This window comes from Bradyrhizobium sp. CCBAU 25338 (assembly GCF_028128965.1).
Classification (GTDB): domain Bacteria; phylum Pseudomonadota; class Alphaproteobacteria; order Rhizobiales; family Xanthobacteraceae; genus Bradyrhizobium; species Bradyrhizobium liaoningense.
Map to the genome: position 1 here is coordinate 111745 of NZ_LFKY01000038.1, position 56661 is coordinate 168405.

The following is a 56661-nucleotide window of genomic DNA, read 5'->3' on the forward strand; positions in this document are numbered from 1 at the left end:
CCCCTGCCTGTCCGCCTGCACGCTGGTGCTGAGCATCGTGCCGGGCGAGCGCATCTGCGTCACCAAGCGCGCGGTGCTGGGCTTCCACGCCGCGCGCTCTGTGGACCGGCGCGGGCGCTTCTATGCCGAGCCGGAAGCATCGGTCGCGGTGCTCGCCGCCTATCCCGGCCCGGTGCGCGACTGGATCAGCCGCCGTGGCGGCCTGAGCTCACGGCTGCTGCTGTTGAAGGGGCGCGACCTCGCCGCGATCTATCCGCGATGTCGGTGACGAAGCCGTCGTTGATAGTCTCGCGACCGACATTGACAACCATTGTTGTCGGAACCGCTGCACGACCTCGTCAGAGAACTCGCCGTCTAGAACAAAGTCTGGACCACCGGCACGAGCTTCATGCTCACGCAAATGACCATTCCCCAAAGAGCAAAGTTGATTTGTAGCGCCGCCGCCATCGGTCGCTCCCTTCCAAGTCGCCCCGCCCTGATTTGTAGATTTTATGAAGCAAAGTTAGCGATTTTGGTGTGCAGATCACAGCCCAATATTGCGCCAATTGTTGTGCGGTGCAGTCGGCTTCACGAAGCGGCCTCACTCCGCGAGCAAAGTGATGTGAAATTCCGATTCGTATTCGGCCATGCCGGCTGGTCCGTTTGCGTTGAGTTCCATTAGATTGACGTGACGCGAAGTGTTTCACGCGGATTGCGCGTCGCATACGTAGCAAAGGCCCCGGCATGATTCGATACAGCCTCATCCTGCTCAGTTTTTGCACAGCGCTGATGGCTTGCGCAGGCGCTCCAGCGCAGGAACGTCGCCCCATCGCGTGGGATGGTCTTGGCAAGGATCCGAACCGTCCTCACGTCGCGAAGCGGCGCGTGGCAAATCCCGCGCCCGCGGCGCGTGACCCCAATGAGGAGCGGCAACGCGTGCTCGGCACCTTGCAGCCATATTCCCAGGCGTGGTGGGCGGTCCATGACGAAATACAGGCGGAGAACGACAGGCGGCTCGGCACCAAGCTCCTGATCTGCCCTCGCTGCGTGGAGTCGTCGCCGCCGAGCGAGAACGTCACCGGATCGATCCGGTGAGAGGACAAACGGCCGATCGGCGCGTGAGGTAAGGAGTCCATGCGTGTCCCCTCTCCCGCAGCATTGGAGAGAGGGGATCGCAACTCAACGGATCATGGGCGCGGTCGTGCCCGTCACATTCCCTCCGCCGGGCAGTTCACCATCCAGGGAATGCCGAACTTGTCGACGCACATGCCGAAGCCCTTGGCCCAGAACGTCTTGCTGAAGGGCATGGTGACCGAGCCGCCGTCGGCGAGCGCGTTGAACTTGCGCTCGCCGTCCGCGGGATCCTTGAGTGTGAGCGAGATCGAAAAGCCCTGCGGCTTGTGAAAGTGCTCGGCCGGCGCGTCGGAGGCCATCAGCACGCTGCCGTCGGGCAGCGACATCCGTGCATGCATGATCATCTTCTCACGGCCGGGAGCGGCCGGCACGTCCGGCGGCGCGTCCGATGACCGCATCATTGCATCGATCTTGCCGCCGAGAACCTTGGCGTAATAGTTGAACGCCGCTTCGCAAGTATCCTGATAGAACAGATAGGGATTGAGCATCGATTGTCTCCTCTTCGCTTGCAGTGAGGTTATTGCTTCTCGGTGAGCTTCTTCAGGCCGGCGAGACCTGCCTCGAAATCCTTGCCGATCATGCTGTCCATGTTGACGAACACCTGCATGACCTTCGACAGGAACGGGGCCGGACCGTACATCGCCCACGTGACCAGAGTGGCATCGCCTTGCGGCACAAAGGTGAACTCGACGGTGTTGTGCCCTTCGAACGGCCGCTCGAAATCGAGCTTGATGCGAAGCCTGGAGGGCCCGTTCGCCTCCAATATCTCCATGTGGCCGGCACCGACATTGTTGTTGCCATCCCAGGCATAGGTGGCACCCTTTCCCGCCGCGGTTCCGCCGAACGTCCGCTTCATGGCGGGATCGCGCTCCTCATAGGGCGACCAGGCGGTCCAGCGATGGAAATCAGCAACCAGCGGAAAGATCGCATCGGCCGGAGCTTTCACGGCGAGACTGCGCTCCACGCGGAACGTGTCGGGCTTTGTCAATGCGAAGACCAGGACCGCGGCTATGCCGACGGCGAGCACGATAGCGATGACGGCAAGGGCTTTCAGCATGAATGGCTCCCCGGGATACGGAGCCTAGGACGAACGCGGGAGGCCCCGGCCGACAATGGGACAGAAATTCCTTGGCGCACTGCCATCCCACGTCATGGCCGGGCTTGTCCCGGCCATCCACGTTCTTGGCGCGGAGGGAAAGACCGGGGATGCCCGGGACAAGCCTGGACCAAGCTCGGGCATGACGACGTGGAAGCAGGCGGGCCTACTTCGCCTTCGCGCCCTGCCTGGCGCCGCCATTGGCCGTCTTCGGCTGGCTGTCCCGGATCAGGCGATCGAGATGCATGCGGATGTGGGCGGCTTCGGCCGAGGTGTTGGCGAGCGCGATGGCACGGTCGAAGGCGACGCGGGCCTCGTCGTTGCGGCCGAGCTGCATCAGGAAGGCGCCGCGCACGCCGTAGAAATGGAAATAGTTGGCGAGCTTCGGTGCCAGCGGCTCGATCAGTTCGAGCGCGGCCTGCGGCCCGCGGACCTTGGAGACCGCGACCGCGCGATTGAGCGTCACCACCGGTGACGGCTGCACCACTTCCAGAGCGCCATAGAGCAGATCGATCTGCGTCCAGTCGGTCTCCTCCGGGGTCGCTGCGCGCGCATGCAGCGCGGCGATCGCGGCCTGGATCTGATAAGGACCGCTGCGGTGGTGACGCATCGCCTTGTCGATCAGCGCGAGACCTTCCGCGATCATGGTGCCGTTCCACAGCGAACGATCCTGATCGTCCAGCAGGATCAGCGATCCGTCCTCGGCAAAGCGCGCGGCGCTGCGGGCGTGCTGCAACAGGATCAGCGCCGTCAGGCCCATGATCTCGGGCTCGCTCGGAAACAGCCGCAGCAGCAGCCGCGCCAGCCGCATCGCCTCTTCGCACAGCGGCTTCCTGATCTCCGCAGTGTCTCCACTCGCCGAATAGCCTTCGTTGAAGATCAGGTAGATCATGGCGGCGACGCCGGCGAGCCGCTCGGAACGCTCGACCGCGCCGGGCGCTTCGAAGGGGACGCCCGCGTCGGCGACCTTTGCCTTGGCGCGCGTGATGCGCTGCTCCATCGCGGCTTCCGAGACCAGGAAGGCGCGTGCGATCTGCTTGACGGTGAGGCCTGAGACGATGCGCAGCGCGAGCGCGATCTGCTGCGTCGCCGGCAGCTGCGGATGGCAGCAGATGAACATCAGCCGCAGGATGTCGTCGCGATAGTGCGAGCCGTCGAGCCGCTCGGCCAGCTTCCCCTCGGCATCATCGAGATCCGAGATGGCCAGGTCGTCCTCCGGCAGGGGCTGCTGCTTGCGGGCGCGGCGCACCTCGTCGATCGCGACGTTGCGGCCGACCATGATCAGCCAGGCCGCGGGATCGCGCGGCGGCCCGTTCTGCGGCCAGGACTTGAGCGCGCGCAGGCAGGCGTTCTGAAAAGCCTCCTCTGCGGTGTCGAGATCGCGGAAATAGCGCAGCAGCGCGCCCACCGCCTGGGGTCGCGCCGAGGTCAGCGCAGTCTCGATCCAGGCGGTGTCGGTCTCGCTCACGTGAGAGCTCCTCCGGGCCGGAACACGCCCACGGGACGCACCTCGTAGGCACCGCCGGGATTGGCAGCGCCCAGCTCGCGCGCGACGTCGAGCGCATCGTCGAGATTCTTGCAATCGACGATGTAGAAGCCGAGCAGCTGCTCCTTGGTCTCGGCATAGGGACCGTCGAGCACCAGTGGCGGGTCCTCCTTGCGCAGGGTCGCCGCCGCGGTCGTCGGCAACAGCCGCGCCACCGGTCCGAGCCGGCCCTGCCTGGTGAGCTTCTCCTGCACCACGGCGAGCTTCTTCATCACGGCCTCGTCCTGCTCCTTGCTCCAGGAGCCGACGAAATCCTCGTCGTGATAGCAAAGAATGGCGTAAAGCATAGGCGACACTTTCCTCGTCTGCTTTGAAGACGCGCCAATATGCCCCGCGCCGACATGGCTGCGGAAAAAATTTGCAAGAAAAATCCGGCAGATCGTGCCAAGGAGGGCCTTCTCAAACGGAACCGACGAGGCACTTCGAATGACCCTGGGTACACTGGCCGTCCTGATCAACAGCACGCAGCAGAACTGGCTGCCGGAGCGCTGGAAGGCCCGGTTCGAAGCGGTCTGCGGGGACCGTCGCGTGGTGCTGCTGCCGGACGCCGGGCTCGATCCGGCGGAGGTGCACTATGCCGCGGTGTGGAAGCCGGTGCCGGGCGATCTCGGTGCGTTCCCCAATCTGCGCGCGATCTTCAACCTCGGCGCCGGCGTCGACGCGCTGATGGCGGACAAGAGCCTGCCCGATGTGCCGCTGGTGCGCGTCGCCGTGCCCGATCTCACCAATCGCATGACCGAATATGTCGTGCTGCACGTGCTGATGCACCACCGCCAGGAGCTTTACCTCAGGCAATCGCAGCGCGAAAAACGCTGGGAGCCAAAATATCAATGGCCGGCGAGCGCGATCACCGTCGGCGTCATGGGATTGGGCACGCTGGGGGCCGATGCGGCCAATGTGCTGCGGCGGCTCGGCTTCCGCGTCGCCGGCTGGAGCCGCAGCCCGCGGACGATCGACGGCGTCGCGTGCTTCCACGGGACTGCGCAGATCGATGCCTTCCTGCGCACGACCGACATCCTGGTCTGCCTGCTGCCGCTGACGCCTGACACAAACGGCATCCTCAACCGCGACGTCTTCACGAAGCTCAACCGCAACAGCCCGCTCGGCGCGCCCGTGCTGATCAATGCCGGTCGCGGCGGCCTTCAGAACGAAGCCGATATTCTGGCCTGCCTCGACGACGGCACGCTTGGCGCTGCCTCGCTCGACGTCTTCGTGCAGGAGCCGCAGCCGGCGAACAGCCGCTTCTGGACCCACCCCAAGGTGGTGTTGACGCCGCACAACGCAGCCGACACCGACGCGGACGCGATCTCGGCTTATGTCGCCGAGCAGATCGGACGGTTCGAGGCCGGCGGAGCGCTGGAGAATGTGGTGGATCGGGCAAGGGGCTATTAAGCCCCTGGATTTCGCGAACGCTGGCGCTTCAGGCTCGGTGTCATCCCCGCGAACGCGGGGATCCATACCCACGGGCAGAAATCGTAAGGCGAGCGGGCAACTCCGGGTCTTCGCCGAACGTCTTCCGTGGTCCGGAGCTGCGCTCCGCTTGCCGGCGACGGCAGCCTACGCTTTCGCGCCGACCATCATATCGATCGCGCCCTTCACGATGGCCTCCAGCTCCTTGCGTGGGACGCGGGCGCGCGAACGAACGGCGATGGAGTGCACGGTAGCTGATGCGATCTGCGCCAGCACCGCCGGATCGGCGCTCTCCGGCAACTCGCCCTTCTCCTTGGCACGGCGGAAGCAACTGGCAAAAGCCTTGTCGAGCTCGGTGAGTCCGTCGAGCACCATGGCGCGGATCTCGGGATCGCTCACCGCCTCGGACGCCGCCGTCACCACCGTGAAACAGCCGCGCGGGCCGGTCTCGCCGGAGAGATAGATGTTCAGCGCGGAGGCGAAGATTCGCTCCAGGCGCTGGCGCAGCGGCATTTCCTCGCGAAAGATCGCGGCCATGGAGGCCCGCGCTTCCTCACGGTAGCGCTGGTAGCTCTTGATGTAGAGCTCGCGCTTGTCGCCGAAGGCGCCGTAGAGGCTCGGGCGGTTCATGCCGGTGGCCTCGCTGAGATCGTCGAGCGAGGTCGCGGCAAAGCCCTGCCTGCGGAACAGGTCGAGCGCCTTGCCGAGCGCGACATCGGGCTCGTAGGCGCGGGGACGGCCGCGGCGCTTGGGCTGACTGGCAGCAGCTGGCGGCTTCGATTTTTGTACCATTTCGCAACTTAATCCTTGACCGCGGATATATTATGCAATACAGTACAAAAATCAATCTGGCCAGGTTGAGCGAAACTTCCAGAGAATTGCCCAAGGAGGCTACAGATGGATCTCTATTTCTCGCCCCTCGCCTGCTCCATGGCGACGCGCGTTGCGCTGTATGAAGCCGGCGCCGAGGCGAACTATCTCGAAGTCGATCCGCCGACCAAGACAGTGCTGAGCGACGGCTCCGACTTCCGGGCGGTCAATCCAATCGGCCTGGTGCCGACGCTGCGCACCGATGAGGGCGTGGTGCTGACCGAGAACGCCGCGATCCTGCAATATGTGGCCGACCGCTTTCCGCAATCCGGCCTCGGTGCCGCCGCCGGCATCGAGCGCACCCGGCTGCATCAATGGCTTTGCTTCATCGGCACCGAGCTGCACAAGGGCCTGTTCATCCCCGTGCTCGACCGCAAGGCGCCGCAGGAAACCAAAGCCTACGCGCTGGAAAAGAACCTGTCGCGGCTCGACTATCTCGACAACTATCTGAAGGGCCGCGATTTCCTGCTCGACCATTTCAGCGTGGCGGATGCCTATCTCGTCACGGTCATCAACTGGACCATGGCGACGCCGCCGATCGAGCTTGCGAAATGGCCGAACGTGAAGGCCTACTACGAACGCCTGCGCCAGCGCCCGTCGATCGCCAGGGCGATCGCGGAGGAGTTCGAGTTGTACAAGGCCGAGCTCGCGCGGAAGAAGGCCGCGGCGTAAAACACGATGAAATGAGGCTTGATCGCTGCAACGACGGTGGTGCGCTCCCTCTCCCGCTTGCGGGAGAGGGTGCTTCTCCAATGGGACAACCCCAAGAGGAGAAAGCCCTCACCCGCGCCTCCGGCGCGACCTCTCCCGCAAGCGGGAGAGGTGAACGAGCCGCGGCAATCGATTCAACGAAAGCCGTTCCGGAGTGCAGATCGACTATTTCGGCGCCTGCAGCACGATGCCATAGCGGCGGTAGATCTGGTCGATCGTGCCGTCGCCTCGCAGCCGTTCCAGGGCCCGGTCGATGGCCTCGCGCAACGCATCATCCGGGCGGATCATGCCGACGGCGACATTCCAGTTGAGATCGGCCATGCTCTCATCACGATCCAGGATCCGGAGCGGATTGTCCGGATGCGTCAGATTGAAATAGCCCGCCGCAGTCGGCGTGACCGCGGCGGCATCGATCTCACGGTTCGACACGGCCTCCAGGCTGTCGCTCTCGAAGCCGAACGTCGACAGGGGCACGTGCCGTTGGCCGATGATCATGGCGGCGATCGATCCGACCTGCACTCCCACCTTGGTCCTTTCGTTGAGACTCTTGAACGAGGTGAGCGGGCTGGATGACGGCACCGCGAGCGCGACGCCCGTGCGATAATATGGTTTCGAAATCCGCAAACGTGTTTCGCCTTGCGCCTCGCGGTCGGCGATGACGTCCAGGAGAATGTCACAGCCGGCGCTGCGCATCTGGTACTGCGTGATGATCCAGTCGAGCCTCAGCGCCACACCGAGCTCGCGGGCCATCACCTGTCCCAACTCGACCTGAAAACCGGGCGGCTCGCCGGTCTTGCGGGCAAAGGGAAGCGAGTTGGGATGCGCGCACAGCCCGATCACGCCGCTCGCACGGATCGCGTCCAGGGTTCGCGCCTGCGCCGGTCCCGGCAGCCCGATGGCGGCAGCGACGATGACCGGCACGATCGTCTTCATTGCACACCCTCATCTGGACGCATCGCGGTCTGGTTCAGCCTTCGCGTGGTTTCAAGGCGCGGATGTACTTGACGATCAGGTCGATCTGCGCGTCGGTGAAAGCGCCATCGAATGCCGGCATCGCGCCTTGCTTGCCGTGCTTGATGCGATTGCGAATGAAGTCGTCGTCGCGCGGCGAATTCATCAGTTGCGGACCCTTGCCGACGGCCCGGCCGCCGTCGGAGTGACAAAACCCGCAAGTTCCCGCGAACACCTGCTCGACCTCGAACGGCGCATTCTCGGGCGCAGGCGCCGCGGATTGTGCTTGAGCCATTGCAGCGCACAGCAACGAGGCGCCCACCGGAACTGTCCTCAAATACAGCTTCAACACGTCCACTCCGTTCCTGAAGCAGGTGGCCGTTGCGACCAGCAAGGAGCGGGCTTGCACCCGCTCTTGCAGGTCGTTTGCAGCAACTATTTCAGGCTGAAGACGACGAGCGCGCCGTCGTCACGCGGCATGCTCTTGTAGACGCCGCCGAAGTTCGGGGCATACTCGTCAGCCAGCATGCCGCCAAAGCCCGCGGTCACGGCGATATATTGCTTGCCGCCGACGGAGTAGCTGACGATGCCGCCCTGGTGACCGGTGCCGTTGTTGTGCTTCCACAGTTCGGCTCCGGTTTCGGCATCGTAGGCGTGAAGGACACCGCGGGAGTCCGGCACGAAGACCAGATTGCCCGCCGTCGACAGCACGCTTCCAAGCGGCGGCTCGGGATATCGGACCTCCCATTTCTTCGCTCCCGTTATGGGGTCCCGCGCGTCGAGATGGCCATAGATTTCGCCGCCGGGAGGAGGCACCATCTTGAAATCGGCGCCGATGTTGAGCTGGACCTGTGGCGTCGTGACCGGTGTCGTCTTCTGGATGTCCAGCGTCATGCACCATTCCTGGCCGATCTTGTAGTAGAGACCGGTCTTCGGGCTGTATGAGCCGGCGTTCCAGCTGATGCCGCCGCCGATGAACGGACACAGAGGTGGTTCAGTGACTTTCCCGACGGAGAAATCGCGGCGGCCGATCAGCGCGCCGGTCTTGGGGTCGATATCCTTGACGAAGTTGATGTTCTCGACCAGCCGCCAGACGTTCTTCACCTTGAGATTGCGGTCGTAGACGAAGACGAAGCCGCCCTTGTTCGGATGAACCACGTATTTCTGACCGTCGCGCTCGAGCATCACGAACTCGCCGACGGAGCTGTCAAAGTCCCAGGCGTCGTGCGGCAGTTCCTGATGATAGAATTTCAGCTTGCCGGTATCGATATCGAGGCCGATCACCGAAGTCGTATAGAGATTGTCGCCGGGACGTGCACCTTGCGTCTTGTAGTCGGCGCCCGACCAATCGTAGAGCGGCGCAGGGTTCGCGGTGCCCCACAGGATGGTGTTGGTCTCGGAATCATAGGTGCCCGGCATCCAGCCGCCACCACCGCCGGTGCGCCAGGACTCGTTGCCCCAGGTCTTCATGGCCTCTTCGGTGCCCGCGACCGTCAGGAATTCCCACTTCTTCTTTCCCGTCGTGGCATCGAGGGCGAAGATCGGGCCGCGGCCCGGCCATTCGCCACCTTGCGCGCCGATAATCACGCTCCCCTTCGCGTAAAGAGGCGCGCCGGTAAAGCCGACAGTGAGCTTCTGCGAGTCGATCAGCTTGGTCTCCCAGAGGACCTTTCCCGTCTTCGAATCCAGCCCGAAGACACGCCCATCCATCGTGCCGACGAACACCTTGCCCTCACCGAGAGCTACGCCGCGGTTGTAGGGAGAGTGGGTCTGCCGGCTGATGAGCGCCTCGTCCAGTTCCGGAAAGAACGACCAGATGACCTCGCCGGTTGCGCCATTCAGCGCAAAGACCCGGCTGTAAGAGCCCGAATAGTAGAGCACCCCGTCAGCCACGAGTGGCATGGACTGCAGACCGCGCGTCGATCGCCCGGGGATGTGCATCCAGGCTACGCCCAAATTGGCGACGTTGTTCGTGTTGATCTGCGCGATCGGGCTGTAGTGGTAGGACTTGTACGAGCCGTGATAGGTGAGCCAATCGTTCTGGCCGGCGGCCTCGATGCGGGCCGTATCCACGGCTTGTGCCGACGCCGCCGATGCTGCAAGTGTCGCAACGACGACGACAGGCAAGGCCGAGCTGAGCCACTGCTTTCTCATTTGCACTTCCTCCCGCTCTTGTGTTTGTTGATTGCGTCTCGTGAGCGCGGCCGCGAGGGGGCATTTGCAGTTCAGTACGCGTCGATCGTCCTCCATCGGACCGAGTCGCCAACAGATATCCCCTCTTTCGGCGGATAGCGCCGAAGGAGCCACCTTCACTAGTGTGATTGCTGTTGTACTTCTGCTTGCCGCTGCAGCTTACGACGGATCACAGGGCGTGCAAACACGGAACGCGCGCAGGAGACGACTTTGACGCACGGGCCGAATTGAAACGGCAGCGGCACTGACCGTTTCGACCTCGATCGGCCAATCCCGGAGCGAAGTGGCTTATCCGTAAAGCACTTTCGGCAGTATCGTGACGATGCCGGGCCACAGCGTCAGCAGCAGCACGAAGCCGATCATGATCATGAGGTACGGCATCGTCACGCGGGCGATGTAGCCGAGGCCGTCCTCGGTCAGGCCCTGGATGACGAACAGGTTGAAGCCGACCGGCGGGGTGATCTGCGCCATTTCGACGGCGAGCACGAGGAAGACGCCGAACCAGACCTCGTCGAAGCCTGCGCCCTTCACGATCGGCAGCACGATCGGCAGCGTCATCACGATCATCGAGAAGCCGTCGAGGAAGCAGCCGAGAACGAGATAGAAGACGATCAGCGTCACGATCAGCATGAACGGCGACAGGCCGAGCCCCTTGACGAAGGCGGCCACCGCCTGCGGGATGCCGAGGAAGGCTGCGGCATTGCCGAGGATCGAAGCGCCGAGCACGATCAGCGCGATCATCGAGCAGGTCACGACCGAGCCGATCAGCACGTCGCGCATGACCTGTTGCGACATCGCGCCTTGCGCCCAGGCAACCAGGGCCGCGCCGAGCACGCCGACGGCGGCAGCTTCCGACGGCGTCGCGAGGCCGCCATACATCGAGCCGAGCACGCAGGCGATCAGGAACAGCGCCGGGGCGAGGTCCTTCAGAGCGGCGAAGCGTTCGCTCCATGGCACCTGCGAGAGCTTGGCTTCCGTTTCCGGCACCATGCCCGGATTGAGGCTCGTATGCAGCATCACCCAGGCCATGAAGGTGGCGGCCAGCAGGAATCCCGGCAGCACCCCGGCCGTGAACAGCTTCAGGATCGAGACATCGCCGAGCACGCCATAGATGATCATGATGTTTGACGGCGGGATCAGGAACCCGAGCGTGCCGGCGCCGGCGAGCGAGCCGATTGCGATGTCGCGGGAATAGCCGCGGCGCAGCAGCTCGTTGAGCGACATGCGGCCGATCACCTGTGTGGTCGCGGCCGACGAGCCCGAGATCGCCGCGAAGATGGTGCAGCCGATCACGTTCACATGCAGCAGGCGGCCGGGCAGCAGCCCGGCCCAGGGCGCCAGTCCCTGGAACAGCGAGCGCGACAGGCGGGTGCGAAACAAGAGCTCTCCCATCAGGATGAACAGCGGCAGCGCGAGCAGCTCCTGCGTGGTCAGGATATTCCACGCGTATTGAGGCAGCAGCTTGTCGAGCGGGATCGAGCGGAACATCGCGAGCAGCAGCGTCGCAGTGAGCGCAAGCGTCAGGCCGATCCAGACGCCGCAGGCCAGCAGCGCAAACAGGATCGCGAACAGGGCGACGACTTCGATGGTCATGCGATCTTGGATCCGGGAGCGAGCAAAGCGGTCATTCGACGGGCGAGGCCTTCATGCGATGATCCTCCAGCGGCAGGCCGAGCGCGGCCTGGATCGCGCGCGCCAGGAACTGGAGCGTGAGCAGCAGCATGCCGAAGGTGACGACGGCCTCCGGAAACCACAGCGGCGTGTCGCTCGAGGTGGAGACCTGGCCGCGCACGAACGCGCCCCAGGCGAATTTCGCCATGGCCGAGGTCAGGAACGCCATGAAGGCGAAGCCGGCTGCCGCCGAGAGAATCTCGAGCGCGCGCTGCACCGGCGCCGGCACGTTCTTCAGGAGCAGCACGACGCGGATATGGCCGCCGACACGTAGCGTCATGGCGGCGCCGAAAGTGAAGGACGCCGCCATGAGATAAGAAGAGTATTCCCACGCGATCGAGATGCTGGGCGGGAAGAACGGCAGGAAGTTCGACAGGAAGCGGGTTGCGACCTCGCAGAGCATCAGCAGCGTCAGCATCAAGAGACAGCCGCCGCCGATCCAGCCGTCGAGCCGGCCGAGGCGATCGATTCCGTCGAGCAGGATGCGCAGCGGCGCCGGCGCCGCTGCATTCAGACTCTGCGGAGCTTCGGGCGAGATGCTCACCACGACGTCAAACTCAGCCACGCTTCATTTCGGCGAGATAGGCCCGCACCGGCTTGTCGGCCGCCGGCACGCGCTTGAGGAAGGCGTCGAGCTGCGGCGCGGTCTTGGCCCGGATTTCCGTCATCATGGCTTGCGAGACCGGCACCACCTCCATGCCGCCTTCCTTCAGGCGGTTGAGGCTGTCGACATCGGCCTTGAGCGAGTTGGCCCAGAAGCCCGGCTCCATCTTCGCCGCGATATCCGCAACCAGCTTCTGTTGATCGCCGGAGAGAGCCTTCCAGGAATCGAGATTGACGGTGAGCATCTGCGACGACCAGACGTGGTTGGTCGGGTAGACGTATTTCAGGAATTCCCAGAACTTGCCGTCGACGCCCGACACCGACGAGGTGGAGACGCCGGCCACCGCGCCGGAAGCGAGCGCGGGAATCGTCTCACCCCAGGGGATCATCACGGCCGCCATACCGATCGCGTTCAGCATGTCGACCGCGTTCTTGTCGGGCACGCGGATCTTGATGTTCTTCAGGCCCTCGACGTCGGCGACCTTCGCCTTCAGATGCAGATACTGCGTCGGCCACGGCACGATGTAGAGGATTTTCTGATTGTTGCGCGCAGCGATCTTCTCGTATTCGGGCCGCACATATTTGTGCAGCACCTTGAGCTCTTCCACCGAGCCGCAGAGGAAGGGAATGCTCTCGACGCCCATGAAGGGCTCGTCGCCGACCTGCTGGATGTTGAGGACGTCGGCGAGCGGAACCAGGCCGTCGCGCACCGCGCGCAAGTGCTCGGGCCCCTTGAAGCCGAGCTGACCACCCGCCTTCACGGTGATGTTGACCGTGCCGCCGCTCTGCTTCTTCACCTCCTCGGCGAAGGCAAAAGCGTTCTGGGTGTGGAAATTTCCGTCAGGCCACACCGTCGACATGTCCCAGCTTACCGTCGCCGCCCGCGCGCGGGTGGAGATGTGGCCGGCGGCGAGCAGCGTCGCTGCGCCCGCGGTGAAGTTCCGTCGCGTGATCATTGCACCCCTCCGTTTGCTACGCGCACGACGCCTGAGGCGTCACCGCGAGTACCCATAAACTGCGACCGCCTTGTCGACGGACACGAGTCCGCTTTCGACGTCGTCATTGACCGCCGCGCGCTCGCGCTTGGCGGGATCGCCGATGCCCGCGCCGCCCGGTGTCAGCACCACCAGCCGGTCGTCCGGCGGCACCTGCTGAAAGCCTTTCCCCCGCAGCTTCTTTCCGGACTTGAGACCGACATATCCGGCCTCGCCGTCCCGGCCGCCATCGCGGCCGCGCGGCGGATGATCAATGCGGTCGAACGCCGCCAAGATGTCGAACGGCGCGTCGACGCCGCTGCCGACTTCGATGATCTGACCGAGGCCGCCGCGGGTGCGCCCTGCCCCGCCGGAATCCGGACGCAGCTCCTTGCGCCAGAAGATCAGAGGCGTCTGCGTCTCTGCGATCTCGACCGGCGTGCCGCGCACGCCGCTGGGATAGGCGGTCGCGGACAGCCCGTCCTTGCCGAAGCGCGCGCCGGTGCCGCCGTTGGAGGTCACCGCCATGGAGAACCCGTAATTGCCGCCGACGCCGCTTCGCGTCTGCCCCCGCACGTTGAGATTCCACAGGCACGAGGTGCCTTCCGCAGGCACGCGCTCGGGAATGATCTGGCGCAGGCAGCCGAACACGACGTCGGGCAGCATCTGGCCGATGATGTGGCGCGAGGCGACCGGCGCCGGCTTCGGCGCATTGAGAATCGCGCCCGCCGGCGCCGATACCGTCAGCGGCGAGAGCGAGCCGGCATTGTTCGGGATCTGCGAGGCGACGACGCAGCCGAGGCCGAACACCGTGTAGGCGGTGGTGTAGGACAAGGGCACGTTGATGCCGAACTTCGAGGCGGCGGAGGTGCCGTCGAAATCGACGTGTATGCCTTCGTCCGAGACCGTCAGGGTCGCAGCCAGCGTCACCGGCGCGTCATAGCCGTCGACCACCATCGTGTTGCGCCAGCTGCCCTTCGGCAGCTTGGCGATCTCGGCGAGCACGGCCTCGCGCGAGCGGTCGCAAATGTAGTCGCCGAGCTCGTCCAGCGTGTCGATGCCGAACTCGGTCATCATCTCGACCAAGCGCTCGCAGCCGACGTCGTTGCAGCCGGCGAGCGAATAGGTGTCGCCCTCGGTGTCGATCGGAAGTCGCGTATTGGTGCGGATCATCGCCATCAGCGTCTCGTTGACGACGCCCTGGTCGATCAGCTTCAGCATGGGGATGTAGAGCCCCTCCATGAACACGTCGGTGGCGTCGGGCCCGAAGCCGATGCCGCCGATATCCATGAGATGGCTGGTGCAGGAGAACAGCGCCACCGGCTTGCCATCCTTGAAGCACGGCGTGGTGACGACGAAGTCGTTGAGATGGCCCGTGCCCATCCAGGGGTCGTTGGTGATGTAGGCGTCGCCTTCCTTCATCGTCTCGATCGGGAAGTGAGTGATGAAATGCTTGACCGATTCCGCCATCGAGTTGACGTGGCCGGGCGTGCCCGTCACCGCCTGTGCCAGCATGCGCCCCTCGAGGTCGAACACGCCGGCCGACAGGTCGCCGCATTCGCGCACGATCGGGCTGAACGCGGTGCGGAGCAGCACCTGCGCCTGCTCCTCGACCACGGCGATCAGCCGGTGCCACATGATCTGAAGGTCGATCAGGCTCGCGCCATTTGCCTTGCTCATGATCAGGCCGCCTTCCGTTCCATGACGATGCTGCCGGCACCGTCTATATGGGCGTCAAAACTGTTGGAGACGAAGGTCGAGGTCTCGTCTTCCGCAATGACGGCGGGACCCGCAATCGTCGCGCCCGGCGCCATGTCCTCGCGGCGATAGAGCGGGATATCGATCACTTCGCCCGCGCGGCCGTCGAAGAACTTGCGGCTGCCGGACGCCTTGGCCGCAGGCATGCGTGCGACGGAAGCGACGGTCGGGGGATTGCGCGCCTCGGTGGTGGCGAGCACCGACCAGCTCAACACCTCGATGGCAGCCCCCGGGATCGGCCGTTCGAACATCGCGGAATAATCCGCCTCGAACTTCCGGCGCAGGCCGGCGAGATCGGCGGTCGCCAGCCGCCGGTTCGGCAGCTCGACCGATATCTCGTGGCCCTGGCCGACATAGCGCATGAAGGCGGCGCGGCGCTCCCGCACCGGAGCACCGGCTGCACCGGGCTCCACCAGCGCACGCGCCTCGGTCACCATCTCCTGCAAGAGGTCAGAGACGGCCTCGGTGTCGAAGTCATCGAGCCGGACATGACGGCTGCGCACCAGCTCATAGGCGATGGGCGCCGCCAGGAAGCCGACGGCCGAGCCGACACCGGCATTCGATGGCACGATCACGCGAGAGACGCCGATCTTCTCGGCGACACGGGCCGCATGCAGCGGCGCGGCACCGCCGAAAGCGATCAGCGTGTGCTGGCCGATAATCTCCCCGCGCTCGACCGCATGCACGCGCGCCGCGCTCGCCATGTTCTCGCAGACGACTTCGTGGACAGCATAGGCCGCGGTTTCCGCGGTAAGGCCAAGCGGCTCGCCGACGTCCCGCAGCAGCGCCTGCTTCGACAGCTCCGGGTCGAGCTTGATCGTGCCGGCCGCAAACGCATCGGGATCGATCATGCCAAGCGCGACGTCTGCATCCGTCACGGCCGGGCGCTGACCGCCGCGGCCATAGCAGGCGGGCCCCGGCTCCGAGGAGGCGCTCTCGGGACCGACGGTGACGCGCTTCATCGCGTCGACATGCGCGATCGAACCGCCGCCGGCGCCGATCTCGACCATCTCGATGACGGGAATGCGCACCGGCAGACCGGAGCCCTTGAGGAAGCGCGCGGCGCGATCGACCTCGAACACGCGCGAGGTCTCGGGCTGGTACTTTTCGATCAGACAGATCTTTGCGGTCGTGCCGCCCATGTCGAAGGAGAGCACCTTGCTTTCGCCAAGACGCGCCGCGATCTGGGCCGCGAAGATCGCGCCGCCGGCGGGACCGGATTCGACGAGGCGCACCGGAAAGCGTCGCGCGGTCTCGATCGAGGTCACGCCTCCGCCGGAGGTCACGAGATAAATGGCGCCGCGAAACTGCTCGACCTGCAGGGCATCGGCCATGCGGGCAAGATAGCCATCGATCAGCGGCTGCACATAGGCGTTGGCGACCGCAGTGGATGTGCGCTCATATTCCCGGATCTCGGGACAGACTGCCGACGATACAGTCACGGAGATGCCGGGCATTTCATCACCGATGATCGCGGCCGCGCGGCGCTCATGCTCGGGATTGGCATAAGAGTGCAAGAAAGCGATCGCGACGCTCTCGACCTTCAGCTCACGCAATCTCTGCGCGAGTACGCGCACCGCCGCCTCGTCGAGCGGGAGACGAACGGCACCGTTGGCGTCAATGCGCTCGGGCACCGTGAAGCGCAGGCCACGCGGCGCCAGCGGCTTCGGCTTGTCGATGCCGAGATCATATTGGTCGTAGCGGCTTTCGGTGCCGATATCGAGCACGTCGCGGAAGCCCTCGGTCGCGATCAGCGCGGTCTTGGCCCCGCGGCGCTCGATGATGGCATTGGTCGCGAGCGTCGTGCCATGAATGAAGACGTCGATGTCGCTGATATGCGCACGTGCATCGGCAAGAATGAGGCGCATGCCGTCCAGCACAGCCTGCTCGGGGCGCTGCGGAGTGGTCAGCACCTTGCGGGTTTTGCGATCTTGCCCCACGTCCAGCACGATGTCGGTGAACGTACCACCGATATCAACGGCAAGCCGCACCTCGGCTCTCTCAAGCATTCCAAATTCTCCGTGCTGGTCGTCAAGACTGGGGTCAAAAGCGCAGCAATTTCCATGCCATGGACGACGAGATGCATGCCGCGCCCGGCTATTCTGCTTGGCACCTATGCAATAGGCAAGGCGTGTGCGCCGCCTGCGCGATCAGAGCAGGAATGCAAGCGCCGTCTCGCAGCGCTCCTCGACCTTGAGCGTCAGGAGATCGTCGGCGCGGGTGCGGCCGAGGTTGACCGCCGCGATCGGAATATTGCGGCGCGCCGCGGCCTGAACGAAGCGGAAGCCGGAATAGACCATCAGCGAGGAGCCGACGATCAGCATGGCGTCGGCTTGCGCCAGATGATCCTGTGCGGTGGCGACGATCTCGCGCGGGACGTTCTCGCCGAAGAAGACGACGTCCGGCTTGAGGATGCCGCCGCAGGCTTCGCATGGCGGCACTTCGAAGGAGGAAAAATCCTCGTGCTCCAGATCGGCGTCGCCGTCAGGTGCATCCGCGGCATCGAGCGTCAGCCACGCCGCATTGGCGCTGCCAAGGTCGTGCTGAAACTCGTCGCGCGGCGTCTTGCGGCCGCAACCCATGCAGCGGACCAGATCGAGCCGGCCGTGCAGGTCGATGACCTGCCGGTGGCCGGCCGACTGATGCAGCCGATCGACGTTCTGGGTCAGCAGCATCCCGCACCGGCCGTTCGCCTCGAGCCGGGCCAGCGCATGATGCGCATCGTTCGGCCTCGCCTGGCCGAACCGCCGCCAGCCGATCAGGCTGCGCGCCCAATAGCGCCGGCGCGTGTGCTCGTCCGACATGAAGGCCTGGAAATTGACCGGCTGGGTCCGCTTCCAGTTGCCCTGGCTGTCGCGGTAATCGGGAATGCCTGAATTGGTGCTGCAGCCGGCGCCGGTCAACACGAACAGACGTTCGTGCCGGTCGACGAAATCCTGGAGCGTAGGGTTTGACATGGCACCAGATGTAGGTCGCGAGGCCGGCCTTTTCCAGATCACTGTCGGCGGGACGGACGCCCTGCGATAGACGATGGGTGAGATTTCTCCTGGTCTGCCGTGTGGGCGGCTTGCTGCAACGTCCGCCGAAACTCATCGCGCTTTTCGTGCACCGAGGCTATCGCCTGTCCGACCGCGACCCCGAGGCCGACCAGCGCAGCTTCTGAAAGCTGCAGGCTTGCCTCGATGGTTTCCGGCACCGCGTCAGTTGCGCCGATTGCATAGAGGTGACGGGCGTGATCAGCGTCGCGCGCACGTGAAACGATCAACACATCCGGCCGCACCGCACGGGTCCGCTCGACGACGGCATCGATCGCCGTTCGCGACTGAATCGTAATGATCACACCGGTCGTCTGCATCAGGCCGCAAGCTTCGAGAAAGCCCGGTTCTGTCGCGTCGCCAAAGAAGACCTTATGGCCGTCGCGGCGGTCGCGCGCCACGGCGATCGGATCGTGATCGACCGCGATGTAGTCTACGCCATGGGTGGTAAGCAGCGAGCAGACCACTTTTCCAACACGGCCGTAGCCGACCACGATCGCCTGTGTTCGGTCACTTGGCGGCTGAACCGTCAGTTCGGGATCGAGGATGCGCTCGTCAGCCAGCTTGGCGGCCAGTCGTCGTCCGAGCGCGCCCAAGAGCGGCGTCAGCGCCATCGTCACGGCGGTGATGGCGACGACGAAGCTCGACACGCGAGGCTCGATCAGACCGGCGGCCGCCGCCATGCCGATGCTGACGAAGGCGAACTCGCCGACGGGCCCCAGCAGGAAGCCGATCTCGATCGCCGCCGGCCATGAGAGCCTGAAGAGGCGACCCAGAATGATGAGCACGATCGCCTTGCCGGCGAGAATGCCGATAACGGCAGCCAGCAGCCAACCGGGCTCGCGCATGAACACGCGGAAGTCGATGGCCATGCCGACGGTGAAGAAGAAGATGCCGAGCAGCAGGCCCTTGAACGGCTCGACGGTAGCCTCGATGGCTTTTCCATACTCCGTTTCCGCCAGCATCAGTCCTGCAACGAATGCTCCGAGCGCCATCGACAGCCCGGCTTGGTGTGCGGCAAGCCCTGCGCCGACGATGACGAACAAGGTCGCCGCGACAAACAACTCGGTCGAATGGGTTCCCGCAACCATCTGGAACAGCGGACGCATCAGCAGCCGTCCGATCAGAATGAGAAAAGCGACCGCCACGACCGCCTTCAGGATCGCACTGGAGATGTGCGTCACGACCGAGCCACCGCTGCCTGCACCGAGCACCGAGACGAAGACGAGAATAGGGACCACGGCGAGGTCCTGGGCCAGCAAGACCGAGAAGCTGGCGCGCCCGGCTGTGGTCGCAAGCCGCCTCTCGGCGGAGAGAAGCTCGAGCACGATGGCCGTCGAGGACAGCGCAAGGCTCGCGCCAATGATAACGGAAGTATCGGAACTCTGCCCGGAGAGGAGCGCCGCGCCAAATATCATGGCGGACGTCGCCAGCACCTGCAGGCCGCCAAGCCCGAACACCAGCCGTCGCATCGTGACGAGCCGCCGGAAAGACAGTTCGAGCCCGATCAGGAATAGCAGGAACACGATGCCGAGATTGGCGATGCCCTCGACATTCTGCGCGTCCGTCACCGTGAACCAGTACAGGAACGGGAGATTCTGAACGAGCGAACCAAGCCCGAGCGGACCGAGAATGGCGCCCGCGCCGAGATAGCCCAGCACCGGGTTGATGCCCCAGCGGCGCACGATCGGCACCACCACGCCGGCGGTGCCTAGAACCACGAGCGCGTCGCTATAGGCATTGATGTTGATGGTTGTGGTCACGAGCCCGTCTTGTGTCGGCGCTTGCCAATAGCGGCCGCGTCGTCCACGGTCGATAGCACACGGCGCCGCAGCCCCCAACCAGTCCTGATTCTCCGCGCGGGCACTGGCGGCCGCCGATGCGGATGGTCCGAGCTGACGTTCAGCTCGCCCAATTCTCCCGGAATTCAGGGAATAGCGTCAGGCCCCCGCAGGCATAGATCGTCTGCCCCGTGATATAGCTCGCATCCTCCGAGGCGAGGAAGGCGAACACGGCGGCGATCTCTTCCGGCGTGCCGACGCGGCCCAGCGGAATATGGCTGGTGACGACGCCGCGCTTTTCGGGATCGCCGGTCCATGCCGTATTGATCGGCGTGTCGATCGCGCCTGGCCCCACCGCGTTGACGCGGATGCCCCGGCCGGCAAATTCGAGCGCCAGCGTGCGCGTCAGATTGGCCATGCCTCCCTTGCTGATCGAATAAGCGAGATAGCCGGGCTTTGGAATGATCTGGTGGACGCTCGAACAATTGATGATGCTGCCACCTCCGCCGCGTGCGACGAAGTGAGCGAGCGCCTTCTGCGCGCAGAGCACGGCACCGTTGAGATTGACGTCGATGATGCGGCGATAGGTTTCGACGTCGAGCGCCTCGCTCGGCGATTCCTTCTGGAAGCCGGCGTTGTTGACAAGACAATCGAGACGTTTCCAGCGAGAAAGAATCGTCTCGAACATCGCAGCAATGTCCTGCTCATCGCCGACATTGGCCTTGACGATGCAATGATCGGGCTCGCCGTGGCCGCGCGAGCGCGAAGCTGCCCGAGCGAGCGCGAGCGTCTCCTCCGCCCGCTCCACGTTCTCGAAATAGTTGATGGCGACGGTTGCGCCTTCCTGGGCGAGCCGGACGGTGACGGCGCGGCCAATGCCTTGTGAGGCACCGGTCACCAGCGCGTATTGACCGACGAGGCGCGAAGGAAATGAGGCTGAGTGTTCGGTTTGCGGCATGGCTTCTCTCCAGATGCGTCATCATGGCTGGAACCGGCGTTTTGTTCCACCCGGTTGTGCATACGCTGCACGCACCCCTGGACTCGGCGCGGCCTATAGCGGGGTGAAGTCGATCGGCATGCCGAGGCGAGGCCGTTCGCGAACACCAGGCGGCGCCACCGGCCTGGAGCTGCAAAGGCGAGCACTCCGATCATCGGAACGGTCGCGAGCCCGACCCACGAGAGCTTGCTGCCGCTGGCCGTCACCGGCGCCGTGGTGGCTGCGATCGACAACAAGCGCCTGCAGCGACGCGATCGATCATCGTGCTAACAGACAAAAATGTGATTGTCGCTTCGGCGGCGGCCATCACATGATGCAAGTCATGCATGATTCAGATCATGCATGATCAATGCGTTCCGGGGCACACTCCATGACACAAATCGCGATCCAGCCAGCCATTCATCGCCGGCACCAGCCCTGGTACAAGATCCTCTACGTCCAGGTGCTGATCGCGATCGCGCTCGGCGTGCTCATCGGCTATTTCTATCCTGATCTCGGCAAGGCCTTGAAGCCGCTCGGCGACGGCTTCATCGCGCTGATCAAGATGATGATCGCGCCGGTGATCTTCTGCACCGTGGTGCACGGCATCTCCTCGATGGGCGACCTCAAGCGCGTCGGCCGGGTCGGGCTGAAGTCGCTGATCTATTTCGAGACGGTCTCGACCGTCGCGCTCGCGGTCGGACTTTTGGTCGGCGAGATTCTCCAGCCTGGGCACGGCTTCAACATCGATCCCGCCACCATCGATCCGAAATCGGTCGCGACCTACGTCACCAAGGCCAAGGAAGAGGGCATCGTCGCCCATCTGATGGCGATCATCCCCGACAGCTATCTGGGCGCGATCGCGCGCGGCGACCTCCTGCAGGTGCTGCTGATCTCGATCCTCTCCGGCTTCGCCATCGCCTTCCTCGGCAAGGCCGGCGAGCCCATTGCGGACGCGATCGACAAGGCCGCGAAGATGTTCTTCGGCATCATCCGCATCATCGTGCGCGTCGCGCCGATCGGCGCCTTCGGCGCGATGGCGTTCACCGTCGGCGCTTACGGCCTCGGCTCGCTGCTCAACCTCGCGGCGCTGATCGGCACGTTCTATCTCACCAGCATCCTGTTCGTGCTGGTCGTGCTCGGCGCGATCGCGCGGCTGGCGGGCTTCTCGATCCTGCGCTTCATCGCCTACATCAAGGACGAGCTCCTGATCGTGCTCGGCACCTCATCCTCCGAGACGGTGCTGCCGCAGATGATCCAGAAGATGGAGCATCTCGGCGCCTCGCGCTCGGTGGTCGGCCTCGTCATTCCGACGGGGTACAGCTTCAATCTCGACGGCACCAACATCTACATGACGCTGGCGACGTTGTTCCTGGCGCAGGCAACCAACACGCATCTGACCATCTGGCAGGAGCTCGGCATTCTGGGCATCGCCATGATCACCTCGAAGGGCGCCTCGGGCGTCACCGGCGCCGGCTTCATCACGCTCGCGGCAACGCTCTCGATCGTACCTGATATCCCGATCCAGTCGATCGCGATCCTGGTCGGTATCGACAAGTTCATGAGCGAGTGCCGCGCGCTGACCAATCTGATCGGCAATGGCGTCGCCTGCGTCGTCATCAGCATCTCCGAAGGCGAGCTCGACCGCGACGCCCTGCACGAGACCATGGCCCACCCGCTGGAGATCGGCGAGGCGCTGGAACCGGGCGGAGGCGGGTAGATCGAAGGCAGGCGAAGTTCAATGTCCGACGCGGTAGTTTCCCGGAGTGGAAATCCGGCGGGATAAGCGTCACAACAGCGGCACTGCGATCACGGATTGATACTCATCTTTTTCCACCCGACGCGCTGGGGGCAGGGCGTCGGGTTTTTGTTATTCGAATGATGAGCCCGTGGAATCACGTTCGCCGGCGAGATCGAGCCGCCGCGTGATTCCGATTGCCTGCAAGAATGCCTCGTCATGACTAACGACAAGCAGCGCGCCGTCATAGGCTCTCAGGCCGGCCTCGACGGCTTCGATGGACTCGACATCCAGATAGTTGGTCGGCTCGTCGAGAATGAGGAGGGACGGTGGAGTCACCCCGCCAAGCACACAAGCAAGGCCTGCACGAAACAACTGCCCGCCGCTCAGGCTTCCGACGATCTGCAAGGCCGCATCGGCGCGAAACATGAACCGCGCCAGCGCGGCATGACATTCATTCGCACCCGCCTTTGGATTGAGACGGCCAAAATTGTCCAGGATGGCGGTCGCGGGATCGAGCAGGCTGACCTTCTGGTCGAACAGCGCGAAGTCCGGCCTGACCCGCACGGTGCCGGAGAGCGGGCGCAGCTCGCCCGCGATCAATTTCAGCAGCGTCGTCTTGCCGGAGCCGTTGGGTCCGACCAGCGCGACGCGCTCCGGACCGACGATCGTGAGCGACAGATCGCGCAAGACCGGCCGCTCCGGCCGATAGCCTGCACTGACGCCGTCGAGCCAAAGCACCTCCCTGCCCGCCGGCAGGCCGGTCACGGGCAACCCGACCGACAGTGGCTGAAGAATCTCGATACGCCGGCGCGCCGTGTCCACGGCATCGATGGCCTCTGCGCGCCGCCGCTCGGCGATTTGTGCGTTCTTGCCGCCGCTATCCTCGCTACGATCCTTGCGTGCACCGGCCAGGATCCGCGGTATGTCGCCCTTGGCGCGCTTCCTCCTTCCGCCGCTGTCCTTGCGCGCTTTTCTTTCCGCAACCTCCTGTGCCTTGCCGTCGATCTCGGACAGGCGCCTTTCGGCATGGGCGAGGTCATGCCTGATGGCGGCGAGTTCGACGGCCTTCTGCTCGCGATACCGGCTCCAATTGCCGCCGTAGCGCGTGGCTCCGAGCGACGTCAGTTCGACGATCGCATCCATGGTCTCCAGCAGGCCCCGGTCGTGGCTGACGACGATCGCGCCGCCACGCCAGGCGGCGAGCAGATCGGTCACCGCCTTGCGTCCGTCCTGATCCAGATTGTTGGTGGGCTCGTCCAGGAGCAGGAAGTCGGGCTCGGCGAAAATCAGTGCAGCGAGTCGAACCCGGGTGATCTGGCCGCCGGACAGGCAAGATAGCTCCGTGTCGGGAGATGGATCGAACCCGAGGCGCGCCAGCGCAGCCTCAAGCCGCGTCTCGAGCGTCCAGTCAATCGCAGCGATCTCATCGGCTGAAGCATCGCCTCGCTCTGCACGGCGAAGCAGCTCCAGCGCCTGCCGCACGCCGAACAGGTCGGCTACGGTCGCGCCGGCAAGAACCTGCACATCCTGGCGCAACAGGCCGATGGTACCGCTGATCAGAACGCGCCCTGATTGGGGCACATGTTCCCCGAGGATCGACGCAAGCAGCGTCGTTTTCCCGACGCCGTTACGGCCGACGAGACCGGTCCGCTCGGCCGCGAATGTCAGATCGATGTTGGAGAGAAGAGAACGGCCGTCAGGCGTGGACAGCGACAGGTTCGACAGAATGATCGAGGCAGGCATGGAATTTCCCGTAAGCAAGGCAGGCGGGCTTTGCGGTCGGGGTCATATCCATGGCGGCACGTATCCTGATTGAGGAGCTCTCCAAGTAGTCCCATCGAAGGGCAAGATCAAGGCGGGGCGCAAGGGGACGACAGCGCAGGAGGCGCCGTCGTCCTCCGTCGCCGTGCGCCATCAACCCTTCAAAGCGGTCACCACCACCTCGATCAGCGCGCCGCCGCCGAGATCGGCGACGCCGACGGTGGCGCGGGTGGGGAGATTGTCGCCGAAGAACTCGGTCCAGGCCGCATCCATCTCCTTCTTCTTGGACAGATCCGTGACGAAGATCGAGGCGCTGACGACGCGAGACTTGTCGGTGCCGGCCTCCTTCAGATAGCCGGCGATCTTGCCGAGGATGTTGCGGGTCTGCTCGCCCATCGAGACTGAGGTGTCGTCGGCAATGGTGCCACCGAGGAAGACGAAGCCGTTGGCCTCGACGGCACGGTGCATGATAGGCGTGCGGATGCTGCGGGTGATGCTCATGATGTCCTCTTGTTGTTAGAGCGTGGAAGGATGGAAGCGGTCGATGCCGAGATCGCTGACGCGGGTCTGGCTGCCGCCGTTGACGATCAGCTCCGCCATCACGGCGCCGGCGCCGGGACCGAGCTGAAAACCGTGCAGCGAGAAGCCGAACTGGTGATAGAGGCCCTTGTGACGGCTGCTCGGCCCGAACACGGGCAGATCGTCCTTCGTCCTCGCCTCGATGCCGGCCCATGCGCGGACGACGGTGGCGCTGCGCATCACCGGGAACAGCTCGAACACGGTCTGCGCGCTGGTCGCAAGACTCTTCCAGTCCAGCACCGTCTCGTTGCGGTCCTGATACGGCGTCGCCAGATGCCCGCCGCCGATCAGCACGGTGCCGTTCTTGAATTGCTTGAAGGAGAGTTTGCGCCCGCGCAGGATCACGACGGGATCGATGAAGTGCGGCACGCGCGAGGTGATCATCAGCATCGGCGCCACCGTCTCGACCGGAACGGGTTCGCCGAGATCAGCCGCGACCTTGCCGGCCCAGGCGCCCGCGGCGTTGACGAGCACCGGCGCAGCGTAGGTGTCCGTGCCGACGTCGACGTGCCAGAGTCCGTCGCTGTAGCGGATGTTGCTGGCGGCCGCGCCCTCGCGCACGGTCGCGCCGAGCTGCTCGGCCTTGCGACGGAACGCCGTCGTCGTCTGCGCCGGATTGGCGGCCCCGTCACGGCGCGAGACCACGCCGCCGGGACAGGTCTCGGCGACGGCCGGCACGAGGCGCCGCAATTCAGTCGTGTCGATCAGCTCCTCATGGGTGAAGCCGAGCGCGTTGAGCTCGGCGACACGCGCGCGGCAGATCGCGAGCTCCTCCTCGTTCTCCGCGACCAGCACCTGGCCGTAGCTCTCGAAGCTGCAATCGTCATCAACGAGCTCGGAAATCTTCTCCCAGATCCCCATCGAACGGATCGAGAGCGGGATTTCGGGGACATGCCGTGCGAGCTGACGGACTCCGCCAGCATTGACACCCGAGGCATGGCGGCCGGCGTAGTCCTTCTCGATCAGCACCGGCTTCAAGCCGGCGAGGCACAGATGCAGCGCGGTCGAACATCCGTGGATGCCGCCGCCAACGACGATCGCATCCACATTCCTGGTCATCCGCGCACCACGGCCTTGACGTCGGCTTCGCCCTTGGGAACGGCGGCGAGCTCGGCGAGCGTGATCGGCTTCACCGGCGCGCGGAGCCGGTAATAGCCGATCTCCTGCGGAGACTTGCCGCGCGCCTGCGCCATCAACTCGGTGACCGTGAGGCCGCAGAGCCGGCCCTGGCACGGACCCATGCCGGTGCGGCGATAGGCCTTGAGCTGGTTCGGCCCGGTTGCACCAATGGCGACGGAATCGAGAACGTCCTTTGCCGTCACTTCTTCGCAGCGGCAGACGATGGTATCGCCCGAGGGAATGCGGAACTGCGTCGCGGGGCGGAACAGCGTGTCGAGGAAGACGCGGCCGCGCTCGGCCTTGGCGAGATCGGCGCGGAGCGTTGCCATTGCAGGGAGCTTCGCCGCGGCTGCGGGTGCCAATGCATCCATCGCCGCACGCGCCGCGATGCGGCCACGGACTACGGCTGCATTTGCGCCGCCGATGCCTGCCCCGTCGCCCGCGATGGCAATGCCGGCGACCGACGAATTGCCGCTCGCATCCAGCACCGGCGACCAGCACAATTGCAGCTCGTCCCAGCGATGCTCGACGCCAGCCGCCATCGCCAGATTGACGTTGGGCACGACGCCCTGATGCAACAGCAGCAGATCCGCAGGAATGCTCTCGCGCTTGCCGCCGGCGACATAGCTTACGCTGGCGAGTTGGCCGTCCCCGGACGCAGAGAGCTCGGCAACGCCGGAGACGACCTGCACCTTCGCCTTGACCTCGCGCATCATTGACAGGCCCTTGGCGAAATAGGGCGAGGTCAGGAACGCGAAGGCGTGGGGGAGCGCCGCGAAATAATTGCCGCGCTCGGTGGTGTCGAGGATACGGTCGATGCGGCCGCCGAGGCGCAGGATCTGCGCGGCGAGCAGCCAGAGCAGCGGCCCCTGCCCCGCGATCACCGTGCGTCCATCAGGCACCAGCGCCGATGATTTCAGCATGGTCTGCGCCGCGCCGGCCGTCATCACACCCGGCAGCGTCCAGCCGGGAATCGGGAACGGCCGTTCCAGCGCGCCGGTCGCAAGGATCACGCGCTTGGCCTTGACGAAGGCGGATGCGCCGCCGATCGAGACGGCGATCTCGAGATTGCGGTCGAGGCTCCAGACCGTCGCACGATGGATGATTTCGGCGCCGCTCGCACGTAGCGCCTGCACGAGATCGGCACCGACCCAATAATCGGCGCCGAGCTGATTGCGCTCGGTGACCGGCGTCGAGGAAATCGCGCGGAACACCTGGCCGCCGGGGCCGATGTTCTCGTCGAGCAGCAGCGTCGACAGGCCGGCCTCGGCGGATGTCGCGGCAGCAGCAAGACCCGCAGGCCCGGCGCCGATCACCACCACGTCATACGCTTCACGCTTGGGAGCCACAGTCATTTTCCGATCTCCCGCTTGCCCTTCTGGATTTCGACCTGCATGCCCTCGGCGACGGGCACGAGGCAGCCTTGCCGGTTGCCGACGCCATCGATGGTGACGAGGCAGTCGAAGCACACGCCCATCATGCAATAAGGCAGACGCGGCGCGCCGCTCACTGCGGTGGAACGTCGTGCGTCAACGCCGGAGGCCAAGAGCGCCGCGGAGACGGTGTCACCCTGGCGCGCTGCGACGGCAACGCCGTCGACGAAGATCTGCACTTGCGGACGCTTGTCCTGTTCGGATCGCCTGAACATGGGGATGCCCCTTGGCTCCTTCCTGAAATCTCTAATAGCCGCTATTGTTCGCCACGCCTGCGCCACCAAAGCGGCTGGCCGAGAACGCGCCGACAAGCTCCGGCTCGAGCGCGCCTTGCGCCACCATGCCCGCGATCTCGAAGGCGTGGTTGGAGGCGAGCGTCACACCGGAATGGCAGCAGGCCACGAAGGCGCCGGGATGCGTCTCCGACTGGTCGTAGATCGGAAAGCCGTCCTGCGGCATCACGCGGATGCCGGCCCAGCTCCTGACGACGTTGAGCCGCGACAGATGCGGAAACATCCGCTGCGCGCGATCCGTCATCACGGCGCTGATCGAATGCTTCAACGCGCGATCATCGAGCTCGTCCTCCTTGCTGTCGCCGATCATCACCGTGCCCTCGTCGGTCTGGCGGATCGTGGTCAGTGGATGCGGCAGGAACGGCATGGTCCGCTCGGTCACCACGATCTGGCCGCGGGTCGGCCCCATCGGCGCGTAGAGACCGACCATCGGCGCCAGCGTCTGGTTGGCGTTGCCGGCGGCCAGCACGATCTTGGCGGCGCGCAGCTCGCCCCTCGGCGTGGTCAGACGGAATTCGCCGCCGCTCTTGCTGATCGCCGAGACGGGACGCTCCGGAAAATAGTCGATGCCGAACGCCTTGAAGCCGGTGTGAAAGGCGCGGAACGTGCGCAGCGAATTGACGTGGCCATCGAGCGGGCAATAGCTGCCGCCGGAGACCTCCGGGCCAATCAGCGGCAGCGCCTTCTTCACCTCGGATGCGGGAAGCATCTCCATCTTATAGTCGGCGGCGCCGGCCTGGTTGTGCATGCGCTTGACGAGCTCGGTGCGCTGGCCGAATTCGTCCTCGCCAAGCGTGAGATGAAAGCCGCCATTCTGCTGAAGGCAGACATCGAGGCCGGTCTGCTGCTTCAGTTCGGACGCGAGCCGGCCCCACGCCTCCGACGCCCGCACCGTCCAGACCGTATAAGCCGGCATGCCCAAGCCCTTGCTCTGCACCCACACCAGCGCGAAATTCGCGCGCGAGGCGCGCTTGGTGATATCGCCTTCGTCGAGCACGGCGACCTTCTTGCCGAGGCGGCCGAGGCCCCAGGCAATGGCGGAGCCGAGCAGTCCGCCGCCGACGACGGCGACGTCGTATTCAGACTTTCGTTCTGACGCGTTTTCTTCACGCGAACCGGCGTCCACTTCGCTCGAAAACGCTTTAGACATGAATTCTCCTATCGTCCCGTATCGCCCTTGCCTGCGAGCACACGGTCGAGCCCGTAGAAGCGGTCGAGCAGAATGAGGGCGGTCATGGTGATCGCGATCACGCAGGCCGAGACCGACGTCACCAGCGGATCGATGTTGTCCTGGATATAAAGGAACATGCGCACCGGCAACGTCTCGGTTCCGGGTGCCGCGAGGAAGACGGTCATGGTGAGATCGTCGAAGGACTGGATGAAGGCGAGCGCCCAGCCGCTGATGACGCCGGGCAGGATCAACGGCAGCGTCACGCGGCGGAACAATGTCCAACCGCCGGCGCCGAGCGAGACCGCGGCCATCTCGACCGTTCGGTCCATGCCGGTTGCCGCCGCCAGCGTCAGCCGCAGCGCGAACGGAAACACGATGATGACATGCGCGATGATCAGCGCGGCAAAACTGCCGCCGAGGCCAACTGATGTGAAGAAACGCAGAAAGGCAATGCCGAGCACGACATGCGGGATCATCAGCGGCGAGAGGAACAGTGCCGCGAGCGCATCACGGCCGCGGAAGCGATAGCGCGCGATCGCCAGCGCCGCCGGCACCGCGAACAGAAGCGCGACGAGGGACGAGAGCGCGCCGAGTCCGAGGCTGACCCAGAAGGCGTGGATGAACTCAGGATAATTCGCGATCGTCCTGAACCAGCGCAGCGAGAAGCCGTTGGTCGGCAACGAGAGGAAGCCTTCCGGCGTGAAGGCGACGAGGCAGACCACCAGGATCGGCGCCACCATGACGATGACGAAGATGGCATGGAAGATCAGCGCCAGCGGGCCGTTCCGGCTCATCGGAACACCTCCGCGTAGCGGCGCTCGATCAGCGCGTTGCTGCCGACGACGATCAGCACCAGCGCGACCAGCAGCAGCGTTGCGACCGCGGCGCCGAGCGGCCAGTTCAGCGTGTTGAGGAACTCGTCATAGGCGAGCGTCGCCGCGACCTTGAGCCGTCGGCCGCCGATGATCGCCGGTGTCGCGAAGGCGCTGGCCGAGAGCGAGAACACGATGATGGCACCCGACAGCACGCCCGGCAGGATCTGGGGCATGATGATGCGGCGGATGATAGTCGCAGGGCCCGCGCCGAGCGACATCGCGGCATTCTCGATCTGCGGATCGAGGCGCTGGAGTGCGGCCCACACCGACAGCACCATGAACGGCATCATCACATGCGCCAGCGCGACAATCATTCCCGTCTCGGTGAACATGAAGGGGATGGGGGAGCGCATGCCCCCGAGCGACATCAGAAGCTTGTTGACAAGGCCGTTGTTGCCACCAAACAGCAGCGCCCAGCCGAGCGTGCGCGCCACCACCGAGATCAGCAGCGGCCCAAGGATGACGAGCAGGAAAAAGCTCTTCCAGCGGCCGCTCATGCGGTTGAGGATGTAGGCTTCGGGCGCGCCCAACACGGCAGTGAGGAGTGTCGTCAGGATCGCGACGCGAAACGTCCGCCAGAACATTTCTGCATAGTAGGGATCGGTCGCGATCTCGTGCCAATTCTTCAGGATGAATACCGGCTCGATGCCCTTGTACTGGCCCCAATCGTGGAACGACAGCATCACGGTCATCGCCAGCGGAATCAGCAGCACGCCGACGAACAGCATCAAGGCGGGCGCCGTCAGTGCCCATGGCGCACGCGCGCTGCGTTCCTGCGCGACCGCGCTCATGCGCCAGCCCCCGCGCGCACGCTCATGTCCTCCGAACGCCAGGACAGGCGAACGGCGTCGCCCTCGCCAGGCTGGGCCTTGCCGTCATTCTGGCGAATCACGATCGCCGGGCCGCATTCGCTCTCGCACTGGAACAGCCAATGATTACCCTGGAAGATGCGCGTGATGATCTTGGCACTGAGCCCCACATCGCCAAAACCGATGCGCTCCGGGCGGATGCTGACGGTGACGACACCGTTGAAGCCAGCCGGCGCCGGCGCGCTCCAGGAGCCCGCCACCAGCCGCGCCGGCGTCGCGGTCCGGTCGATGGTTGCGGCAAAGTCATTGGTCTTGCCCAGGAACTGCGAGACGAAAGCCGATGCCGGCCTTTCATAGGTCTCCTGCGGCGTGCCGATCTGCTCGATCTTGCCCTGACTCATCACCACGATGCGGTCGGACAGCGACATCGCCTCGTTCTGGTCGTGCGTGACCAGGATCGTGGTGGTGCCGATGGTGCGCTGGATCTGGCGCAGCTCGATCTGCATCTCCTCGCGCAATTTTGCGTCGAGGTTCGACAGCGGTTCGTCGAGCAGCAGCACGCTCGGCTTGATCACCAGCGCGCGCGCCAGTGCTACGCGCTGTTGCTGGCCGCCGGACATGCGGCGCGGATGGCGGTCCTCGTAGCCGGCGAGCCCCACCATCGCCAGCGCGGCCCGAACGCGCTCGGCCCGTTCGCTGCGCGGCACGTTGCGCATCTCGAGGCCAAAGGCGACGTTCTCTGCCGCCGTCATGTGCGGAAACAGCGCGTAGCTCTGGAACACGATGCCGAGGCCGCGCTTGGCCGGATGAACCGCGGTCAGGTCCTTGCCTTCCAGCCGGATTGCGCCGCGCGTGGGGTCGAGGAAGCCCGCGATCATCTGCAATGTCGTGGTCTTGCCGCAGCCGGACGGGCCGAGGAAGGAGATGAACTCCCCCTTCCCCACCGACAGGCTGAAGTCGTCGACCACAGTCTGCGCGCCGAACTGCTTTGCGACCCGATCGAGCTCGAGATAGGCCATGACGCTGTCTCCGCCGCGACCGATCAGCGCTCGACCTCGCGATTCCAGCGCTTGGTCCACTCCTCGCGCTTGTCGTTGATGACGGTCCAGTCCGGATTGTAGAGCTTGGCCGCGCGCTCGCCGATCGGCGCCATCTTGCCGAGCTCCGGCGGGATCACCAGCGATTTCAGCACCGGGCCGTAGCCGTAGTCCTTCAGCATCACGAGCTGGATCTTGGGATCGAGCAGCATCTTGACGAAGCTCGCAGCGAGCGGCGAAGCGTTGGTCTTGTTGATCGGACAGGCCGTCGTCAGCAGCGTCGCGGCACCTTCCTTCGGATAGACGAAGTCGACGGGGAAGCCGGTATTGGCGAAGCTCTGCACACGGCCCGTGCCCCAAACCGCGATCACGGCCTGGCCGGACTGGAACAGCTCGGTCATCTTGCCCGGCGACGGCTCATAGGCCAGCACGTTCGGATTGATCTGCTCCTTGAAGATCTTGAAGCCGGAATCGACGTTGGTCTCGCCGCCGCCGTTCATCTTCGACAGCATCACCAGCGCCTCCAAGCCGTAGGTGTTGTTGATCGGCGGGATGACGAGCTGCTTGGCGTATTTCGTGTCCTTCAGATCGTTCCACGAGGTCGGCGGCGCCCAGCCCTTCTCCTTGAACACCTTGGTGTTGTACATCAGGCCGGTCGCGACGATGCCGATCGCGACCGCGCGATCGTCCTTGAAGCGGGCGGTGTCGTAGAGATCGGCCGGCAGCCCGTCGAGCTTGCCGCAGAAGCCGAGCTGGATCGCCTGGTACATCGGTCCGTCATCGACGATGGCGACGTCGATCTGCTGATTGCCCTTCTGCGCCTGGAGTTTCGCCAGCGTGTCGGTGGAGTTGCCGGCGACGTACTCGACCTTGACGCCGTTCTCCTTCTCGAAGGCCGGGATCACCTCGTCGCGGATCGTCTTCTCGAACGAGCCGCCGTAGCCGGCAACATAGAGGGTCTTTTGCTGGGCCGAGGCGACCGACGGGGCGGCAACGAGCGCCGCGATGCTGACCGCTGTCAGAAGGCGAAGAGTCTTCATATGGACCGATCTCCAATACCGGAATGAGGTGACGTGCCGACAAGTCTCCGGCCGAAGCGCCTGCCGCATTTCCTTCCGCGCAAATCCCCTCCGATCAGGGCTCCGGCCCCTGCTCGGCGGGTTTTGGCGCGATCTGGAGGTTTGAACCCCTCCAATCTGCCGAAAAAGCGGGCTGTCTCCAGCTCTGATGAAAAAGATCGCAACCTATACTTCCATCGTCCAATGAATAATGGCACCCTCTGCATGCCGAAATGTTATGATTGGATTGTGGGGATGGCGCGGATCAATTCGCGGCAGGTGGAGGCCTTCCGGGCAACGATGCTGACCGGCAGCGTCACCGAGGCGGCAAAATTGATGGTGGTGACACAACCTGCGGTCAGCCGGCTGCTGCGCGACTTCCAGGCGCTTCTCAAGATGGAGCTGTTTGAACGACGGGGCACCGGACTGGTCCCGACCGCGGCGGCGATGGCGCTTTATACCGAGGTCGAGCGCTCCTTCGTCGGTCTCGAGCGCATCACCGCTGCTGCCGAAGAAATCCGCGGCCGGCGCACCGGCTCGCTGCGGATCGCCGCGCTGCCGGCGCTGTCGAACGGTTATCTGCCGCGGCTCGCGGGGCATTTCTTGATGGAGCGGCCCAACCTCAACCTTGCCTTCTTCGGCGTGATCTCGCCGATCGTCGTCGACTGGGTGTTGAACAACCAATGCGACATCGGCTTTGCCGAGGTGCCGATCGCCCATTCCGGCCTGCCGAGCCAGCGGCTGCCGGCACTGGCGCGCGTCGCAGTGCTGCCGACCGGCCATCGCCTCGCGGAGAAGGACGTGCTGGAACCGCGCGATTTCGAGGGCGAGACCTTCATCTCGCTGTCGGCGGGGTCGTCGAGCCGGCACCTCGTCGACCAGGTCTTCCACCGCCACGACGTCCGTCGCGTGCTCAGGGTCGAGACCACACTGTCGGAGATCATGTGCGGCATGGTGTCGTCGGGACTCGGTGTGTCGATCTGCGATCCCTTCACCGCGCAGGAGTTTGCAACGCGCGGTGTTGTCGTGAGACGTTTCCTGCCGCGCATCGACTTCGAATTCTCGGCGGTCTTTCCGGCACAGCGCAGTCCGTCGCCGGTGGCGCTGGATCTGGTCGAAACCATGCGCAAGGCGTTGGTCGAATTCGAGGACGCCGCCGAAACGCATTGAGTTGAATCACTCTCGCCCCGGGCTCGCTGCAACCTCTCCCGCTTGCGGGGGGAGGTCGGCGCGGAGCGCCGGGTGGGGGCTCTCTCCTCATTGGGAGTGCCCCTGTGCTGAGAGAACCCTCTCTCCTACCCTCTCCCGCAAGCGGGAGAGGGAGCGCACTTTCCTCGGGGCGACGATCATGCGCCAAAAAAGCGATCAGCCGTTGAACGCGGCCTGCGCTTCCGGCAGGTCCCAGATCTTGCCGATCGCGGCGGTGCCGGCCGAGATGATCGCCGCCTCATCGGCGCCGAGATAGCGGCCGGCATCGATCAGCACACGACCGTCGACCATGACCTGATCGATATTGGCACGGTTGGCTAGCGCGATCAGCGCGCGGCGGGGATCGAACAGCGGCTGCAGATGCGGATGGGTGAGGTCGACAACGGTGAGATCGGCGGTGGCGCCCGGCTCGATGCGCCCGAGGTCCGGGCGCTTGATGACGGCGGCGGCGACAGCCGTGTTCGCTTCGATCAGCTCCGGCGAGTTCGCGACGTCGGGACGCGCCGAGGTGATCTTTGAGATCAGCGAGGCGGCATTGAGTTCGCCGAGCAGGTCCATGTTGTAGCCATCGGTGCCGACCACGGTGCGCACGCCGTGCTCGGCGAAGCGGCTGAAGGCAGCGGTGATGCCGGCGCGCGCGAAGACGCGCGGGCAATTCAGCACGGTCATGCCACGCGTAGCCATCAGCTTGAGGTCGTCGTCGCTGCTGAACATGCAATGTGCCGCCATGAGGTCGGGCGCCAGCAGGCCGAGCCAGTCCAGATATTGCGCCGGCGTGCGGCCGCCATAGCGCTTGCCGATGGTCTCGACCTCGGCGCGGCTCTGCGCCATGTGCGTCGTGATGGGCACCCCGAGTTCGCGCGCCCGCGCCGCGCAGGCCTTCAGGAGATCGGGGCCGCAGGTGTCGGTCGCATGCGGGCTCATCGCAAGGCTGATGCGGCCGTCGCCGCGATTGTGCCAGCGCTGGTAGAGCGCATCCCAGGTCGACATGTCCGTGGCGCCGTCATCGCCGGAATAGCGCACCACGCCGTCCGGGCCTGCTTTGGCGTCGGATGTGGAGAACAGATAGGGCGCGCCGTAGAAGCGGATGCCCATCTCCTCCGCCGCGTTGAACATTTCCGGAATCGAATTGCGGAACGGCTCCATCACCGTGGTGGCGCCGCCCTTCAGGAGTTGGAGGATGCCGAGCCGCGCCACCGCGAGCCGCTCTTCCGCCGACAAGATCTCGGCGCCGCGTTTGGTCAGCGGCAGCAGCACCGTATAGACGATGCTCTGGTTGTTCTTGCGGCCGTTGCCGTCTTCGGTGTGGCTGCGCGCGACCGCCTCGGAGAAGCAGTGATTGTGCAGGTTCAGGAGGCCCGGCAGCACGAAGCGGCCGGGACGATCATAGACCTGGTCCGCGCTTGGCCTGTCGCGCGTGATTGCCGCGATCCGCTTGCCCTCAACCAGGACCCAATGGTCGCGCAGCACATCCTGCGCGCCGTCTTTCCGTGACAGCACATAGCTGCCGAAAATTGCTGTGGTGCTCATGCGGGACGCACGTTCCAGAAGACGGCGGTGCCGTCGAGAATGCCGGTGATGGCCTTGCGATAGGCCGTCGGCTGCTTGTACAGGCCGATCGGAATATAGGGGATTTCCTCGAACGCGACCGCCTGGATCTCGCGGCAGATGCGCTGCTGCTCGGCGAGCTCGGAGGCCGCCAGCCACTGGCTGCGCAAGGGCCCCATCTTCTCGCTCGCATACCAGCCGGCGACCTTGCCTTCGCCGCGGATGTTCGTGTTGCCGGCCGGGTTGAGCCAGTCGATGCCCTGCCAGTTGCCGACCGCCGCACTCCAGCCGCCCTGCCCAATCGGATCTTTCTTGAGCTGGCGCTGCAGCACCACCGCAAAATCGAGCCCTGCATATTCGACGTTCATGCCGGCCTTGCGCAAGCTGTCCACCGCGATCTCGCCGAGCGGCTTCTGTGCCAGCGAATTGGTGGGGACGAGCACCACGATCTTCTCGCCGTTGTAGCCGGCGGCCTTGAGATCGGCCTTGACCTTGGCGTAGTCACGCGGGCCACGCAACGCATCGAGGCCAACGTCGCTCGCCATTGGCGTGCCGGGCGCGAAGAAGCCGATCGGCGAGACCTGGAAGGCGGGATCGGTGCCGGCGACCGCGGTCATGAACGCGGACTGGTCGATCGCACCGAGCAGGGCGCGCCGGATGGCGGGATTGTCGAACGGCGGCTGCAGGTGATTGAGGCGCAGCATGCAGGCGTAGCCGCGGGGATCGAGGATGCGCGTCTCGATGTCGCCGGCAGCCTTGATCACCGGCAACAGATCATGCGGTGTGGTCTCCTGCCAATCCTGCTCGCCGGTCTGGAGCGCGGCGACGCCGGTGCCGGCATCAGGCGTGGTGGTCCAGACCACGCGGTCGTAGTGCACGATCTTCGGACCCGCGGTCCAATCCGGCCTGCCGTCGGTGCGCGGCTGGTAGCGCTCGAATTTGGCATAGGCGTTGCGGGCGCCCTGCACGCGCTCGTCGGCGAGGTAGCGGAACGGGCCACTGCCGATCACTTCGGTCAGCGGCTTGAACGGATCCTGGCTCGCCAGCCGCTCGGGCATCATGAAGCAGGCATTGATCGCGGCCTTGCCGAGCGCCTGCGGCAGCAGCGGGAACGGGCGCTTGAGGCGAAAACGGATGGTGCGGTCGTCGGCAGCCAGCAGCTCGGCCGTCGCCTCCAACAACTCGCCGCCAAAGCCGTCGCGCGCGGCCCAGCGGCGGATGCTGGCGACGCAGTCGCGCGCGAGCACGCGCCCGCCGTCGTGCCAGAACAGGCCGTCGCGCAATGTGAGATCCCATTGCAGCCCGTCAGCGGAGACGACATGGCCCGACAGCATCTGCGGCGAGACCTGGAGCGAGGAGCTCATGCCAAAGAGCGTGTCGTAAACCATGAAGCCGTGGTTTCGCGACACCTGCGCGGTGGAATAGATCGGGTCGACGAAGGCAAGGTCGATCACGGGAATGAAGCGCAGCGTGGTCTGAGATTCGGCACGCACGACGCCCGGCAATGAAAGCGCCGGCACGGCGGCGGCTGCCTTGAGCAGCGAACGGCGGGAGATAGGCACTAGTTGAGAGCTCCTGATTTGACCATAGCGGAGGTGCGCTCCCTCTCCCGCTTGCGGGAGAGGGTTGGGGAGAGGGTGTCTCCGCAAGCGAGGACCCCCAAGAGGAAAGAGCCCTCACCCGGCACTACGCGCCGACCTCTCCCGCGCGCGGGAGAGGTGCAGCGAGTACGTGGCCCGAGCAATGTGAAAAAGTCGAACTGCATCGTTTCTTCTCACGTGTTCAACAAGACCGCGCCCAACGCGGCCGCGACGGCCTGCTGTGCCGGCTCGAGCACAGGCACGCCGATCGCTTCCGCAATCGCCGCACGGTGCGAGGCCATGCCGGCGCAGCCCATCACCACCACATCGGCGCGGCATTGCGTGACCAGGGCGCGGCCGGCTTCGATCAGGCGACCACGGATGTCCCCACCCGCCGTCTCCGCCGCGCTCGCGCCGACCGACCAGCTCCCGGCATAGCGGCTGTCAACGCCCATGACCCGCACCATGCGTTGCTGGCGGCGGATGCTCGACGGCGACAGCGCGATGACGCCAAAACGTTCGCCCAGCATCAGCGCGCGAAAGATGCCGCATTCGGCGATACCCAGCACCGGGCGCCCGCCGGCCGCCTCGCGCACCGCATGCAAGCCGGGATCGCTGAAGCAGGCGAGCACGAAGGCATTGGCATCGTCGCGCGTGACGCGGTTCACCAGCGGCATGACGACGCTGTCGGCATCGCGCTGCGAGCTGATGCCCGGCGGCCCCTCGGCAAGGCCAACCACCTCGATCTCAGGTCCGCCGGCTATACGCAGCGGCGCGACCGCGTCGTCGATCGCCGCCGTCACCGATGCGGAGGAGTTCGGATTGATGACGAGGATGCGGGTCAACGGTTGCCGGCCTCGTGGCGCAGGAAGTTTTCCGCGATCTTCTCGCCGGTCGTGATCCAGACATCCGGGCACGACTTTGCGTAGGTCAGGAACTCGCGCAGCAGCCGCAGCCGCATCGGACGGCCGCTGCATTGCGGATGCAGCACCGTCGTCACCATCGCGCCCCAGTCGCGAACTTCGTCGAGCTCGTCCTTCCATATCGAGAGCACATGCTCTTTCGGGAAGATCGAGCGCGGGCTGAAACGCGCGGACAGGCCGTGCATCCAATCGTCATAGCTCGCCGTCACCGGCAGCTCGATCGTGCCGGGCTTGCCGTCGGCGAGACGATGGCGATAGGGCCTGACGTCGTCGCGGAACGAGGACGTGTAGACGATGCCGTGGCGCACCAATGCGACGCGCAGCTCCTCGGTGAACTCGCCGTAGGGCGCGCGATAGCCGGTCGGCTTGACGCCGAGCCGGCGCTTCAGCACCTCGAAGCCGCGCTCCAGCTCCTCCTCGATCCAGGGATCGCCGGGGTCCGGCAGAAGATGATGATAACCGTGATGGCCGATCTCGTGGCCGGCCTTGAGGATGGATTCGGCCATCGCCGGATGCGCGTCGACCGACCAGCCCGTGACGAAGAACGTCGCCTTGAGATCGAGCTGGTCGAGCAGCTCCAGCAGTTTCGGCGTGCCGACGCGCGCCTCAAAGCCGCCATAGCTCATGGTGATCAGCCGCTGCGCATGCATCGCGTCCTTGCTGGTCCAGGCGCTCTCCGCGTCCACGTCGAACGACAGGAACATCGCGGATGTGTACGGCCTGGGCCAGGGATATTCCGGCGCGGGATCCGCAGTGTTGGCCGGAACGAGCGGGATGCTCTGGAGTGCCTTACTGTCCAGCATTGATGGTCGCCTTTTCGAGTGCGTTGTCAGTCAGTTTCCATTTGGCGAGCAGGGTCTTGTAGGTGCCGTCAGCGATCAGCGCGTCGACCGCTTCGAGCATGGCCTGCTGCAATGCCTTCTCCTTTGCCGGCAGGGCAATGCCGGTGAATTGCTGCGCGATGGGCTCGCCCACCGTCGCGTAGGTGCCGGGCTCGAGGTCCATGATGTAGGGCAGCGTCTCGTTGCCCTGGGCGGCGGCATCGATGCGGCCCTGCCTGAGCTGGGTGCGCGCGTCGGCCGAGCCGTCCGTGCCGACGAACTGGATCGGATTGCTGCCACAATTCTTCTCGCTCCAGGCCGCGATCTGCGCCGGAAACATGGTGCGGCGGCTCGCGCCGACCTTCTTGCCGCAGAGCGCCACCGCATCCTTGAATTCGGCCTTGCGCGACGCTTGCACGAAGAACTGCGGACCGCTTCGCAAGTAATCGACGAAGGACGCGACCTCGTGCCGGCTGGCATAGTCCGTGAAGCCGGACAGGATGGCGTCCACCCGCCCGGTCGAGATCGACGGCATGAATTCGGCAAAGCTCGTCTCCTGCCATTCGATCTTGACGCCGAGCTTGCGGCCGATGGCTTCGCCGAGATCGATGTCGAAGCCGGACAGCGCGTTGGTGGCGGGATCGCGGAACTCCATCGGCGGATAGTTCGGCACCAGCGCGACCTTGAGGCTGCCGCGCTTGGCGATCTCCGCCGGCAATTCAGCCGCCATCGCCGACGCATGCATGGCGCCCAGGAATGCCGTCGCAACCAAAAGTCTCTTCATCACTACGCCCCCTGTCTCAGATCACAGCCGATAGAAATGCCTTGGTGCGCTCCTCGCGCGGTGCGCCCAATACGTCGGACGCACGCCCCTGCTCGACGATCGCGCCCTGGTCCATGTAGACGACGCGGTCGGCGACCTCGCGCGCGAAGCCGAGCTCGTGCGTGACCACCATCATGGTCATGCCGCTCTTCGCCAGTTCCTTCATCACCGCGAGCACCTCACCGACGAGTTCGGGATCGAGCGCGCTGGTCGGCTCGTCGAACAGCATCAGCATCGGCTTCATGGCGAGCGCCCGCGCGATCGCGACGCGCTGCTGCTGACCACCGGAGAGTTGTGCCGGATAGGAGCCCGCCTTGGCCGCAAGCCCAACGCGACGGAGCAGCTCGATCGCTTCCGCGCGCACCTCATCGGCTTTGCGCCCCTGAACCTGGATCGGGCCCTCGGTGATGTTCTCCAGCGCGGTCTTGTGCGGAAACAGATTGAAGCGCTGGAACACCATGCCGGTCTTCAGCCGCTGCCGGCCGATCTCGCGCTCGGTGAGTCGACGCAGCCGTCCGCCCTGCTCGCGCACGCCCAGCAGCTCGCCCTCGAGCCAGATGCCGCCGGCATCGATCGTGGCGAGCTGGTTGATGCAGCGCAGCAGCGTCGTCTTGCCGGAGCCGGAGGCGCCGATCAGGCACATCACCTCGCCGGGCCAGACGTCGAGCGAGACGTTCTTGAGAGCCTGGAACTCCCCGAAATTCTTGCTGACGGAGCGGATCGCGACGAGGGGTCTTGTCATCGCGCAAGCCGCAATGTGCCGCGCGCAAAGCGGCGTTCGAGCAGCATCTGGAGCGGGGTCAGGATCGAGACCACGAGCAGGTACCAGAGCCCGGCGACGATCAGGAGCTCGATGACGCGGGAGTTTGCGTAGTAGATGTTCTCGGCGTTGTGGAGCAGTTCGGGATACTGGATCACGCTCGCGAGCGAGGTCGCCTTCACCATTCCGATGAACTCGTTGCCGAGCGGCGGAATCACCACGCGCATCGCCTGCGGCAGCACGATGCGGCGCAGCGCGCGCAGCCGCCCCATGCCGATCGCCTGCGCCGCTTCATATTGCCCGATATCGACCGACAGCATGCCGGCGCGCATCACTTCCGAGGTGTAGGCGCCCTGGTTGATGCCGAGCCCAAGCAAGGCGGCGAGAAATGGCGTCATGACGTCGACGGCGCGTGCGGACCACAGGCCGGGGATGCCGATGGTCGGAAACACCAGCGCGAGATTGAACCACAGCAGCAATTGCAGGATCAGCGGGGTGCCGCGAAACAGCCAGGTGTAGCCGGCCGCCACCGTCTTCAGCACCGGATTGGGCGACAGCCGCATGATCGCGACGACGATGCCGAGCACGATGCCGAGCGCCATCGCCAGCACCGCCATCACCATGGTGTTGACGATGCCTTCGAGAATGACCTTTGCGGTCAGGAAGCGGCCGACATAGGACCATTCGATCTGGCCGGCCGCGAACGCGCGCGCAATCGCCGCCAGCACGAGGACGATCAGGGCCGCGCTGAACCAGCGAAACCAGTGCGGCTCGCGCGCGATCTGCATTCCCGACAGATCGGGAAATCCGTCCGCGAGTGCCGGAGCCGGCTTCATTGCGGCGCCGCGTTCAGCATGGGCTGGGCGACAGCGTTGGCACCTAAGCCCCATTTGTCGAGAATGGCCTTGTAGGTGCCATCGGCGATCATCGTCGCGAGCTTCTCCGTCACGACCTCGCGCAGGGCCGCATCGTCCTTGCGGAACATGATGCCTTGATAGCCCTTTGCGAAGGGCTCGCCGACAACGCGGTATTTCCCGGGCTCCTGCGTCTGCGCGTAGGGCAGCGTCTCGCTGCCCTGCACGGCGGCGTCGATGCGGCCCTGCTTGAGCTGGTTGCGGACGTCGATCGAGTTCTCGCCCGGAACATATTGGATCGCCGGCTTGCCGGCTGGCTCGCAATTCTGCTTGCTCCACTTCTCGATCTCGACCGGGAAGCTGGTGCTGCGGGTGGTGCCGACCTTCTTGCCGCAGAGATCGGTCGCATCCTTGGCCCCGCTCTCGGCCATCACGAAGAACTGCGGCCCGGTTGCGAGGTAGTCGACGAAATCGGCAGTCTCGCGCCGCGAGGCGCGATCGGAGATGCCGGAGATGATGAAATCGGCGCGCTTGGTCTGGAGCGAGGGGATCAGCTCGGCGAACGGCGTCTCGCTCCAGACGATCCTCAGCCCGCCAAGCCGCTTGGCGAGCTCTTTAGCGAGATCGATATCTAGCCCGACCAGCTCGTTGGTCGCGGGATCGCGATATTCCATCGGCGCGTAGGTGGAATTGACCGTGAGCTTCAGCGTGCCGGCCTGCTTGATCTCCGCCGGAAGCTCGGTCGCCTGCGCCGACGTCACGGCAGCCAACGCTGCGAAGGCAAGCAAATGCGAGAGGCGTGTCATGTCAGCTCCTTTGCCAACGCCGCGATCGACCGTGTGAAATCAATCCGCGTCGAGAACGGCCGGCTCGATGACGCCGGCGCGCTCGGTAATCACCCTGTATTGCTCGGGCCGCCGGTGGGCGGCGAAATTGAACATCTTGTCCTTGCCCTGGCGGCAGAGGTCGAGGTCGATGTCGGCGACGATCACCTCGTCCGCGAGCGTCTGGGCCTGCGCGACGATACGGCCGTTGGGATCGACGATGCAGGAACCGCCGATCAGCCCGGAGCCGTCCTCCTCGCCCGCCTTGGCCACCGAGATCGCCCAGGTCGCGTTCATGTAGGCGTTGGCCTGCGTCACCAGCGTCGAGTGGAAGGTACGCAACGCGCCGTCTTCGGTGGCGCCACCATTTGGATCATAGGCCGCCGAATTGTAGCCGATGCAGACGAGCTCGACGCCTTGCAGGCCGAGCACGCGCCAGGATTCCGGCCAACGCCGATCGTTGCAGATCATCATGCCCATGATGGCGTGGGCCCAGGACGAGCCGGCGCGGAAGGCGGGAAAGCCGAGATCGCCATACTCGAAATAGCGCTTTTCGAGCTGCTGGTAGCGCGCGCCCGGACGCGGCTCGACCGACCCGGGAAGATGCACCTTGCGGTAGCGGCCGAGAATCTCACCGTCGCGATCGACCAGGATAGAGCAGTTGTAGCGCCGGCCGTCCGGCGTCAGCTCGGCATAGCCGACATAGAAGCCGACGCGGAGCGCACGCGCCCGCTCGAACAGCCTTGCCACCGCCGGGTTCGGCATGCTGCGCTCGAAATACTGGTCGAGAGCCTCGCCTTCGAGCAGCCAGCGCGGGAAGAAAGTGGTGAAGGCAAGCTCGGGAAACACCACAAGGCTCGCACCGCGGCCGGCCGCCTCCTCCAGCATGTCGAGCATCCGCGACAGCGTATGCTCGCGCGTATCGGCTTTTTGCGTCGGCCCCATCTGAGCGGCGGCGGCGCGAAGGACACGAACCAAGTTTGCCTCCAATCTATGCGCAGTGCTGCCTCAATGGGCGAATGAACCCTTTGATACGACGCGCAGATCCGCCGCCATTACGGGCGAGCGGGGCTACAAAATCAATTCGCTCTGCTATGATGTTTTGGCCCTGAGTATAATCGGCAGTGATATGAACCTGCGTCAGCTCGAGATTCTGCGCGCCGTCATCCGCCACCGCACCACGGTTGCGGCGGCGGACGAACTGGCGCTGTCGCAGCCCGCGGTGAGCAACGCGCTAAAGACGATGGAGGCGCAGGCCGGCTTCGCGCTGTTCGAGCGCGTCAACAACCGGCTGTTTCCGACCGCCGAAGCAATGGCGCTCTACAAGGAGAGCGAAGCGATCTTCGCCTTGCACGCAAAGCTCGAGAACCGCGTGCGCGATCTGCGCGAGAACCGCTCCGGACATCTCGCCATCGTGGCGACACCGCCGCTCGCCTACAGCATCATCCCTTCCGCGCTGTCAGGCTTCCTGCGCCGTCGCCCGGAGACGCGCGTGTTCTTCGACGTGCGCCGCTACGAGGGCATCATCGAAGGCGTGCTCAGCCGCGTCGCTGAGCTCGGCTTCGCCCTCGGGCTGACGCATCATCCCGGCATCGCGCATGAGGTGGTGCATACCGGCGAGATGGTGTGCGTGGTGCCGCCGCAGCATCCGCTCGCCGACAGGCCGGTGATATCCGCGTCCGATCTTTCCGGCCTGCCCTTCATCGGGCTCGAGCGCGGCACGCGGCTTGGCGAAGCCGTGCGCGACAGCTTTGCCCGCGCCGGTGCGCCGTTCCGTCCGACTGTCGAGGTGCGCTACTGCAACACGGCCTGTGTGCTCGCGGCCGCCGGCGTCGGCGCTGCGGTGGTCGATCCGTTCTCACCGCGGCAGAACGGCGGCAGCGGCCTCGTCGTTCGTCCGTTCACACCGACGACGCAGGCGGTCGCCTATATGCTGTGGTCGGAAGCCGAGCCGCTGTCGCGTCTGGCAAAGGCCTTTCTCAACGAGGTCCGCAAGGAGAGCGCGCTGCTCGAGCGCACAGCGCCGCACCAGCAACATGGGGCAGAAAGCGACTGAGCTTGCGATCACACGCGCAACCTTCTACCCGAGGCGCACATGGCACGCATCACGATCATCGAGACCGGGCTCGTTCCTCGAGAGCATCGCGAACGCCACGGCTCGTTTCCCGACATGTTCGCGCGCATGATCCGCGCCGCGGACCCCACAGCCACGGTCGACGTGATCAGCATCCCGAATGGCGATGCGCTCCCCGACCCACGCAAGGTCGAGGCCATCCTGATCACCGGCGCGGCCGCCGGCGTCTATGACGAGCTGGCCTGGATGGCGCCGCTGGAGGATTTCGTGCGCAAAGCTTACGTCAACCAGACACCGATGGTCGGCGTCTGCTTCGGCCATCAGTTGATCGCGCAGGCGCTCGGCGGCGTCGTTCGAAAATCGGAGAAGGGCTGGGGCATCGGCCGGCACGTTTATCAGGTGCTGCCGGAGAACGGCGTGATCGACGGCGAAACAATCGCCATTCCCTGCTCGCACCAGGACCAGGTGATCGAGGCCCCGAGCGACGCGCTGACGATCCTCTCGTCCGACTTCACCCCGCATGCCGGCCTGCTCTACGCCAACGGCACGACGCTGACCGTGCAGCCGCATCCGGAATTCGATGTAGCGTTCGCGGAAGTTTGCTGCGAGTTGCGCGACGGCAAGGTGCCGGAGGATGTCGTGGCCACGGCGAGGGCGTCGCTGGCGGAGCCGATGGATAATGCGAAGCTCGGTGGCGCGATCACGAGGTTCCTGGCGAGGCGCACCGTTTGATTGCAGTGCCCGCGTCGGCCGACTCTTCCCTTCTCCCCTTGCGGGAGAAGGTGGCGCGAAGCGCCGGATGAGGGGTTCTATCCACTCGCTGGACTGTTCGTGAGGATAGAGACCGCTCACCCGCCGAACTTCGCTCGGCACCCTTTCCCACAAGGGGAGAGGGTGAAGCAGGCCGCCGGTAGAATTCAGAACGGATCCGTCCCCAGCCCCGCCACGTCAGCAGGCCTTGGCCCCGGCGCCGGCCAGTGAAACCGGCGATCCTTCTCCGCGATCGCGATGTCGTTGATGGAAGCCTCACGCCGCTTCATCAGGCCGTGCTCGTCGAACTCCCACTGCTCGTTGCCGTAGGAGCGATACCACTGGCCGCCGGCATCGTGCCATTCGTACTGGAAGCGCACCGCGATGCGGTTGCCGTCGAAGGCCCAGAGGTCCTTGATCAGCCGGTAGTCCTGCTCCTTCTCCCATTTGCGGGTGAGGAACGCGACGATGGCCTCGCGGCCCTGAAACACCTCGGAACGATTGCGCCAGCGGCTGTCCTCGGTATAGGCGAGCGACACACGCACCGGATCGCGTGAATTCCAGGCGTCCTCGGCCATGCGCGCCTTCTGCGCGGCGGTCTCTCTTGTGAAGGGTGGAAGCGGCGGGCGCGACATGATGGCCTCATCGGTTGATCGGGCCGTGAATTTATCGCCCCGATTGGCGGAGTCGATAGGCCACCACAAATCAGGCGATCACTTATCGGGCGATCACGAAATCAGATCAGCCTTCATCAGCGTGCGTATCGACTTCGGAATCGGCTGGGCGCGACCGCCGCTGATGAAGGCAACGCGGACCTCGGCCTTCACCAGCACATCGTGGCCGCGCCGCACCTCCTGCGCCAGCATGATGGACGCCCCCTTCACCGCGACCGGCCAGGTCACGACGTCGAGCACGTCGTCCATTCGCGCGGGCCTGAGAAAATCCAGATGCATCGAGCGGACGACGAAGGCAAAGCCTGCGCCCTCCGTCTCGACCTGCTCGAACAGCGCCTGCTGCTCGGCGCCCATCAGCCTGAGATGATTGGTGCGTCCACGTTCCATGTAGCGCAGATAGTTGGCGTGATAGACGATCCCCGAGAAATCCGTGTCCTCGTAATAGACGCGGACCTGCATGTGGTGGCGGCCGTCGCGGATCTCGCCGTCCAGATGGGCAGTCACGTCGTGAGCCTCTTCGCTTGTCGCTGTCGGCCCGTTTTGCGCAAAAACCGCGGTCCGCGCAAGCGTGTTAGGACACAACCGGCGCGGTCTGCCCCAGCCTCACCTCGACGATCTCCGGCGGCACCCCGACGCGGAGCGGCATGATGCTGCAACCGAGGCCACCGGAGATGATGACGTCGCATTTCAGCCTGACATGACCATAGGCGAGGCGGACGCCATCCTGCGGCGGCACCGCGGGGGACCAGCCGAGCAGGCGGACCTGGCCGCCATGGGTGTGGCCGGACAGTTGCAGCGCGACACGCGCCGGCACGCGCGGCGCGATATTGGGCTCATGCGCGAGCAGGATGACGGGCGCATCGTCCGTGACCTTGGCGAGCGTCGCGCTGAGATCGTCGGCGCCGAACCGCGCCATGCCGCGAAACCGGCGCGCCGGCAGGAACGCGAGTTGATCGCCGAGTCCGGCGAGCCAGAACGGGCGGCCGTCCTTGGTGAGGCGCACGGCGTCGTTCTCGTAGACGGGGATGCCGGCCGCTTCCAGCGCGCGGTGCGCGACGGTCACCCCCTGCCCGGCCCGTTGCACGAGCCTGTCATCCCAATAGTCGTGGTTGCCCATGACGGCGTGGACGCCGAGCGGCGCCTTGAGGCCAGCCAGCACGCGTGCCCATTCGCTGCACGGAATGATGCGCGTGACCTGATGCAGGCCGGCGACATAATCGCCGAGCAGCACGATGAGGTCGGCGTTCAGCGCGTTGGTGCGGTCGACGATGGCCGCGACCCGGTCGAGCGGCATCCAGGGATCGCAGGCGTGCAGGTCGGCGATGACGGCGATCTTCAACGGAAGATCCGCCGGCCATTGCCGCGGCGCCGGATGATAGCGGGTGACGCGGAGCCGCAGCATCGGCTCGACGCCGACGCCATAGGCGGCGGTCGAGACGCCGAGGGCGGACAGGCCGCCGATGGAACGGATGAGATGACGGCGCGTGATCATGGAAGCTCGTTTCCGATACAGCTCCTCGATGCGATGCGATTGAAGCGGAATTGGGATGCGCTCGTGCAGATCGTCTGCATCCGCGTGCAGACGCCTGCACAGGCATCACCAGCGGCTCTCGCCGACCAGTGCATCCAGCCGCGTCTTCAATTCGTCCGACGCCCGGTAGTACCAGACACCGCCAAGCAGATCGCGAAAACGTTCATTGACACGCGCCTCACGCTCGATGCGGTCGATCGTGCCGGTGCTGATCACATCTTCGAGGGGGCCTGCGGCCAGCAGCGACAGCAACACCGGATTGGCCTCGATCTTCAGGATCTCCAGGATCAGGTCGATCATTCGGTCGGGATCGTCCTCGCGCAGGTCTCGCTCGAAATCCATGATCGCGAACAGATTGTCGTCCTGGTCGCGCTCCGATTTGGAATATTGCTCGACCCAGGCGCGCGCGAGCCTGGCGGTCGACATGTTGGCGAAATCGAGCAGCTCGCGCGGCGTGCGCTGCGCCAGGTGATCGGCCTGCCAGGCCTTGCTGTCGGCAAGTCCTGCAACACGTGACATCAAGGGGTCGTCGGGATCGACATGCACGCCACCGAGCAACCAGCGCAACCGGTCATTGTGCCCGGCCTCGTGCTCGATGCGCGCCATCACCTCCTCGCCGTGTGCGTAGAGCAGCGCCAGCAGGAATTTGTCGTTGAGCTGCATCACGGTCGGCTTGTCCGCCTCGGTCGTGAGCACCTCCAGCACGAGCTCGAGCGCCTGTTGCGGCCGGCGGTGCGGCAGACGATCGAAATAGAGTTTCAAGGCCCAGATGCTGCCGACCTGGTCGCGCCGGCTGACGCGTTGAAGCGCGCACCACATCGACGCCAGCTCAGCGAGCGGCATCGGGTCCAGGAACGCCTCGGTCTCATCAGGCGTCTGCAGCTGCGGCGCAGCCGCGATGACCTCGAGCAATCCAGCGTCGTCCGTCAGCCCCATTCTTCCCACTCCAATCCGTGTGCGAGAGCGGCGATGCCGTGCGCCGCGCATCGGATTAGTGATGGGATTGAACCGGCGGGTTCACCGGTTGCGGCAGTCAGTCGTCCTCGGATTGGTCGGTGCCGAACAGGCCGAACTGGGCCGGATCGCGGTTGGGTTCAGCGAGGCCGAGATGGCGGAAGGCGTGCGAGGTGAGCAGGCGGCCGCGCGGGGTGCGCTGGAGATAGCCGCACTGGATCAGATAGGGCTCGATGATGTCCTCGATGGCATCGCGCGGCTCGGATAGCGCGGCGGCCATCGTCTCGACACCGACCGGACCGCCACCATAGTTGAGCGCGATGGTCGAGAGATAGCGGCGGTCCATGGCATCCAGCCCAGCCGCGTCGACCTCGAGCGCGCTCAGCGCGTGGTCGGCGATCTTGCGGTCGATCTTGTCGGCATCGGCCGCGGAAGCGAAATCGCGCACGCGCCTGAGCAGCCGCCCGGCGATGCGCGGCGTGCCGCGGGCGCGCCGCGCGATCTCGTTGGCGCCGTCAGCGGTCATGCCGACATTGAGCACGCGCGCGCCGCGGCTGACGATGCTTTCCAGTTCCTCGATGGTGTAGAAGTTGAGCCGGACCGGAATGCCGAAGCGGTCGCGCAAGGGATTGGTGAGCAGGCCGGCGCGCGTGGTGGCGCCGACTAGGGTGAATTTCGACAGCTCGATCTTCACCGAGCGCGCCGCCGGGCCCTCGCCGATGATGAGGTCGAGCTGAAAGTCCTCCATCGCAGGATAAAGCACCTCTTCCACCGCGGGGCTGAGGCGATGGATCTCGTCGATGAAGAGCACGTCGCGCTCTTCGAGATTGGTGAGGAGTGCAGCAAGATCGCCGGCCTTGGCGATCACCGGCCCCGAGGTGGCGCGGAAACCGACGCCGAGCTCCTTGGCCACGATCTGCGCCAGCGTGGTCTTGCCAAGGCCGGGTGGACCGACGAACAGCACGTGATCCAGCGCCTCGCCACGCTTGCGCGCCGCCTCGATGAAGATCGAGAGGTTCTTGCGCGCCTGCTGCTGTCCGACGAAATCGGACAGCGATTGCGGACGCAGCGCGGTGTCGCCCACATCATCGCTGCGGCGCTCGGGCGAAACCATGCGGTTGGCCTTGGGATCGCTCACTCAGCGAACTCCTCGTAGGGTGGGCAAAGGCGCCCTAGGCGCCGTGCCCACCATGTCTCCGATCATTCGAAAGATGGTGGGCACGCTTCGCTTTGCCCACCCTACGAGATTGACCATTGACGCGCTCACTTCGCGAGCTCCTTGAGGCCCAGTCGAATGAGCTGCGCGGTCTCGGCATTCTCGCCCGCACTACGCGAGGCCGACGCGATCGCCGCAGCCGCCTGCGGCTGGCCGTAGCCGAGATTGACCAGTGCGGAGATCGCATCCGCCACGGGCCGCGGCGCGCGCTGGTCGTCGACGGCGCCGGCGAGATGCACGACCGCCGGATCGACATTGGCGAAGGCCGGCGCCTTGTCCTTCAACTCGGTGACGATGCGCTCGGCGACTTTGGGGCCGACGCCGGGCGTGCGCGCCACCGCCGCCTTGTCGCGCAGCGCAATGGCATTGGCGAGATCGGCCGGCGCGAGCGTGCCGAGCACGGCGAGCGCAACCTTGGCGCCGACGCCCTGCACGGTCTGGAGCAGGCGAAACCATTCGCGCTCCTGATCGGTGCGGAAGCCGAACAGTTTTATCTGGTCCTCGCGGACGTAGGTCTCGATCGACAGCACGGCCGCTTCGCCCGGCGACGGCAGATGCTGCAAGGTGCGCGACGAGCAATGCACCTGATAGCCGACACCGCCGACGTCGAGGATGACGAAATCCTCGCCGTAGGAATCGATCAGGCCCTTGAGCTTGCCGATCATCTCAGGTCCCCGGTCGCGACACACGCTTCTCTTTCGTCATGGCCGGGCTTGACCCGGCCATCCACGTCTTTGCCCCCGGCAAGAAAGAACGTGGATACCCGGAACAAGTCCGGGCATGACGGCGGTGACAGGGAACGACCGATCATATCCCCACCACCTTCAGCCGGAGCGCGGTGCTCTGGCGGTGATGGGCGTGGGTGATGGCGATGGCGAGCGCGTCGGCCGCGTCGGCGGACGGCGGCTCGGCTTTCGGCAGCAATATCTTCAGCATCATCGCGATCTGTTGCTTGTCGGCGTGACCGGCGCCGACCACCGTCTTCTTGACCTGGTTCGGCGCATATTCGGCGACACTGATGCCGAACATTGCGGGCGCCAGCATGGCGACGCCGCGGGCCTGGCCGAGCTTCAGCGTGGCAACGCCGTCCTTGTTCACAAAGGTCTGCTCGACCGCGGCTTCCATCGGCTGGTGGTCGGAGAGAACGGCCGCGAGCCCCTCATGGATCGCGAGCAGGCGGCTCGACAGCGGCAAATCGTCCGGCGGCTCCACCGAACCGCAGGCCACGTAGATCAGCCGGTTGCCCTCGGCCTCGATCACGCCCCAGCCGGTGCGGCGCAGGCCGGGGTCGATGCCGATGATGCGAACGGGGCCACGAATCGGGAGCGCAGTCATGGGCCAGTGATAGCGGCTGGCCGCCGCGGGGGAAACAGAAACAGAACGGAAGTAACAGAGGAAGTGGGGTCTCGTGCCCCGGGCGCGACGCAGCAGCGTTTCACGCTGCAGCGCGTCCGGGACGCGAAAGCGCCTACCCGCCCATCTTCGCCATCAGTGCGTCGGACACCTCGAAGTTGGCGTAGACGTTCTGGACGTCGTCGTGCTCGTTGAGCAAATCCATCAGCTTGAAAAGCTTCTCGGCGGTCTCGTCATCGACGGCGACCGTGTTCTGCGGCTTCCAGATCAGCGCGGCCTTGCGCGGCTCACCGAACTTGGCTTCCAGCGCCTTGGCGACGTCGCGATAGCCTTCGGTCGAGGCGTAGATCTCGTGGCCGTTCTCGCCCGAGATCACGTCGTCGGCGCCGGCCTCGATCGCGGCATCCAGCATGGCGTCGTCGGAGGCGACGCTGCGGTCATATTCGATGACGCCCGTGCGGTCGAACATGAACGACACCGAGCCGGTTTCGCCGAGATTGCCGCCGGACTTGGTGAAGAAGGAGCGGATGTCGGAAGCGGCGCGGTTGCGGTTGTCGGTCAGCGCCTCGACGATGACGGCGACGCCGCCAGGGCCGTAGCCCTCATAGCGGATCTCGTCATAGTTCTCGCCGTCGCTGCCGAGCGCCTTCTTGATGGCGCGTTCGATATTGTCCTTCGGCATGTTCTCCTGGCGCGCGGCGATCACGGCGGCGCGCAGACGCGGGTTCATGGCCGGATCAGGCGTCCCCAGCTTGGCGGCGACGGTGATTTCCCGCGCCAGCTTGCCGAACAGCTTCGACTTCTGGGCATCCTGCCGCCCCTTGCGGTGCATGATGTTCTTGAATTGGGAATGTCCGGCCATGCGTGGTCTCGTTAAGGAATCGTGCGCCAAGGTGAGCGTGGGAAGCGCGGCCTTATAGGCCGCCAACCCACCGGAATGAAAGAGGCTCTACGACTTTAAGGTAACACCGTACTAGCCCGTGCCTAGAGGTCAGGCACCGTTAACCCTGATTTCATTCCGGGTTGCGAAAATAGCGCCCGACCGTTCTCCGACAAGAGAGGCCCGATGGCGTTCGGAATATTTCGGAAGCGTCTGCCGGACCAGGCTGCGCCTGCGACAGCCCTGGAGGCTCCGCAGCCGGCGGCCCATTCCGCGCCCGCCCCGGCCGCCGAAAGTGATTCGGCCCGGGAAATCCTGGAACTGCTGGAACTCGAGCTAGGCGCGATGATCCGCCAGCTCGAACGCGCCGCCAATTCGGTGGCCGGAGGCGCCGAGGCGACCGCCGCGACGCTTGCCGCCATTCGCGACCGCACCGACGCCCTGACCGGCCGGACCAACGCGGCGCAGTCGACCGCCTCCACCTTCGCCCATGCCGCCGACAAGTTCACCCAGTCCGCGCAAGGAATCGGCGCGCAGGTCCGCAATGCCGGCAAGCTCGCCGACGAGGCCAGCGCCGCGGCGCAGGAAGCCCGCGCCAATGTCGAGCGCCTGCGCGAATCCTCCGCGGCCATCGGCAATGTCGTCAATCTGATCGCACAGATCGCGCGGCAGACGACGCTGCTCGCGCTCAACTCCACCATCGAGGCCGCGCGCGCGGGCGATGCGGGCCGAGGCTTTGCGGTCGTCGCCACCGAGGTCAAGGCGCTCGCGGTCCAGACCCAGGGCGCGACGGAAGAGATCACCAGGAAGATCGACGCGCTCCAGCGCGACGCCGCCGGTTCGGCTGATGCCGTGCACCGCATTTCGCAGGCGATCGAGGCGATCCGCCCGGTCTTCGACACCGTCAACGGCGCGGTCGCCGAGCAGAACGCCACGACCAGCGAAGTCTCCGGAAATGCCGCGAGCGCTTCGGAGTTCATCGCCTCGGTCGGCGAGAGCGCGGCCGAGATCGATGCCGCGACCAAGGCGGCCGAGACCCATGGCGAGAGCGTCGCCAGTGCCGGCAAGGCCGTCACCACTTTTGCTCAAAAGCTGAAATCGCGCTGCGCCGTGCTGCTCGGCCAGAGCGAGCACGACGACCGCCGCAAGACCGAGCGGCTGCCCTGCCATCTCAAGTTCGAAACCACGCGCGGGGTGATGCCGGTCTATGAAATCGCGATGGATGGCGTGCTGATCGGCGGCGTGGATGCAGGCAGGCTCGCACCGCAGGCGATGATCGAAGGCACCCTCGAGGACATCGGCGCCTGCCGCCTGCGCGTGGTCGAGCAATCCAAGGCCGGCGCCCGCGCGCAATTCGTTGGTCCCAGCGCCGCGCTCGGCGAGAAGATCGAGGACAAGCTCTGGTCGATCCATGAGGAGAACACGGAGCTGGTCACCCGTGCCATGGAGGCCGGCAATGCGCTGACGAAGATATTCGAGCAGGCGGTTGCGCGCGGCGAGGTCAGGATGGAGGACCTGTTCGACACGGACTACGTGGAAATTGCGGGCACCAATCCGCAGCAATACCGCACGAAATATCTGGACTGGGCCGACCGCGCCCTGCCGCCGTTCCAGGAAGCCTTTCTGGCGAGGGAGCCGCGGATGGCGTTCTGCGCCATGGTCGACCGCAACGGCTTCCTGCCGGTGCACAACAAGATCTATTCGCATCCACAGCGGCCGGGCGACGCCGCCTGGAACACGGCCAACAGCCGCAACCGGCGGATATTCAACGATCCGGCGGGGCTGGCTGCCGCGCGCAACCTGCGCTCGTACCTGGTTCAGAGCTATGCGCGCGACATGGGCAACGGGAACACGGTGATGATGCGCGAGATCGACGTCCCGATCCGCGTGCAGGGCCGTCACTGGGGCGGCTTCCGCACGGCTTACAAGCTGTAGCGCTCTCTCGAGTGCACTCTTGGACAAGACACCGGCCGCGAATCATCCTCTAAGCCGAAACTGGAATGGGAATGCCGCCGAGAGCCGATCAACGGCCCTGACTGGAGAGAGCCCGTACATGTCCCAGGCACAGCTTGCAGTATTGGATACCGGATCGAACCGGACGCTCGCCGAGCGGCTGATCGATCAGCTCGCCGACCGCATCGGCGGCCTTGGCGTGGAACTCGCCGACATCGCCGGCAACGTCCAGGAAGTCGCAAGCCGCGTCGCGAGCCAGTCGGAACGGTTCCACCACCTGCAGAGGACGGCCGAGACGATGGTCTCGGCCAACCACGACATCGCCAACGCATCGCAGGCCGTGCAAACGACGACGTCGGCGGCGGTCGGCGAGATCGCGCAATCGCGTAGCGCCGTCGACACCGCGGTCAGCCATATCTCGGAGCTCGTCGCAGCCGTGGAGCGGATCGAGGCGCGCCTGAGCGCCGTCGGCTCGGCACTGGCGCAGGTGGCGAAGGTATCCGGCTCGATCGAGGCGATCGCGAAGCAGACCAATCTGCTCGCGCTGAACGCAACCATCGAAGCGGCACGCGCCGGCAATGCCGGCCGCGGCTTCGCGGTGGTCGCGAGCGAGGTCAAGAACCTCGCGGAAGCCACCCGCCAGGCCACGCACCAGATCTCCGACACCGTGCGCGATCTCGACGGCCAGATCGAAGGTCTGATCGGCGAGAGCAGCGACGCCTCGCAGCGCGCCAAGACCGCCGGCGAAGGCGCCCAGCAGATCTCCGGCATCATCTCACGGGTCCAGCAGGGCTTTGCCTCCGTGGAAGCGGAGATCGGCAGCGTCACGCGCGCGGCGACCTCCAATCTCGGACATTGCGACACCGTCATCAGCGAGCTCGACGAGCTCGCCAAGGGCGTCGACCTGTCCTCGCGCGATCTCAAGAATGCCGACGAGCGGGTGGCGAAGCTGCTCGACGCGTCCGAAGGCCTGATCGCGCTGATCGCCGACAGCGGCGTGGAGACGTCGGACACGCCGCTGATCCGCGTGGTGGTCGAGACCGCCAAGCGCATCTCCGCCGAATTCGAGGCTGCGATCGACCGCGGCGAGATCACGCTCGACCAGCTCATGGACGAGAACTACCGGGAGATCCCCGGCACCGATCCAAGACAGTACCTCACCGACTACGTCGAATTCACCGATCGCGTGCTGCCCGCGATCCAGGACCCGATCCAGAAATCGGATCCGCGCATCGTCTACTGCGTCGCCTGGGCAAGGAGCGGCTATCTGCCGACCCACAATCCGAACTACCGCCTGCCGCAGGGCAAGGACCCGGTCTGGAATAACGCCAATTGCCGCAACCGCCGCCTGTTCACCGACCGCACGGTGAAGAAGGTCGCAGGCAGCACGAAGCCGTTCCTGCTGCAGACCTACCGCCGCGACATGGGCGGCGGGCAGTTTGTGCTGATGAAGGATCTGTCCTCGCCGATCGTGATCCGCGGCAGGCACTGGGGCGCCTTCCGGATGGGTTTTCGCCAGAGCTGACGACCGTTGCGCGACGGCGCTCCCGCATCCCCAAGATAAAAAGCTCGAAAACAACCCCATGCACAGTAGCCGGAGTGTACGAAATCAATGGCTTAGGCGTGCGCCAAGAGGGCGATCAAATCAGACCTGGTCGCGGGTCACCTCTTCCCCCGACGTGGAGATGATTCGAGTGCTGGGCGGAATGCGCCCCACACTTGACCCGTCAGGCAAAACAGGGGCATAATGCGACTATTCCGAAATGACTGCGCAGCCCCTCTGACCGCTCCCCTGTAGTCGGATCAAACAGGCGCGATGACATCATCGCACGTTGGGTAAAGCGCGATGAGATCAGGTCTGATTGCGACCTCAAAGGTGCACTCCCTCTCCCGCTTGCGGGAGAGGGCCGGGGAGAGGGTGTTTCTGCAATGGGACACTCCCCAAGAGGAAAAAGCCCTCACCCGGCGCTTCGCGCCGACCTCTCCCGCAAGCGGGAGAGGTGAACGAGCCGCCGCGGTCATCGATTCAACCTAAAGCCATTCCGCTTTGGTGCAACGCAGATCCGCCCGACTTTCACAATCGCACGAGTTTCGTCTTCGCATGATTTTGCGCGTTCGCACGATCATATGCGGCGGTCGATGACGCACGCGATGAAAATGCGTCAAAACATGACGATTATCATATCAGTTGGCCCAAAACCTTTGCAGCAATCGCCGCACAAATTCGTGAACGTCATGGCCTCACGCCTCGTCCGCGCAAATATGCATTGCCGGAAATTTCGACGCTTCATCGTTTCGCATCGATATGATTATCGTCGCGCAAAATTCGTCGACGTGATCGCCGCAAGCGATCGCCGAGCAAGGGAATGCATATGGCAACTGTTCTCACCATCAATGGCGAAACGAAATCCTTCGACGCGCCACCTGAAATGCCGCTGCTCTGGGTGCTGCGCGACATCCTCGGCATGACCGGCACCAAGTTCGGCTGCGGCATCGCGCAGTGCGGCGCCTGCACGGTGCATGTCGACGGCAAGGCGGTGCGCTCCTGCGTGCTGCCGGTGAGCGCGGTCGAGAATCGCACTGTAACCACCATCGAGCATGTCGGCAGCACGCCGGCCGGCGCCAAGGTGCAGAAGGCCTGGCTGGAGGCCGAAGTGATCCAGTGCGGCTACTGCCAGTCCGGCCAGATCATGGCGGCTGCGGCGCTGCTGGCGACGACGCCGAATCCTGACGATTCCGACATCGACGCCGCCATGGCCGGCAACATCTGCCGCTGCGGCACCTATGTGCGCATCCGCGAGGCCATCAAGCAGGCCGCCAACGGCCGCCAGTCCTGAGGTTCGCCATGAATGCACATCACAGCGTCTCCCGCCGCGCGTTGCTGACCGGCGGTCTCGCCACCGGCTTCCTGCTCGCCTTCCATCTGCCGCTGCGCGCGGCGGTCAACGAGCCGGTGCAGCCGCGCGACACCACCGAGGGCAGGTTCGCGCCCAATGCCTTCATCCGCATCGACGAGACCGGCCGCACCGTGCTGATCATGCCGCAGGTCGAGATGGGCCAGGGCACCTATACCTCGATCTCCGCGGTGCTCGCCGAAGAGCTGGATGCCGACTGGAGCAAGGTCGAGGTCCAGCACGCGCCGCCTGACGACAAGCTCTACGGCAACCCAACCTTCGGCCTGCAGGTCACCGGCAACTCCAACTCGATCCGCGCCTGGTGGCTGCCGCTGCGCAAGGCCGGCGCCACCGCGCGCGCGATGCTGGTGCAGGCGGCTGCCGCGGAATGGGGCGCCGATCCGGCAAGCTGCACAGCCGCCAAGGGGGAGGTCGCGCATGCAGCGAGCGGCCGCAGGCTCGCCTACGGCACGCTG

At 65.1% G+C, this 56661-nt stretch carries 55 protein-coding genes (2 of these 55 cut by a window edge); 12 read left to right on the plus strand and 43 right to left on the minus strand.

Annotation, left to right across the window (positions count from 1 at the left end; translation table 11 throughout):
* Together ACM42_RS20715 and ACM42_RS38725 are read left to right on the plus strand one after the other, a co-directional pair.
* Positions 1-268, plus strand: partial view of a hypothetical protein gene (locus tag ACM42_RS20715; protein ID WP_028180149.1) — the 3' portion only. The gene continues 170 nt to the left of window position 1, outside the view; only the last 268 of its 438 coding nucleotides appear in the window; the start codon falls outside the window, past its left edge; its stop codon occupies positions 266-268.
* Positions 269-723: 455 nt separating this feature from the next.
* Complete coding sequence (locus ACM42_RS38725) at positions 724-1074, plus strand: hypothetical protein (protein ID WP_442868936.1); 351 nt, start codon at positions 724-726, stop codon at positions 1072-1074.
* 113 nt (positions 1075-1187) lie between these two features.
* On the opposite strand, the gene ACM42_RS20725 is transcribed toward ACM42_RS38725, so the two are convergent.
* The 4 genes from ACM42_RS20725 to ACM42_RS20740 form a co-directional block, all read right to left on the minus strand.
* Complete coding sequence (locus tag ACM42_RS20725; protein ID WP_271529668.1) at positions 1188-1601, minus strand: VOC family protein; 414 nt, start codon at positions 1599-1601, stop codon at positions 1188-1190.
* Positions 1602-1630: 29 nt separating this feature from the next.
* Positions 1631-2170: an SRPBCC family protein gene (locus ACM42_RS20730; protein ID WP_271529669.1), complete on the minus strand. Its 540-nt coding sequence runs from the start codon at positions 2168-2170 to the stop codon at positions 1631-1633.
* Positions 2171-2375: 205 nt separating this feature from the next.
* Positions 2376-3677 carry an RNA polymerase sigma factor gene (locus tag ACM42_RS20735; protein WP_271529670.1) on the minus strand — a complete coding sequence of 434 codons (1302 nt, stop codon included), beginning with the start codon at positions 3675-3677 and terminating at the stop codon, positions 2376-2378.
* A complete protein-coding gene (locus tag ACM42_RS20740; RefSeq protein ID WP_271529671.1) occupies positions 3674-4042 on the minus strand; it encodes a YciI family protein in 369 nt (122 codons plus the stop codon). The genes ACM42_RS20735 and ACM42_RS20740 overlap by 4 nt, the downstream gene beginning before the upstream one ends.
* A 139-nt stretch (positions 4043-4181) precedes the next feature.
* Here ACM42_RS20740 and ACM42_RS20745 point away from each other — a divergent pair, with 139 nt between their 5' ends.
* Positions 4182-5147, plus strand: coding sequence for a 2-hydroxyacid dehydrogenase (locus ACM42_RS20745; protein ID WP_271529672.1), 966 nt, complete (start codon positions 4182-4184; stop codon positions 5145-5147).
* A 165-nt stretch (positions 5148-5312) separates the two neighbouring features.
* Here the strand turns inward: ACM42_RS20745 and ACM42_RS20750 are convergent, their stop codons facing one another.
* Entirely contained in the window at positions 5313-5957 is a 645-nt protein-coding gene (locus tag ACM42_RS20750) for a TetR/AcrR family transcriptional regulator (protein ID WP_271529673.1), read from the minus strand.
* A 105-nt stretch (positions 5958-6062) separates the two neighbouring features.
* Between ACM42_RS20750 and ACM42_RS20755 the strand changes: the two genes are divergently transcribed.
* Positions 6063-6707 carry a glutathione binding-like protein gene (locus ACM42_RS20755; RefSeq protein WP_271529674.1) on the plus strand — a complete coding sequence of 215 codons (645 nt, stop codon included), beginning with the start codon at positions 6063-6065 and terminating at the stop codon, positions 6705-6707.
* Positions 6708-6911: 204 nt separating this feature from the next.
* Here ACM42_RS20755 and ACM42_RS20760 read toward each other — a convergent pair whose 3' ends face one another.
* From ACM42_RS20760 to ACM42_RS20810, 11 genes are all read right to left on the minus strand, one after another.
* A complete protein-coding gene (locus ACM42_RS20760; RefSeq protein ID WP_271529675.1) occupies positions 6912-7679 on the minus strand; it encodes a substrate-binding periplasmic protein in 768 nt (255 codons plus the stop codon).
* A gap of 34 nt (positions 7680-7713) precedes the next feature.
* Positions 7714-7992, minus strand: a complete 279-nt coding sequence (locus ACM42_RS20765; RefSeq protein WP_271529676.1) for a c-type cytochrome — start codon at positions 7990-7992, stop codon at positions 7714-7716.
* A gap of 140 nt (positions 7993-8132) precedes the next feature.
* Positions 8133-9851, minus strand: coding sequence for a pyrroloquinoline quinone-dependent dehydrogenase (locus ACM42_RS20770; RefSeq protein ID WP_271529677.1), 1719 nt, complete (start codon positions 9849-9851; stop codon positions 8133-8135).
* A gap of 327 nt (positions 9852-10178) precedes the next feature.
* A complete protein-coding gene (locus tag ACM42_RS20775; protein ID WP_271529678.1) occupies positions 10179-11483 on the minus strand; it encodes a TRAP transporter large permease in 1305 nt (434 codons plus the stop codon).
* A 31-nt stretch (positions 11484-11514) separates the two neighbouring features.
* The gene (locus ACM42_RS20780) at positions 11515-12108 is read right to left on the minus strand and encodes a TRAP transporter small permease subunit (protein ID WP_028178995.1); all 594 of its coding nucleotides are present in this window, start codon (positions 12106-12108) and stop codon (positions 11515-11517) included.
* 10 nt (positions 12109-12118) lie between these two features.
* A complete protein-coding gene (locus ACM42_RS20785) occupies positions 12119-13120 on the minus strand; it encodes a TRAP transporter substrate-binding protein (RefSeq protein ID WP_271529679.1) in 1002 nt (333 codons plus the stop codon).
* Between the two features lie 39 nt (positions 13121-13159).
* Positions 13160-14818 (minus strand): hydantoinase B/oxoprolinase family protein, encoded by a 1659-nt coding sequence (locus tag ACM42_RS20790; RefSeq protein ID WP_271529680.1) that lies wholly within the window; start codon positions 14816-14818, stop codon positions 13160-13162.
* Between the two features lie 2 nt (positions 14819-14820).
* Positions 14821-16905: a hydantoinase/oxoprolinase family protein gene (locus ACM42_RS20795; RefSeq protein ID WP_271529681.1), complete on the minus strand. Its 2085-nt coding sequence runs from the start codon at positions 16903-16905 to the stop codon at positions 14821-14823.
* Positions 16906-17046: 141 nt separating this feature from the next.
* Positions 17047-17853, minus strand: coding sequence for an NAD-dependent protein deacetylase (locus ACM42_RS20800; RefSeq protein WP_271529682.1), 807 nt, complete (start codon positions 17851-17853; stop codon positions 17047-17049).
* A 38-nt stretch (positions 17854-17891) separates the two neighbouring features.
* Positions 17892-19694, minus strand: a complete 1803-nt coding sequence (locus ACM42_RS20805; protein ID WP_271529683.1) for a cation:proton antiporter domain-containing protein — start codon at positions 19692-19694, stop codon at positions 17892-17894.
* 139 nt (positions 19695-19833) lie between these two features.
* Positions 19834-20670: an SDR family oxidoreductase gene (locus ACM42_RS20810; RefSeq protein ID WP_271529684.1), complete on the minus strand. Its 837-nt coding sequence runs from the start codon at positions 20668-20670 to the stop codon at positions 19834-19836.
* Between the two features lie 409 nt (positions 20671-21079).
* Here ACM42_RS20810 and ACM42_RS20815 point away from each other — a divergent pair, with 409 nt between their 5' ends.
* Positions 21080-22408, plus strand: coding sequence for a dicarboxylate/amino acid:cation symporter (locus ACM42_RS20815; protein ID WP_028178988.1), 1329 nt, complete (start codon positions 21080-21082; stop codon positions 22406-22408).
* A 150-nt stretch (positions 22409-22558) separates the two neighbouring features.
* On the opposite strand, the gene ACM42_RS20820 is transcribed toward ACM42_RS20815, so the two are convergent.
* From ACM42_RS20820 to ACM42_RS20865, 10 genes are all read right to left on the minus strand, one after another.
* On the minus strand, positions 22559-24172 hold the full coding sequence (locus ACM42_RS20820) for an ABC-F family ATP-binding cassette domain-containing protein (protein WP_271529685.1): 1614 nt from the start codon (positions 24170-24172) through the stop codon (positions 22559-22561).
* A 171-nt stretch (positions 24173-24343) separates the two neighbouring features.
* Complete coding sequence (locus ACM42_RS20825) at positions 24344-24691, minus strand: RidA family protein (RefSeq protein WP_028138431.1); 348 nt, start codon at positions 24689-24691, stop codon at positions 24344-24346.
* Between the two features lie 15 nt (positions 24692-24706).
* Positions 24707-25828 (minus strand): NAD(P)/FAD-dependent oxidoreductase, encoded by a 1122-nt coding sequence (locus tag ACM42_RS20830; protein WP_271529686.1) that lies wholly within the window; start codon positions 25826-25828, stop codon positions 24707-24709.
* A complete protein-coding gene (locus tag ACM42_RS20835; protein ID WP_271529687.1) occupies positions 25825-27243 on the minus strand; it encodes an FAD/NAD(P)-dependent oxidoreductase in 1419 nt (472 codons plus the stop codon). Before ACM42_RS20835 ends, ACM42_RS20830 begins: the two co-directional genes overlap by 4 nt.
* Entirely contained in the window at positions 27240-27536 is a 297-nt protein-coding gene (locus ACM42_RS20840; protein WP_028178984.1) for a (2Fe-2S)-binding protein, read from the minus strand. Before ACM42_RS20840 ends, ACM42_RS20835 begins: the two co-directional genes overlap by 4 nt.
* A gap of 31 nt (positions 27537-27567) precedes the next feature.
* Positions 27568-28764, minus strand: a complete 1197-nt coding sequence (locus ACM42_RS20845; protein ID WP_271529688.1) for an NAD(P)/FAD-dependent oxidoreductase — start codon at positions 28762-28764, stop codon at positions 27568-27570.
* Positions 28765-28772: 8 nt separating this feature from the next.
* Positions 28773-29579, minus strand: a complete 807-nt coding sequence (locus tag ACM42_RS20850) for an ABC transporter permease (RefSeq protein ID WP_271529689.1) — start codon at positions 29577-29579, stop codon at positions 28773-28775.
* Positions 29576-30451, minus strand: coding sequence for an ABC transporter permease (locus ACM42_RS20855; protein WP_271529690.1), 876 nt, complete (start codon positions 30449-30451; stop codon positions 29576-29578). Before ACM42_RS20855 ends, ACM42_RS20850 begins: the two co-directional genes overlap by 4 nt.
* Positions 30448-31488, minus strand: coding sequence for an ABC transporter ATP-binding protein (locus ACM42_RS20860; RefSeq protein ID WP_271529691.1), 1041 nt, complete (start codon positions 31486-31488; stop codon positions 30448-30450). Before ACM42_RS20860 ends, ACM42_RS20855 begins: the two co-directional genes overlap by 4 nt.
* Positions 31489-31511: 23 nt before the next feature.
* Positions 31512-32546: an ABC transporter substrate-binding protein gene (locus ACM42_RS20865; RefSeq protein ID WP_271529692.1), complete on the minus strand. Its 1035-nt coding sequence runs from the start codon at positions 32544-32546 to the stop codon at positions 31512-31514.
* 273 nt (positions 32547-32819) lie between these two features.
* Between ACM42_RS20865 and ACM42_RS20870 the strand changes: the two genes are divergently transcribed.
* The gene (locus tag ACM42_RS20870; protein WP_271529693.1) at positions 32820-33734 is read left to right on the plus strand and encodes a LysR substrate-binding domain-containing protein; all 915 of its coding nucleotides are present in this window, start codon (positions 32820-32822) and stop codon (positions 33732-33734) included.
* Between the two features lie 195 nt (positions 33735-33929).
* Here ACM42_RS20870 and ACM42_RS20875 read toward each other — a convergent pair whose 3' ends face one another.
* The 9 genes from ACM42_RS20875 to ACM42_RS20915 form a co-directional block, all read right to left on the minus strand.
* Positions 33930-35303 (minus strand): amidohydrolase family protein, encoded by a 1374-nt coding sequence (locus ACM42_RS20875; RefSeq protein ID WP_271529694.1) that lies wholly within the window; start codon positions 35301-35303, stop codon positions 33930-33932.
* A complete protein-coding gene (locus tag ACM42_RS20880; RefSeq protein WP_271529695.1) occupies positions 35300-36883 on the minus strand; it encodes an ABC transporter substrate-binding protein in 1584 nt (527 codons plus the stop codon). The genes ACM42_RS20875 and ACM42_RS20880 overlap by 4 nt, the downstream gene beginning before the upstream one ends.
* Before the next feature lie 212 nt (positions 36884-37095).
* Positions 37096-37746 (minus strand): aspartate/glutamate racemase family protein, encoded by a 651-nt coding sequence (locus ACM42_RS20885; protein ID WP_271529696.1) that lies wholly within the window; start codon positions 37744-37746, stop codon positions 37096-37098.
* Positions 37743-38627 (minus strand): polysaccharide deacetylase family protein, encoded by an 885-nt coding sequence (locus tag ACM42_RS20890; protein ID WP_271529697.1) that lies wholly within the window; start codon positions 38625-38627, stop codon positions 37743-37745. The genes ACM42_RS20885 and ACM42_RS20890 overlap by 4 nt, the downstream gene beginning before the upstream one ends.
* On the minus strand, positions 38614-39429 hold the full coding sequence (locus ACM42_RS20895; protein WP_271529698.1) for an ABC transporter substrate-binding protein: 816 nt from the start codon (positions 39427-39429) through the stop codon (positions 38614-38616). The genes ACM42_RS20890 and ACM42_RS20895 overlap by 14 nt, the downstream gene beginning before the upstream one ends.
* A 16-nt stretch (positions 39430-39445) precedes the next feature.
* A complete protein-coding gene (locus tag ACM42_RS20900; RefSeq protein WP_271529699.1) occupies positions 39446-40210 on the minus strand; it encodes an amino acid ABC transporter ATP-binding protein in 765 nt (254 codons plus the stop codon).
* A complete protein-coding gene (locus ACM42_RS20905; protein ID WP_239627195.1) occupies positions 40207-41064 on the minus strand; it encodes an amino acid ABC transporter permease in 858 nt (285 codons plus the stop codon). Before ACM42_RS20905 ends, ACM42_RS20900 begins: the two co-directional genes overlap by 4 nt.
* Positions 41061-41888: an ABC transporter substrate-binding protein gene (locus ACM42_RS20910; protein ID WP_271529700.1), complete on the minus strand. Its 828-nt coding sequence runs from the start codon at positions 41886-41888 to the stop codon at positions 41061-41063. The genes ACM42_RS20905 and ACM42_RS20910 overlap by 4 nt, the downstream gene beginning before the upstream one ends.
* A gap of 39 nt (positions 41889-41927) precedes the next feature.
* A complete protein-coding gene (locus ACM42_RS20915; RefSeq protein WP_271529701.1) occupies positions 41928-42884 on the minus strand; it encodes an N-carbamoyl-D-amino-acid hydrolase in 957 nt (318 codons plus the stop codon).
* A 151-nt stretch (positions 42885-43035) separates the two neighbouring features.
* On the opposite strand from ACM42_RS20915, the gene ACM42_RS20920 reads away from it, so the two are divergent.
* Both ACM42_RS20920 and ACM42_RS20925 read left to right on the plus strand, forming a co-directional pair.
* Positions 43036-43962, plus strand: a complete 927-nt coding sequence (locus ACM42_RS20920) for a LysR family transcriptional regulator (protein WP_135165624.1) — start codon at positions 43036-43038, stop codon at positions 43960-43962.
* Between the two features lie 39 nt (positions 43963-44001).
* Positions 44002-44712, plus strand: a complete 711-nt coding sequence (locus ACM42_RS20925) for a type 1 glutamine amidotransferase (protein WP_271529702.1) — start codon at positions 44002-44004, stop codon at positions 44710-44712.
* A gap of 185 nt (positions 44713-44897) precedes the next feature.
* On the opposite strand, the gene ACM42_RS20930 is transcribed toward ACM42_RS20925, so the two are convergent.
* The 8 genes from ACM42_RS20930 to ACM42_RS20965 form a co-directional block, all read right to left on the minus strand.
* Complete coding sequence (locus ACM42_RS20930; protein ID WP_271529703.1) at positions 44898-45365, minus strand: nuclear transport factor 2 family protein; 468 nt, start codon at positions 45363-45365, stop codon at positions 44898-44900.
* A 93-nt stretch (positions 45366-45458) separates the two neighbouring features.
* Positions 45459-45908 (minus strand): tol-pal system-associated acyl-CoA thioesterase, encoded by a 450-nt coding sequence (ybgC, locus tag ACM42_RS20935; RefSeq protein WP_194389883.1) that lies wholly within the window; start codon positions 45906-45908, stop codon positions 45459-45461.
* A gap of 67 nt (positions 45909-45975) precedes the next feature.
* Positions 45976-46896: a metallophosphoesterase gene (locus ACM42_RS20940; protein WP_271529704.1), complete on the minus strand. Its 921-nt coding sequence runs from the start codon at positions 46894-46896 to the stop codon at positions 45976-45978.
* Between the two features lie 105 nt (positions 46897-47001).
* Complete coding sequence (locus tag ACM42_RS20945; protein ID WP_271529705.1) at positions 47002-47871, minus strand: DUF6869 domain-containing protein; 870 nt, start codon at positions 47869-47871, stop codon at positions 47002-47004.
* Between the two features lie 97 nt (positions 47872-47968).
* Complete coding sequence (gene ruvB / locus ACM42_RS20950) at positions 47969-49003, minus strand: Holliday junction branch migration DNA helicase RuvB (RefSeq protein ID WP_271529901.1); 1035 nt, start codon at positions 49001-49003, stop codon at positions 47969-47971.
* A gap of 149 nt (positions 49004-49152) precedes the next feature.
* On the minus strand, positions 49153-49770 hold the full coding sequence (gene ruvA, locus ACM42_RS20955; RefSeq protein ID WP_131871891.1) for a Holliday junction branch migration protein RuvA: 618 nt from the start codon (positions 49768-49770) through the stop codon (positions 49153-49155).
* Between the two features lie 142 nt (positions 49771-49912).
* On the minus strand, positions 49913-50440 hold the full coding sequence (ruvC, locus tag ACM42_RS20960; protein WP_271529706.1) for a crossover junction endodeoxyribonuclease RuvC: 528 nt from the start codon (positions 50438-50440) through the stop codon (positions 49913-49915).
* A 133-nt stretch (positions 50441-50573) separates the two neighbouring features.
* Complete coding sequence (locus tag ACM42_RS20965; RefSeq protein WP_271529707.1) at positions 50574-51320, minus strand: YebC/PmpR family DNA-binding transcriptional regulator; 747 nt, start codon at positions 51318-51320, stop codon at positions 50574-50576.
* A 204-nt stretch (positions 51321-51524) separates the two neighbouring features.
* On the opposite strand from ACM42_RS20965, the gene ACM42_RS20970 reads away from it, so the two are divergent.
* The 4 genes from ACM42_RS20970 to ACM42_RS20985 form a co-directional block, all read left to right on the plus strand.
* Positions 51525-53273, plus strand: coding sequence for a methyl-accepting chemotaxis protein (locus ACM42_RS20970; protein WP_271529708.1), 1749 nt, complete (start codon positions 51525-51527; stop codon positions 53271-53273).
* 118 nt (positions 53274-53391) lie between these two features.
* Positions 53392-54816, plus strand: a complete 1425-nt coding sequence (locus ACM42_RS20975) for a methyl-accepting chemotaxis protein (protein WP_271529709.1) — start codon at positions 53392-53394, stop codon at positions 54814-54816.
* An 847-nt stretch (positions 54817-55663) separates the two neighbouring features.
* Positions 55664-56128 carry a (2Fe-2S)-binding protein gene (locus ACM42_RS20980; protein ID WP_271529710.1) on the plus strand — a complete coding sequence of 155 codons (465 nt, stop codon included), beginning with the start codon at positions 55664-55666 and terminating at the stop codon, positions 56126-56128.
* 8 nt (positions 56129-56136) lie between these two features.
* Positions 56137-56661, plus strand: partial view of a xanthine dehydrogenase family protein molybdopterin-binding subunit gene (locus tag ACM42_RS20985; protein WP_271529711.1) — the 5' portion only. It continues 1644 nt past the right edge of the window; only the first 525 of its 2169 coding nucleotides appear in the window; the start codon lies at positions 56137-56139; the stop codon falls past the right edge of the window.

Excerpts from the sequence above, each read along its gene's own strand:
- ruvA (WP_131871891.1), bottom strand. The coding sequence starts at position 49,770 with ATGATCGGCAAGCTCAAGGGCCTGATCGATTCCTACGGCGAGGATTTC.
- ACM42_RS20815 (WP_028178988.1), top strand. The coding sequence starts at position 21,080 with ATGACACAAATCGCGATCCAGCCAGCCATTCATCGCCGGCACCAGCCC.
- ACM42_RS20730 (WP_271529669.1), bottom strand. The coding sequence starts at position 2,170 with ATGCTGAAAGCCCTTGCCGTCATCGCTATCGTGCTCGCCGTCGGCATA.
- ACM42_RS20965 (WP_271529707.1), bottom strand. The coding sequence starts at position 51,320 with ATGGCCGGACATTCCCAATTCAAGAACATCATGCACCGCAAGGGGCGG.
- ACM42_RS20865 (WP_271529692.1), bottom strand. The coding sequence starts at position 32,546 with ATGAAGACTCTTCGCCTTCTGACAGCGGTCAGCATCGCGGCGCTCGTT.
- ACM42_RS20940 (WP_271529704.1), bottom strand. The coding sequence starts at position 46,896 with ATGATCACGCGCCGTCATCTCATCCGTTCCATCGGCGGCCTGTCCGCC.
- ACM42_RS20795 (WP_271529681.1), bottom strand. The coding sequence starts at position 16,905 with ATGCTTGAGAGAGCCGAGGTGCGGCTTGCCGTTGATATCGGTGGTACG.
- ACM42_RS20980 (WP_271529710.1), top strand. The coding sequence starts at position 55,664 with ATGGCAACTGTTCTCACCATCAATGGCGAAACGAAATCCTTCGACGCG.
- ACM42_RS20845 (WP_271529688.1), bottom strand. The coding sequence starts at position 28,764 with ATGTCTAAAGCGTTTTCGAGCGAAGTGGACGCCGGTTCGCGTGAAGAA.
- ACM42_RS20870 (WP_271529693.1), top strand. The coding sequence starts at position 32,820 with ATGGCGCGGATCAATTCGCGGCAGGTGGAGGCCTTCCGGGCAACGATG.
- ACM42_RS20855 (WP_271529690.1), bottom strand. The coding sequence starts at position 30,451 with ATGAGCGCGGTCGCGCAGGAACGCAGCGCGCGTGCGCCATGGGCACTG.
- ACM42_RS20920 (WP_135165624.1), top strand. The coding sequence starts at position 43,036 with ATGAACCTGCGTCAGCTCGAGATTCTGCGCGCCGTCATCCGCCACCGC.
- ACM42_RS20810 (WP_271529684.1), bottom strand. The coding sequence starts at position 20,670 with ATGCCGCAAACCGAACACTCAGCCTCATTTCCTTCGCGCCTCGTCGGT.
- ACM42_RS20770 (WP_271529677.1), bottom strand. The coding sequence starts at position 9,851 with ATGAGAAAGCAGTGGCTCAGCTCGGCCTTGCCTGTCGTCGTCGTTGCG.
- ruvB (WP_271529901.1), bottom strand. The coding sequence starts at position 49,003 with ATGGTTTCGCCCGAGCGCCGCAGCGATGATGTGGGCGACACCGCGCTG.
- ACM42_RS20825 (WP_028138431.1), bottom strand. The coding sequence starts at position 24,691 with ATGAGCATCACCCGCAGCATCCGCACGCCTATCATGCACCGTGCCGTC.
- ACM42_RS20740 (WP_271529671.1), bottom strand. The coding sequence starts at position 4,042 with ATGCTTTACGCCATTCTTTGCTATCACGACGAGGATTTCGTCGGCTCC.
- ACM42_RS20835 (WP_271529687.1), bottom strand. The coding sequence starts at position 27,243 with ATGACTGTGGCTCCCAAGCGTGAAGCGTATGACGTGGTGGTGATCGGC.
- ACM42_RS20820 (WP_271529685.1), bottom strand. The coding sequence starts at position 24,172 with ATGCCTGCCTCGATCATTCTGTCGAACCTGTCGCTGTCCACGCCTGAC.
- ACM42_RS20975 (WP_271529709.1), top strand. The coding sequence starts at position 53,392 with ATGTCCCAGGCACAGCTTGCAGTATTGGATACCGGATCGAACCGGACG.
- ACM42_RS20945 (WP_271529705.1), bottom strand. The coding sequence starts at position 47,871 with ATGGGGCTGACGGACGACGCTGGATTGCTCGAGGTCATCGCGGCTGCG.
- ruvC (WP_271529706.1), bottom strand. The coding sequence starts at position 50,440 with ATGACTGCGCTCCCGATTCGTGGCCCCGTTCGCATCATCGGCATCGAC.
- ACM42_RS20790 (WP_271529680.1), bottom strand. The coding sequence starts at position 14,818 with ATGAGCAAGGCAAATGGCGCGAGCCTGATCGACCTTCAGATCATGTGG.
- ACM42_RS20765 (WP_271529676.1), bottom strand. The coding sequence starts at position 7,992 with ATGGCTCAAGCACAATCCGCGGCGCCTGCGCCCGAGAATGCGCCGTTC.
- ACM42_RS20930 (WP_271529703.1), bottom strand. The coding sequence starts at position 45,365 with ATGTCGCGCCCGCCGCTTCCACCCTTCACAAGAGAGACCGCCGCGCAG.
- ACM42_RS20775 (WP_271529678.1), bottom strand. The coding sequence starts at position 11,483 with ATGACCATCGAAGTCGTCGCCCTGTTCGCGATCCTGTTTGCGCTGCTG.
- ACM42_RS20760 (WP_271529675.1), bottom strand. The coding sequence starts at position 7,679 with ATGAAGACGATCGTGCCGGTCATCGTCGCTGCCGCCATCGGGCTGCCG.
- ACM42_RS20755 (WP_271529674.1), top strand. The coding sequence starts at position 6,063 with ATGGATCTCTATTTCTCGCCCCTCGCCTGCTCCATGGCGACGCGCGTT.
- ACM42_RS20910 (WP_271529700.1), bottom strand. The coding sequence starts at position 41,888 with ATGACACGCCTCTCGCATTTGCTTGCCTTCGCAGCGTTGGCTGCCGTG.
- ACM42_RS20725 (WP_271529668.1), bottom strand. The coding sequence starts at position 1,601 with ATGCTCAATCCCTATCTGTTCTATCAGGATACTTGCGAAGCGGCGTTC.
- ACM42_RS20850 (WP_271529689.1), bottom strand. The coding sequence starts at position 29,579 with ATGAGCCGGAACGGCCCGCTGGCGCTGATCTTCCATGCCATCTTCGTC.
- ACM42_RS20830 (WP_271529686.1), bottom strand. The coding sequence starts at position 25,828 with ATGACCAGGAATGTGGATGCGATCGTCGTTGGCGGCGGCATCCACGGA.
- ACM42_RS38725 (WP_442868936.1), top strand. The coding sequence starts at position 724 with ATGATTCGATACAGCCTCATCCTGCTCAGTTTTTGCACAGCGCTGATG.
- ACM42_RS20925 (WP_271529702.1), top strand. The coding sequence starts at position 44,002 with ATGGCACGCATCACGATCATCGAGACCGGGCTCGTTCCTCGAGAGCAT.
- ACM42_RS20895 (WP_271529698.1), bottom strand. The coding sequence starts at position 39,429 with ATGAAGAGACTTTTGGTTGCGACGGCATTCCTGGGCGCCATGCATGCG.
- ACM42_RS20875 (WP_271529694.1), bottom strand. The coding sequence starts at position 35,303 with ATGAGCACCACAGCAATTTTCGGCAGCTATGTGCTGTCACGGAAAGAC.
- ACM42_RS20860 (WP_271529691.1), bottom strand. The coding sequence starts at position 31,488 with ATGGCCTATCTCGAGCTCGATCGGGTCGCAAAGCAGTTCGGCGCGCAG.
- ACM42_RS20890 (WP_271529697.1), bottom strand. The coding sequence starts at position 38,627 with ATGCTGGACAGTAAGGCACTCCAGAGCATCCCGCTCGTTCCGGCCAAC.
- ACM42_RS20750 (WP_271529673.1), bottom strand. The coding sequence starts at position 5,957 with ATGGTACAAAAATCGAAGCCGCCAGCTGCTGCCAGTCAGCCCAAGCGC.
- ACM42_RS20840 (WP_028178984.1), bottom strand. The coding sequence starts at position 27,536 with ATGTTCAGGCGATCCGAACAGGACAAGCGTCCGCAAGTGCAGATCTTC.
- ACM42_RS20900 (WP_271529699.1), bottom strand. The coding sequence starts at position 40,210 with ATGACAAGACCCCTCGTCGCGATCCGCTCCGTCAGCAAGAATTTCGGG.
- ACM42_RS20970 (WP_271529708.1), top strand. The coding sequence starts at position 51,525 with ATGGCGTTCGGAATATTTCGGAAGCGTCTGCCGGACCAGGCTGCGCCT.
- ACM42_RS20800 (WP_271529682.1), bottom strand. The coding sequence starts at position 17,853 with ATGTCAAACCCTACGCTCCAGGATTTCGTCGACCGGCACGAACGTCTG.
- ACM42_RS20785 (WP_271529679.1), bottom strand. The coding sequence starts at position 13,120 with ATGATCACGCGACGGAACTTCACCGCGGGCGCAGCGACGCTGCTCGCC.
- ACM42_RS20745 (WP_271529672.1), top strand. The coding sequence starts at position 4,182 with ATGACCCTGGGTACACTGGCCGTCCTGATCAACAGCACGCAGCAGAAC.
- ACM42_RS20905 (WP_239627195.1), bottom strand. The coding sequence starts at position 41,064 with ATGAAGCCGGCTCCGGCACTCGCGGACGGATTTCCCGATCTGTCGGGA.